The organism is Streptomyces sp. NPDC031554 (assembly GCF_055580685.1).
Genome location: NZ_JBVIKX010000005.1, coordinates 501,419 through 557,825, shown reverse-complemented (window position 1 = coordinate 557,825; position 56,407 = coordinate 501,419). Strand labels below are relative to the sequence as shown.

51 protein-coding genes (1 of these 51 only partly in view) are annotated in these 56,407 nt (G+C 73.2%); 14 read left to right on the top strand and 37 right to left on the bottom strand.

All coding sequences use genetic code 11. From position 1 onward, the window contains the following. Window positions 1–401 carry the 5' portion of a DNA repair protein RecO gene (recO, locus tag ACZ5FU_RS17170; protein WP_451530124.1) on the bottom strand. Its footprint begins 346 nt before the window's first position, so 401 of the gene's 747 nt are visible here — the first part of the coding sequence; the start codon lies at window positions 399–401; the stop codon falls past the left edge of the window. 176 nt (window positions 402–577) lie between these two features. On the opposite strand from recO, the gene bla reads away from it, so the two are divergent. After that, window positions 578–1,477 (top strand): class A beta-lactamase, encoded by a 900-nt coding sequence (gene bla, locus ACZ5FU_RS17165; protein WP_451530139.1) that lies wholly within the window; start codon window positions 578–580, stop codon window positions 1,475–1,477. 39 nt (window positions 1,478–1,516) lie between these two features. On the opposite strand, the gene ACZ5FU_RS17160 is transcribed toward bla, so the two are convergent. From ACZ5FU_RS17160 to ACZ5FU_RS17135, 6 genes are all read right to left on the bottom strand, one after another. Continuing rightward, the gene (locus tag ACZ5FU_RS17160; protein ID WP_469045497.1) at window positions 1,517–2,497 is read right to left on the bottom strand and encodes a DUF6879 family protein; all 981 of its coding nucleotides are present in this window, start codon (window positions 2,495–2,497) and stop codon (window positions 1,517–1,519) included. A gap of 112 nt (window positions 2,498–2,609) precedes the next feature. Further along, on the bottom strand, window positions 2,610–3,575 hold the full coding sequence (locus ACZ5FU_RS17155) for an SCO2521 family protein (protein WP_451776227.1): 966 nt from the start codon (window positions 3,573–3,575) through the stop codon (window positions 2,610–2,612). Window position 3,576: 1 nt separating this feature from the next. After that, window positions 3,577–4,563 (bottom strand): SCO2522 family protein, encoded by a 987-nt coding sequence (locus tag ACZ5FU_RS17150; protein WP_469045496.1) that lies wholly within the window; start codon window positions 4,561–4,563, stop codon window positions 3,577–3,579. Next, the gene (locus ACZ5FU_RS17145; protein ID WP_451530140.1) at window positions 4,560–5,480 is read right to left on the bottom strand and encodes an SCO2523 family variant P-loop protein; all 921 of its coding nucleotides are present in this window, start codon (window positions 5,478–5,480) and stop codon (window positions 4,560–4,562) included. Before ACZ5FU_RS17145 ends, ACZ5FU_RS17150 begins: the two co-directional genes overlap by 4 nt. 2 nt (window positions 5,481–5,482) lie before the next feature. Further along, window positions 5,483–7,345 carry an SCO2524 family protein gene (locus ACZ5FU_RS17140; RefSeq protein ID WP_469045495.1) on the bottom strand — a complete coding sequence of 621 codons (1,863 nt, stop codon included), beginning with the start codon at window positions 7,343–7,345 and terminating at the stop codon, window positions 5,483–5,485. A gap of 70 nt (window positions 7,346–7,415) precedes the next feature. After that, entirely contained in the window at window positions 7,416–8,213 is a 798-nt protein-coding gene (locus tag ACZ5FU_RS17135; protein ID WP_451530129.1) for an SCO2525 family SAM-dependent methyltransferase, read from the bottom strand. Window positions 8,214–8,422: 209 nt separating this feature from the next. Here ACZ5FU_RS17135 and ACZ5FU_RS17130 point away from each other — a divergent pair, with 209 nt between their 5' ends. Next, a complete protein-coding gene (locus tag ACZ5FU_RS17130; RefSeq protein WP_451530130.1) occupies window positions 8,423–8,893 on the top strand; it encodes a GNAT family N-acetyltransferase in 471 nt (156 codons plus the stop codon). On the opposite strand, the gene ACZ5FU_RS17125 is transcribed toward ACZ5FU_RS17130, so the two are convergent. Beyond that, the gene (locus ACZ5FU_RS17125) at window positions 8,874–9,347 is read right to left on the bottom strand and encodes a phosphatase domain-containing protein (protein ID WP_451530141.1); all 474 of its coding nucleotides are present in this window, start codon (window positions 9,345–9,347) and stop codon (window positions 8,874–8,876) included. The two genes, ACZ5FU_RS17130 and ACZ5FU_RS17125, sit on opposite strands and share 20 nt — an antisense overlap. Window positions 9,348–9,424: 77 nt before the next feature. Here ACZ5FU_RS17125 and ACZ5FU_RS17120 point away from each other — a divergent pair, with 77 nt between their 5' ends. Together ACZ5FU_RS17120 and ACZ5FU_RS17115 are read left to right on the top strand one after the other, a co-directional pair. After that, window positions 9,425–9,955, top strand: a complete 531-nt coding sequence (locus tag ACZ5FU_RS17120) for a SigE family RNA polymerase sigma factor (protein WP_451530131.1) — start codon at window positions 9,425–9,427, stop codon at window positions 9,953–9,955. Continuing rightward, window positions 9,952–10,878 (top strand): hypothetical protein, encoded by a 927-nt coding sequence (locus ACZ5FU_RS17115; RefSeq protein ID WP_451530132.1) that lies wholly within the window; start codon window positions 9,952–9,954, stop codon window positions 10,876–10,878. Before ACZ5FU_RS17120 ends, ACZ5FU_RS17115 begins: the two co-directional genes overlap by 4 nt. Before the next feature lie 139 nt (window positions 10,879–11,017). Here ACZ5FU_RS17115 and ACZ5FU_RS17110 read toward each other — a convergent pair whose 3' ends face one another. Both ACZ5FU_RS17110 and leuA read right to left on the bottom strand, forming a co-directional pair. Continuing rightward, the gene (locus tag ACZ5FU_RS17110; RefSeq protein ID WP_451530133.1) at window positions 11,018–11,713 is read right to left on the bottom strand and encodes a TerB family tellurite resistance protein; all 696 of its coding nucleotides are present in this window, start codon (window positions 11,711–11,713) and stop codon (window positions 11,018–11,020) included. A gap of 186 nt (window positions 11,714–11,899) precedes the next feature. Further along, window positions 11,900–13,621: a 2-isopropylmalate synthase gene (leuA, locus tag ACZ5FU_RS17105; protein ID WP_451530134.1), complete on the bottom strand. Its 1,722-nt coding sequence runs from the start codon at window positions 13,619–13,621 to the stop codon at window positions 11,900–11,902. Window positions 13,622–13,940: 319 nt separating this feature from the next. Between leuA and ACZ5FU_RS17100 the strand changes: the two genes are divergently transcribed. The 3 genes from ACZ5FU_RS17100 to ACZ5FU_RS17090 are packed head-to-tail and all read left to right on the top strand — an operon-like array spanning window position 13,941 to window position 16,736. Continuing rightward, window positions 13,941–15,011 carry a M4 family metallopeptidase gene (locus ACZ5FU_RS17100; RefSeq protein ID WP_468642795.1) on the top strand — a complete coding sequence of 357 codons (1,071 nt, stop codon included), beginning with the start codon at window positions 13,941–13,943 and terminating at the stop codon, window positions 15,009–15,011. A 20-nt stretch (window positions 15,012–15,031) separates the two neighbouring features. Continuing rightward, window positions 15,032–15,298, top strand: coding sequence for a protealysin inhibitor emfourin (locus ACZ5FU_RS17095; RefSeq protein ID WP_469045494.1), 267 nt, complete (start codon window positions 15,032–15,034; stop codon window positions 15,296–15,298). Between the two features lie 58 nt (window positions 15,299–15,356). Next, window positions 15,357–16,736: a GH1 family beta-glucosidase gene (locus ACZ5FU_RS17090; RefSeq protein WP_451530137.1), complete on the top strand. Its 1,380-nt coding sequence runs from the start codon at window positions 15,357–15,359 to the stop codon at window positions 16,734–16,736. A 60-nt stretch (window positions 16,737–16,796) separates the two neighbouring features. Here the strand turns inward: ACZ5FU_RS17090 and era are convergent, their stop codons facing one another. Then, window positions 16,797–17,750 (bottom strand): GTPase Era, encoded by a 954-nt coding sequence (era, locus tag ACZ5FU_RS17085; RefSeq protein ID WP_451775712.1) that lies wholly within the window; start codon window positions 17,748–17,750, stop codon window positions 16,797–16,799. Window positions 17,751–17,924: 174 nt separating this feature from the next. Between era and ACZ5FU_RS17080 the strand changes: the two genes are divergently transcribed. Both ACZ5FU_RS17080 and ACZ5FU_RS17075 read left to right on the top strand, forming a co-directional pair. Then, complete coding sequence (locus tag ACZ5FU_RS17080; protein WP_451528264.1) at window positions 17,925–19,235, top strand: ammonium transporter; 1,311 nt, start codon at window positions 17,925–17,927, stop codon at window positions 19,233–19,235. Further along, window positions 19,232–19,570, top strand: a complete 339-nt coding sequence (locus ACZ5FU_RS17075) for a P-II family nitrogen regulator (RefSeq protein WP_451528263.1) — start codon at window positions 19,232–19,234, stop codon at window positions 19,568–19,570. The genes ACZ5FU_RS17080 and ACZ5FU_RS17075 overlap by 4 nt, the downstream gene beginning before the upstream one ends. 225 nt (window positions 19,571–19,795) lie before the next feature. Here ACZ5FU_RS17075 and ACZ5FU_RS17070 read toward each other — a convergent pair whose 3' ends face one another. The 7 genes from ACZ5FU_RS17070 to ACZ5FU_RS17040 all read right to left on the bottom strand — a co-directional run bounded on the left by ACZ5FU_RS17070 (window position 19,796) and on the right by ACZ5FU_RS17040 (window position 26,117). Continuing rightward, on the bottom strand, window positions 19,796–20,149 hold the full coding sequence (locus tag ACZ5FU_RS17070) for a cytidine deaminase (protein WP_451528262.1): 354 nt from the start codon (window positions 20,147–20,149) through the stop codon (window positions 19,796–19,798). Between the two features lie 52 nt (window positions 20,150–20,201). After that, window positions 20,202–20,561, bottom strand: coding sequence for an MmcQ/YjbR family DNA-binding protein (locus tag ACZ5FU_RS17065; RefSeq protein ID WP_451528261.1), 360 nt, complete (start codon window positions 20,559–20,561; stop codon window positions 20,202–20,204). Next, window positions 20,558–21,853 carry a hemolysin family protein gene (locus ACZ5FU_RS17060; RefSeq protein WP_451528260.1) on the bottom strand — a complete coding sequence of 432 codons (1,296 nt, stop codon included), beginning with the start codon at window positions 21,851–21,853 and terminating at the stop codon, window positions 20,558–20,560. Before ACZ5FU_RS17060 ends, ACZ5FU_RS17065 begins: the two co-directional genes overlap by 4 nt. Beyond that, window positions 21,850–22,347: an rRNA maturation RNase YbeY gene (gene ybeY / locus ACZ5FU_RS17055; RefSeq protein WP_366057447.1), complete on the bottom strand. Its 498-nt coding sequence runs from the start codon at window positions 22,345–22,347 to the stop codon at window positions 21,850–21,852. The genes ACZ5FU_RS17060 and ybeY overlap by 4 nt, the downstream gene beginning before the upstream one ends. Before the next feature lie 13 nt (window positions 22,348–22,360). Then, complete coding sequence (locus tag ACZ5FU_RS17050) at window positions 22,361–23,431, bottom strand: PhoH family protein (RefSeq protein ID WP_451528259.1); 1,071 nt, start codon at window positions 23,429–23,431, stop codon at window positions 22,361–22,363. Between the two features lie 147 nt (window positions 23,432–23,578). Next, complete coding sequence (locus tag ACZ5FU_RS17045; RefSeq protein ID WP_451528258.1) at window positions 23,579–24,700, bottom strand: carbohydrate kinase family protein; 1,122 nt, start codon at window positions 24,698–24,700, stop codon at window positions 23,579–23,581. Between the two features lie 127 nt (window positions 24,701–24,827). Further along, window positions 24,828–26,117, bottom strand: coding sequence for a glucarate dehydratase family protein (locus tag ACZ5FU_RS17040; RefSeq protein ID WP_469045493.1), 1,290 nt, complete (start codon window positions 26,115–26,117; stop codon window positions 24,828–24,830). A gap of 301 nt (window positions 26,118–26,418) precedes the next feature. Between ACZ5FU_RS17040 and ACZ5FU_RS17035 the strand changes: the two genes are divergently transcribed. Beyond that, window positions 26,419–27,765 carry an MFS transporter gene (locus ACZ5FU_RS17035; RefSeq protein ID WP_469045492.1) on the top strand — a complete coding sequence of 449 codons (1,347 nt, stop codon included), beginning with the start codon at window positions 26,419–26,421 and terminating at the stop codon, window positions 27,763–27,765. Window positions 27,766–27,868: 103 nt separating this feature from the next. On the opposite strand, the gene ACZ5FU_RS17030 is transcribed toward ACZ5FU_RS17035, so the two are convergent. The 5 genes from ACZ5FU_RS17030 to ACZ5FU_RS17010 form a co-directional block, all read right to left on the bottom strand. Continuing rightward, window positions 27,869–28,858 carry an adenosine deaminase gene (locus ACZ5FU_RS17030; RefSeq protein ID WP_451528255.1) on the bottom strand — a complete coding sequence of 330 codons (990 nt, stop codon included), beginning with the start codon at window positions 28,856–28,858 and terminating at the stop codon, window positions 27,869–27,871. A 20-nt stretch (window positions 28,859–28,878) separates the two neighbouring features. Then, a complete protein-coding gene (locus ACZ5FU_RS17025; RefSeq protein WP_451528254.1) occupies window positions 28,879–29,784 on the bottom strand; it encodes a ribonuclease Z in 906 nt (301 codons plus the stop codon). Between the two features lie 3 nt (window positions 29,785–29,787). Next, window positions 29,788–30,141 (bottom strand): HIT domain-containing protein, encoded by a 354-nt coding sequence (locus tag ACZ5FU_RS17020; RefSeq protein WP_468836071.1) that lies wholly within the window; start codon window positions 30,139–30,141, stop codon window positions 29,788–29,790. A 155-nt stretch (window positions 30,142–30,296) separates the two neighbouring features. Continuing rightward, window positions 30,297–33,500: a S41 family peptidase gene (locus tag ACZ5FU_RS17015; RefSeq protein WP_468836078.1), complete on the bottom strand. Its 3,204-nt coding sequence runs from the start codon at window positions 33,498–33,500 to the stop codon at window positions 30,297–30,299. Between the two features lie 62 nt (window positions 33,501–33,562). Beyond that, complete coding sequence (locus ACZ5FU_RS17010) at window positions 33,563–34,111, bottom strand: hypothetical protein (RefSeq protein WP_451528251.1); 549 nt, start codon at window positions 34,109–34,111, stop codon at window positions 33,563–33,565. A 50-nt stretch (window positions 34,112–34,161) separates the two neighbouring features. Here ACZ5FU_RS17010 and ACZ5FU_RS17005 point away from each other — a divergent pair, with 50 nt between their 5' ends. Further along, window positions 34,162–34,581, top strand: coding sequence for a hypothetical protein (locus ACZ5FU_RS17005; RefSeq protein WP_451775733.1), 420 nt, complete (start codon window positions 34,162–34,164; stop codon window positions 34,579–34,581). A gap of 45 nt (window positions 34,582–34,626) precedes the next feature. Here ACZ5FU_RS17005 and ACZ5FU_RS17000 read toward each other — a convergent pair whose 3' ends face one another. The 4 genes from ACZ5FU_RS17000 to hrcA all read right to left on the bottom strand — a co-directional run bounded on the left by ACZ5FU_RS17000 (window position 34,627) and on the right by hrcA (window position 38,801). After that, window positions 34,627–35,373, bottom strand: a complete 747-nt coding sequence (locus tag ACZ5FU_RS17000; RefSeq protein ID WP_451528250.1) for a 16S rRNA (uracil(1498)-N(3))-methyltransferase — start codon at window positions 35,371–35,373, stop codon at window positions 34,627–34,629. Beyond that, window positions 35,370–36,458 (bottom strand): nitronate monooxygenase, encoded by a 1,089-nt coding sequence (locus ACZ5FU_RS16995; RefSeq protein WP_451528249.1) that lies wholly within the window; start codon window positions 36,456–36,458, stop codon window positions 35,370–35,372. Before ACZ5FU_RS16995 ends, ACZ5FU_RS17000 begins: the two co-directional genes overlap by 4 nt. Window positions 36,459–36,650: 192 nt before the next feature. Next, window positions 36,651–37,784: a molecular chaperone DnaJ gene (dnaJ, locus tag ACZ5FU_RS16990; RefSeq protein ID WP_392241235.1), complete on the bottom strand. Its 1,134-nt coding sequence runs from the start codon at window positions 37,782–37,784 to the stop codon at window positions 36,651–36,653. Beyond that, on the bottom strand, window positions 37,785–38,801 hold the full coding sequence (gene hrcA / locus ACZ5FU_RS16985; RefSeq protein WP_363088195.1) for a heat-inducible transcriptional repressor HrcA: 1,017 nt from the start codon (window positions 38,799–38,801) through the stop codon (window positions 37,785–37,787). A 159-nt stretch (window positions 38,802–38,960) separates the two neighbouring features. Here hrcA and ACZ5FU_RS16980 point away from each other — a divergent pair, with 159 nt between their 5' ends. Continuing rightward, window positions 38,961–39,686, top strand: coding sequence for an MBL fold metallo-hydrolase (locus tag ACZ5FU_RS16980; RefSeq protein ID WP_451775734.1), 726 nt, complete (start codon window positions 38,961–38,963; stop codon window positions 39,684–39,686). Window positions 39,687–39,717: 31 nt separating this feature from the next. Next, window positions 39,718–40,581, top strand: coding sequence for a DUF3097 domain-containing protein (locus ACZ5FU_RS16975; protein WP_451528246.1), 864 nt, complete (start codon window positions 39,718–39,720; stop codon window positions 40,579–40,581). Window positions 40,582–40,792: 211 nt separating this feature from the next. Here ACZ5FU_RS16975 and hemW read toward each other — a convergent pair whose 3' ends face one another. The 4 genes from hemW to lepA all read right to left on the bottom strand — a co-directional run bounded on the left by hemW (window position 40,793) and on the right by lepA (window position 48,256). Next, a complete protein-coding gene (gene hemW, locus ACZ5FU_RS16970) occupies window positions 40,793–42,025 on the bottom strand; it encodes a radical SAM family heme chaperone HemW (protein ID WP_451775736.1) in 1,233 nt (410 codons plus the stop codon). Between the two features lie 86 nt (window positions 42,026–42,111). Next, window positions 42,112–44,013, bottom strand: a complete 1,902-nt coding sequence (locus ACZ5FU_RS16965; protein WP_468836093.1) for a SpoIIE family protein phosphatase — start codon at window positions 44,011–44,013, stop codon at window positions 42,112–42,114. Between the two features lie 259 nt (window positions 44,014–44,272). Beyond that, window positions 44,273–46,147, bottom strand: a complete 1,875-nt coding sequence (locus tag ACZ5FU_RS16960) for an AMP-dependent synthetase/ligase (protein ID WP_451528243.1) — start codon at window positions 46,145–46,147, stop codon at window positions 44,273–44,275. A gap of 240 nt (window positions 46,148–46,387) precedes the next feature. Beyond that, on the bottom strand, window positions 46,388–48,256 hold the full coding sequence (gene lepA, locus ACZ5FU_RS16955; protein ID WP_451528242.1) for a translation elongation factor 4: 1,869 nt from the start codon (window positions 48,254–48,256) through the stop codon (window positions 46,388–46,390). A 220-nt stretch (window positions 48,257–48,476) separates the two neighbouring features. Here lepA and rpsT point away from each other — a divergent pair, with 220 nt between their 5' ends. Further along, complete coding sequence (rpsT, locus tag ACZ5FU_RS16950) at window positions 48,477–48,743, top strand: 30S ribosomal protein S20 (RefSeq protein WP_363088202.1); 267 nt, start codon at window positions 48,477–48,479, stop codon at window positions 48,741–48,743. Between the two features lie 270 nt (window positions 48,744–49,013). Here the strand turns inward: rpsT and ACZ5FU_RS16945 are convergent, their stop codons facing one another. From ACZ5FU_RS16945 to ACZ5FU_RS16920, 6 genes are all read right to left on the bottom strand, one after another. Continuing rightward, the gene (locus tag ACZ5FU_RS16945; protein WP_451528241.1) at window positions 49,014–49,409 is read right to left on the bottom strand and encodes a nuclear transport factor 2 family protein; all 396 of its coding nucleotides are present in this window, start codon (window positions 49,407–49,409) and stop codon (window positions 49,014–49,016) included. A gap of 403 nt (window positions 49,410–49,812) precedes the next feature. Then, window positions 49,813–50,802, bottom strand: a complete 990-nt coding sequence (gene holA, locus ACZ5FU_RS16940; protein WP_451528240.1) for a DNA polymerase III subunit delta — start codon at window positions 50,800–50,802, stop codon at window positions 49,813–49,815. Between the two features lie 278 nt (window positions 50,803–51,080). Further along, the gene (locus ACZ5FU_RS16935) at window positions 51,081–51,326 is read right to left on the bottom strand and encodes a hypothetical protein (protein WP_451528239.1); all 246 of its coding nucleotides are present in this window, start codon (window positions 51,324–51,326) and stop codon (window positions 51,081–51,083) included. A gap of 165 nt (window positions 51,327–51,491) precedes the next feature. After that, a complete protein-coding gene (locus tag ACZ5FU_RS16930; protein ID WP_468642823.1) occupies window positions 51,492–52,388 on the bottom strand; it encodes an arylamine N-acetyltransferase family protein in 897 nt (298 codons plus the stop codon). A 4-nt stretch (window positions 52,389–52,392) separates the two neighbouring features. Next, window positions 52,393–55,098, bottom strand: coding sequence for a ComEC/Rec2 family competence protein (locus tag ACZ5FU_RS16925; protein ID WP_468836097.1), 2,706 nt, complete (start codon window positions 55,096–55,098; stop codon window positions 52,393–52,395). A gap of 146 nt (window positions 55,099–55,244) precedes the next feature. Further along, window positions 55,245–56,282, bottom strand: coding sequence for a ComEA family DNA-binding protein (locus ACZ5FU_RS16920; RefSeq protein WP_469045491.1), 1,038 nt, complete (start codon window positions 56,280–56,282; stop codon window positions 55,245–55,247). Between the last annotated feature and the right edge of the window lie 125 nt (window positions 56,283–56,407).

The window sequence follows — 56,407 nt, the reverse complement described above, 5'->3', positions numbered from 1 at the left end:
CCGCGGGCGAGGGTGCGCAGGGCGCCGACGAGCAGCAGGTACTGCTGCACGGCCGGTTCGCCCTCGTGGTCGGTGAACCGCTCGGCGGTCTCCAGCATGGCCGTGCCGGCGGTGTAGCGGGCGTAGTCGGTGACGATGCCGCCGCCGTACGGGGCGATGGTCTCGCTCTGCGTGCAGAGCGGGAGCCCGCGCCCGATCAGTTCACCGCCCCGCGCGAAGAACTGCACGTCCACGTGCGAGAACGGCTCCAGCCGGGCCCCGAACTTGGACTTGGTCCGCCGCACCCCGCGGGCGACGGCCCGCACCCGGCCGTGGCCGCGCGTGAGCAGCGTGATGATGCGGTCGGCCTCGCCGAGTTTCTGGGTGCGCAGCACGACGCCGTCGTCCCTGAACAGACTCACCGCGCACCTCCCCGGAACGGAGTCATGCCCCCATTCTCGCCCACGCGGCGGGAGCGGTGCGCCGCCGGCGGGAAGGCGGCCCGTGCAACCGTGCGGCGGGAGGGGGCGTCCGTGACGGAAGGGGCCCCCGCGACCGCAGGGGTTTCCCGACCGGTCACCGACGGACGGAGAGAACGATCTCAGGCTCGACGAACCGCCGTACTCTGCTCACCACCGCGGGTGCCGTCACCGCGGCCTCCCTGCTGGGCGCCGGCCCGGCGCGGGCCGCCGACGGCACCGGCGGCGCCACCGCCCGGCTGCGCGCCCTGGAGGAGGCGCACGGCGCCCGCCTCGGCGTCTTCGCGCACAACGTGCGCACCGGGCGCACCGTGCGCCACCGCGCCGGCGAACGCTTCCCGGTCTGCTCCCTCTTCAAGGTCCTCGCGGTCGCCGCCGTGCTGCGCGACCTGGACCACGACGGCGAGGTCCTGGCCCGCCGCATCCACTACACCGGCGACGACGTGGTGGAGAACTCGCCCGTCACCGAACTGCACGTGCCCGACGGCATGACCGTGGCCGAGCTGTGCGACGCGGCGATCCGGCGCAGCGACAACACGGCCGCCAACCTGCTGATGCGCGAGCTGGGCGGCCCGGACGGCCCGGCCGCCGTCACCCGCTTCGCCCGGTCGATCGGGGACCGGGTCACCCGGCTCGACCGGTGGGAGCCGGACCTGAACTCGGCCGAGCCGTGGCGGGTGACGGACACCACGACCCCGTACGCGATCGGCCGCTCCTACGCCCGGCTGGTGCTGGGCGACGCGCTGGCGACCGGAGACCGGCGACGGCTGACGGACTGGATGCTCGCCAACCGCACCAGCGACAACCGCTTCCGGGCGGGCCTGCCGCCCACCTGGACGCTCGCGGACAAGACCGGCGGCGGCTGGTACGGCGCCAACAACGACGCCGGGATCGCCTGGACGCCCGACGGCGCGCCCGTCGTGCTGGTCGTGCAGGTCACGATGCCGGACCGGAAGGCTGCCTACGACCACGGCCTGATCGTCGAGACGGCGGAGCTGCTGGCGGCGACCCTCGGCTGAGGCACCGCCGACGCCCCGGAGGCGGGCCCGGACGGCACGTCAGTCGCCGTCCGGGTCGGCCCCCGGGGTCAGCACCGGCACGGTGTCGGGCGTGCCGTTCGGGGAGAGCTCCGCGGAGGCGTCCCACAGCTGGTCGAAGCGCCGGATCAGCGGCTGGACCTCGTCGGCGCGGGCGTTCACCGTGGTCGAGGAGTTCACGCTGAGCTGGTCGGCGTGGATCTCGTACGACAGCGCCCCGTCGAAGACGATCCAGTCGATCATCTTGCCGCGCCGCAGATGGGCCGGGAGCTGGTCCAGGACCACCACCCGGACCTGGATGCCGATCTGGCGCTGTTCCTCGCAGATGGGGGCCAGCGCGGAGCGCTCCTGGGGTTCCTTGACGATGAACAGCCGCCGCACGGTGACGCCCCGTTCGGTGATCGCCTCGCGCTGGGCGGTGAGGTAGCGGCTCGCGGGTTCGCTGGACCAGAAGCCGTCGTCGACGACGCTGGTGCTGATGGCGTCGATGCCGCGCCTGGTGCACTTGGTCAGCGTCATCAGCCAGTCGTGGTTCTCGCCCGGCGTCTCGGCGGTGAGGTTGGTGAGGTCCTCCATCTGCGCGGCGAGGCGGTTGATCTCCTCGTGCGCGAACTCGTGCAGGATGTCGGGTCCCATGGAGACGACCTTGGTGGCGTGTTCGGCGAGCCGGGGCACCCCGTCGCCGCGCAGTTTCTCCACCTCGTTGAAGAGTTTGGTGGCCTCGCCTATGTCGGCGAAGCGCTTCTCCACGACGTCCTTCAGTTCGCTGAGCTGGTTCACGAAGGACGCCATGAACTGCACGATCAGGACCGTGCCGCCGCACAGCACGGACAGGACGAGCTGCCAGGGACCCTCCTCCTTCGGCAGCATGACGTTGGTGAGGACGTAGACCACCCCGCCCACCACCACGGTGACCAGGAGTTTCAGCGTGAGCTGACGTGCGCTGTCGTTGTCGGGCCGCTGCCGGCCGCTTCGGACGTACGCGTTCGTCGGTGCGCTCATCTCTCTTTCTCCCCCCGTTGGGATCATGCGTCGGGTCGTGCGTCGGGTCGTGCCGGGGATCGTGCTCGGACGGTCGCCGTGTCCTCGGCGGTGGTGCCGCGCGGTGCCGCCGTCAGGACGGGGTCAGCGCGTCGCTCCGGGTGAGGAGACGCACGGCGAGCTGGTCCCGGATGCGCTGGGCCAGGCTCGTCCACTGTCTGCTGAACCCCGGTGTCTCCTCCAGCGCCTGCCACAGGGCGTTCAGGCCGCGGTCGACGCGGGCCTGCGGCATCCACAGGTGCAGCAGGTGGTCGACGAGCGGGCGGAGCACCTTCAGCGCGGCCCGGTCGTCGTCGGAGCCGAGCCGCAGGCCGTCGAGCTTGTCGGCGACCGTGGTGAGCAGCCAGTCGTGCAGGGCGAGGTCCTCGCAGAGCGCGGCCGCCGCGGCGGGCGGGGTCCCGCGGGGCAGCCGCAGTTCGACGACCCGCCGGCCGTCGTCGGCGACGGTGAAGCGCGGGGCGGCCGCCTCGCCGTCGGCGGCCGGCAGGGCGGCCCAGCGCAGGCTGGTGTCGGTGGTGTTGAGCGGGGTGTCGTGGTCGAGGAGCCGGTGCTGCCGGGAGATCCGGGCGAGGAGGCTCTCGGCGATCGAGCCGACGTCCAGTTCGTCCTGCCGGTGGCCGGTCAGGAAGCCCTCGGCCACGGTCGGCGCGGAGAGCTTGCCGACGGGGACGAGGACGCCGGGGCGCACCAGGTAGTAGCCCCAGGGCTGCCGCCGGTCGGGGCCGTCGGCGGGGACGGAGAAGTGGGCGGCGGCCTGCAGGACCCGGCCCTCGACGAGGGCGGCGCGGGCGGTCACCGTGCCGACGGCGCGGACCCTGGCACCGCCCGCGGTGGGCAGCCGGCAGTCGACGCCGGTGAGGACGTCCGGGGAGACGGCGTGCCGGTTGGGGCGCCGGGAGAGCCGGACGCGTTCGTCGGCGCGCAGCCGCAGCAGTTCTCCGGCGGCCCGCTCGTCGACGGCCTCGCGGGTGGGCAGCAGGCAGGTGCGGACCTCGCCGCAGGCGAGGACCGGCTCCGTGGACTCCTGCGGGCCGCTCATGTCACAGCCCCGGCGGGAAGACGTAGGAGGTGCGGTCCACGACGCCCGTGGGGACGGGCCGGCCCTCGGCTGCGGACCGCTCGGCGACCTGCCGTAACGCCTCGGACTCGACGTGGACCTGGTCGAGGACGACGCGGACGGCGTGCTCGACGGGCAGGAAGCGGGCCGGGAGGATGCTGCAGGTGGCGTACGCGGTGAAGGGCGCGGCCAGGGGGTTGAGGCGCACCACCGGCGGCAGGGCGTCCCAGTCGGCGGGGAACTCCTTGTCGCCCCAGGGCTCGGGGGTCAGCACGGCCCGGCCGTCGTGGCGCAGCAGGCCGAGCCGGACGAGTTGCCAGACGGAGGCGAGGAAGGCGCAGGACCAGAGGCGTTCGTCCTCGGGTCCGCTCCACAGTTCGACGTCGACGAAGACGGAGTGGCCGCGGGCGCCGGTCTCGCCGGGCGGCTCCCACACCGTGCCGGTGGCGTCCAGGGCGGCGGAGGTGCGGTGCGAGGGGGTGCGCCGGCCGTTGGTGAGCCAGCCGGAGCGGCTGACGGGCGGGCGGAAGCCGTTGCTGCCGGGCGGCGGGGACTCCACCAGCCGGTGCAGGACGGACTCGGCGAGTCCGGCGCGGTCGCGGTGACCGGGTTCGGCGACGGCGCAGCCGGACTCGCGGGCCAGGTAGTCGATGCTCAGCCCGGCCTCCGCGGCGGCCGCCAGCAGGGGCGGTACGAGTTCGGCGGGGGTGGACAGCCGGCTGAAGTAGTCGTCGACGAGGAAGCAGGTGCTGATCCGCGGCCGGGTGCCGGCCGGCAGGGGGCCGACGCAGGCGCGGGCGGCGTCCACCCAGGGCCGTACGGCGGCGAAGTGGCGGCGCAGCCGGGCGGGGCCCTCGGCGAAGTCCTCCATGTACAGGTGGCCGAGTTCCAGGGAGAGGTGGGAGAACGGCACGGACGCGGTGCGCGGCTGTGCGCTGGTCTCCCGGAAGACGGTTTCCGGCCCGGTCACAGTTGCCCCCAGTGCTTGTCCTCGGTCAGGCGCTGGGCGAGTTCGCCCATCTTCTGCCAGGTCTCCACGTTGGCGATCCGCCGGTCGTGCACGTCCTCGTCGGTGATGAGCCGCTCCTGCCACTGCAGGACGGGTTCCAGCGGAATGGACGACAGGACGCGGGTCTTGCCGATGCCGAGGCCGGCCGCGGTCTCCTCCAGCAGGGTGTCGCACTGCCGCATCCACGCGTACTGCGCGGGTGAGACCTGGGACCACATCGGCGAGTCGAGATCGGGTACGGCGGCGCGGACGAAGCGGATCGAGGCGGAAAGCGCGTCGGTGTCGTGGCCCATCGCGACGCCGGCCTTCACAATGCCCTGTTTCCCGTACACGAGTTCGGCGGCGGCCATGACGTGCTGGCGGGTCCAGCGGTGATAGACGAGCCAGCGCGTTTTCAGGCGGCCGAGTCCGCCGCGGGGTGAGGTGGCGGCGAGAGCGAGGTCCATCGCATAACTGCGTCCGGCGCTCAAGTCCACGATGATGACGTCGAATTCGCGTTTCAGTCGCAGGACGAGATCGACGCAGCGGTGCAGGTTCTCCTCGTCGGTGACGAATTCTCCGCCGGTGCGGTCGCCGGGCAGCAGGACGAGCCGTCCCGAGCCGCCGGGCCGGCTGCGCAGCACGGGGTGCTCGGTGCGCGACCAGACGTCGACGCGCAGGGGTTCACCGGTCTTGCCCTTGAGGTAGGAGTGCAGGCCGCGCTCCTCGGCCTCGGAGAGGACGTCGGGCAGGTCGAAGACGGCGGCCGCGGTGGGCGAGCCGAAGTCGAAGTCCAGGTAGCAGACGTCGTCCCCGTCCAGCGCGCGGTGGTAGGCGAGGTTGGCGCTGGTCACGGACCGGCCGGTGCCCCCCTTGTCGGAGGCGGCGAACACGAGCACGCTCACACCCCCTGGTGGCCGAAGCCGCCGCGGGCCCGGGAGAGGGTGTCCAGCCGGCCGAGGACGCCGAGGGCCAGCGCGTAGGCCGTGCCGGGCTGTTCGTCGACGAGCAGGCGGGCGCGGCGCAGGTCGGCCTCGATGCCCTTGATCTCCTCGCCCTGGGGGCTCTTGGGGGCGGGCGCGGGCTGCTGCATCTGCTCCTTGCCGAAGAGGTGCGCCGACTCGCTGATCAACGCCCTGGCCAGCAGGGAGAGTTCGGCACTGCGGATGGGCGGCTGGTCGTAGAGGCCGTGCGCGGCGACCATGCACTCGGTGACCCGCTCGGTCATGCTCCAGGACACCGGGCCCTGGCGTTCGGGGGACTCGGGGTAGACGGCGTGCACGTTGTCCCAGAGTCCGACGCCCCGTCCCTCGCCGATGCGGCGCTGCCAGAGGTGGTCGAGGATGTCCTCGGCGAGCCGCAGCAGGCGGTCCTGGGAGGCGATGTTGCGGGACAGCGAGCAGAGCTGGATGGTCCGTTTGAGCAGCTGGGCGGAGAAATCGGTCATCGTCCACTTCATGGGCGGGCCGACGGCCCCGCTGCCCAGCAGGGGCAGGGTGACACCGGGGTTGTGCAGGCCGACCGCGGCGTCGTCGCGGGTCATGCCGCTGGTGATCCGGCCGCGTTCGGCGAGGCGTTCCATGACGGCGACGGTGCGGGTGAGGTCGTCGTCGGTGGCGCGGCGGCGCACCAGGTCGTGGACGAGGATGGAGGCGACGGAGAGGGAGAAGTACTCCGACTCCAGTTGCTGGAGCGTGGTGCGCCAGGGGATCTGCTCCAGCGGCCAGGCGCCGTCGCCGAAGCGGGCGACGGCCGACCAGTACTGCTGGGTGATCTCCCAGCGCAGTCGCAGCGCGTCGGCGAGCTTCTGCTGTTCGGCGGTGAGCAGGCCGAGGACGAGGGTGCGCTCGGAGAACAGGTCGGGGATGCCGTCGAGGGCGACCACGGTGAAGTACAGGTAGGGCGTGGGGTGGGCGACGCCGGCGGGCTGTTTGCCGATGGCCTCGGCGGTCGCCGGCTCCACGTCGACGTCGGGCGCGCCCTTCACCAGGCTCCACGCCCAGCCGCACTCGAAGAGGCGGTTCTCGTTGCGCAGCGCGTCGGTGACGTCGGTGTCGAGACCGAGGGTGACGCTCTCGCTGATGACGGCGCGCAGGGCCTTGAAGCGGTCCTGGAAGCGCTGGAGGACCTGCCGTTCGGAGAGCCGGCCCTGGCCGAGGAGCCGGGTGAGGGACTGCCCCTGGTCGGAGGCGACGTCGACGACGTTGACGGTGAAGGAGCGCAGCAGGCTGACCATGGCGGCGGTGAGCCGGGCGCTGGTGGCGTCCCGGAGCCGGTCGATCTGCCGCAGCGTGCTCGTCCGCTGGGTCTTGCCCCGGTAGACCTTGAGGAAGCCGAGGGTGGCGAGGCAGAGGGTGACGGACATGGAGTAGCTGTCGACCACCCCCAGGTCCCGCTGTTCCTTGGTGAGTTCCTGCTGCGGGTTCTCGGCGGCGAAGTAGTGGCCGCCGGAGAAGGTGGGGTTCTCCTCGCCGCGGTGCTTCTCCATGAAGTCGGCGAGGACCTTGACCAGGTTCTCGGGGATCTCGCTGGAGTCGCCCGCGGTCCTCAGCGACCGTTCCACGTCCCGCTGGGTGGTGTCGGGGTCGTCGAGGCGGAAGGCGGTGATCTCGGTGGCCGGGTACAGCAGGCAGAGCAGCCGCTCGGCGTCGGCGACGCTGCTCAGTCCGCCCGACTCCCCCCACTCCCACGCACCGTCGTCGAAGGAGTGGCGGGCGACCGCCTGCCACACCTCGAGCAGGTTCTGTCTCGGCTTGATCTGCATGCCCATTCCCCTCGCACAGGCCCGTCACCGCACGGTCCACCCGTCCACCCCGTCGTGGAACCGCGGGACGTCACTTTTTCCTTCGCCGGCCGCAGGCCAGAATCATTCCGGTGTATCCGTGGCGCACCAATTGCTTCGGGTTGTCGAGGCAGGAGATCTTCATGCCCGCTTCGGCGTACGGGGTGAGAACGGTGCGCACTTCCACCTCGTCGATATCGCGGGCCGGGAACTCCTGCGCGCCCACGCGATATCCCTCGGAATGCTCCATGAAAGCGGCGGCGAAAGGCGCGCCGGGTTTCAGGGCCTTCATGAAACAGCCCACGCCCCGCCGGAATTCCTCGAGCGAGGTGGTGATGGATTCCGCGACGAAGAACATGGTGCCGATGTCCCAGGCGGGTTTTTCGGCACAGAGGTCGAAGAGACTGCCCGGCCTGGGGGCGCGGACGGCTTCCCGGAACCGCTTCCTGGGGTCGGCGCCGAGACCCGCGTAGGCCGCGCCCTCGCCGTGCGCGCCGGTCGTGAGGACCTCCCAGAACTGGTCCCAGTTGGCGTCGTAGCCGGAGAGCTGGCCGCGGAGGTGGTCGAGGTTCCGCTCGGACCGCTCCAGGAGCGTGATCCGGCCACACCAGGGGAGCATCGCCAGGGCCGGATAGAGATTGGGCCCCGCGCCCACGTCGATACCGGCGCCGCCGCGACCGCCGTGCTTCTCGAAGTGATCATTGAAGTGATCTCGGACCCGGATGAGGATCGCCCTGTCCACGGGCTGGATCTCCAGGTAATTGCGCTTGATGTACTCGTCGGGATCGAAGTCGTCCCAGGGCACATCGGCATTCAGCTTTTCGGTGGCGGTGGGCGATCCCGAGGTCATTGGTTCAGCCTAGCAGGACGACGCACTCTTGAAGGAGTGCGTGCATCAGGCAATGATGGACGGTCGGGTATGCATATCGGACAAGAGCGAGCACGCGTGCCATTCATTTCGTCGATCCTTCACAAGGGGACTGAATGACTCCTCTTCCCCAGGTTCCCGGGGTCCCCCGGGTGCCCCGAGACCGTTCCCGGCCGGCCGCCGGTCCGGCCGTGGGCCAGGCGCCCCAGGAGGGGCGGTCACGGATCAGAGCGGCCACGGAGGAGGACCTCCCCCGTGTCGTCCGGCTCGACGAGGAGGCCTTCCCGACCGCGCCGTACCCCTACTTCGTGCTGCGTCAGCTGCTGGCGTCGTTCCCGGACTTCGTGTTCGTCGTGGACCTGGGCGAGGACCTCGGCGGATACGTGCTGTCGACGCCGCCGGACGCGGCGCGCAGCTGGATCCTCAGCCTCGGCATCTCCCCACCGCTGCAACGCCAGGGACTGGGACGGCAGTTGATGACCCGGATCCTCGGCCACCTCCGCGGCCGGGGCGTGCGCCTCGTCACGCTCTCGGTGGAGCCGCGCAACGACACGGCGATCGCGCTGTACCGGTCCCTGGGGTTCGCCCCGGACCCCGACGGGCCCCGGCCGGACTACTTCGGCCCCGGTGAGGACCGCCTCCTCATGACGCTCGTCCTGTGAACGCCGTGAGCCCGGCGAACCGCCGCACGTAGCGTCGCTGCCAGGGCGTCTCCACGGCACGCCGGTCGTAGTGCCGGCGCACGAACTCCACCGCCCCGGCGGCCGGCACGCCGTCCAGCACCGCCAGGCAGGCGAGCGCCGTCCCCGTACGGCCGCGCCCGCCGCCGCAGGCGACCTCCAGCCTCTCCCCGGCCGCCCGCCGCCACGCCTCGATGAGCGCCGCGCGGGCGTCGGCGCGGTCGGCGGGCAGCCGGAAGTCGGGCCAGTGGATCCGGCGCGCCTCCCACGGCACCGCCGGCGGCTCGCCGCCGAGCAGGTAGAGGCCGTACGTGGGGACCGGCGCCGCCGGGTCGAGGGGCCGGCGCAGTCCGCGGCCGCGCACCAGCCGCCCGGAGGGCAGCCGGAGCACGCCGGGCAGTTCCGTCGGCCAGGGCTCCTGTCGCGTCTGCACGATCCCATTCGAACCCGGTCCCGCCGGCCGGGCAACCGATTCGGGGCGAACGGTGGTCCAGAGGGCGAGGAGGGTGCTTGATGCAGGCCGAACACGAGGCCCAGTTCCAGGAGTTCGTCAGAGCGCGCTGGTCGCGGCTGGTGCGGACCGCGTATCTGCTCACGGGCGACGTGCACCACGCGGAGGACCTGACGCAGACCGCTCTGGCGAAGGCCTACCGGTCGTGGCGGCGGATAGCCCGCAGCGACAACCCGGAGGCCTACGTCCGGCGGATGCTGGTCAGCTGCAACAGCGACCGGTTCCGCAAGCGGCGGGTGGCCGAGGCGCTGACCGCGACGCCGCCCGAGCGGGCGGGGCGCGACGAGGCCGTCAAACGGGTGGAGGAGCGCGGCTCCCTGCTCGACGGGCTGGCCCGGCTGCCCGCCAGGCAGCGGGCGGTGGTGGTCCTGCGGTACTGGGAGGACCTGTCCGAGGCGGAGGTGGCCGAGGCGCTCGGCTGCTCGCCGGGCACGGTCAAGAGCCAGGCCTCCAAGGGGCTGGCGAAGTTGCGGACGCATCCGGGTCTGGTGCACGAGGACCGCGCGGTGACGGGGCGGGGAGGCGGAAAGTGAACGACGGGACGGCCGACGAACGGGATTTCGACGAACGGGACTTCGAGGAGCGGGTGCGGGAACTGCTCGCGCAGGACGCCCGCACGGTCCGGCCTTCGCCCGCGCCCTGGCCGGAGATCCGGCGGCGCGGTGCGGTGGAGCGGCGCCGGCGTGCCGTGGTGGCGGGGGCGGCGTTGATGACGCTGGCCGCCGTGCCGACGGGGGTGTACGCCGTGGCCGGGGGGAACGGGGGGCGGGGCGCCGACACGGCGGCACCGGGGCCGACGGCCGGCGCCCCGCACACCCTCACCGCGTCACCGGCCCCGCGGCCGAGCGCGTCGCCGGCCGGTACGGGCCGGCTGCTGGACGGGGTGACGTCCGGGCAGGCCGCGGACGGCCTGCGCGATTGCCTCGCGTACGACGACGCGATGCCGTCGGGCGGGCTGGAGAAGGACTACCTCGGTGCGGCCGGGGACTACCGGATCCTGCTGGCGATGCGCAGCACCGGCGACACCAACACGCCCGGCGACGGTTTCTTCGTCGTCGCGGTCAAGGAGAAGACCGATGTCCGGTTGATCTGCACGGTCAAGAACGGGGAGGTGACCGGCATCAACGTCGGCTCGCCCGACTCCGGCCCCACCGGCCCGGTCGTCCCCGACATCAACGGCGGCAAGCTGTACCAGCAGTCGTTCCTGGACAAGGGCCGCTGGAAACTCCCCTTCCGCTGGGGGGTCGTCGGCACGGTCGAGCCCTCGGTGGCCGAGGTGACCGTCTCCTACGGCGGCGGCGACGTCACGGCGACCCTGGACGGGGGCTGGTTCGTCGCGGCCGGCGTCCTCGACCGGCAGGTGACGCGGGCCCCGCACATCAAGGGCTACGACGGCGCCGGCACGCTGGTCTACGACTCCGACCGGGACGGCTCGTACGACAGGAAACTCCCGTAGGGGGCGGGCGCCGGCCCCTGACGGGACCGGCGCCCGCCGTCCCCGGCGTCACCGTTCCCGACGCGTACGCCACGGTGACGAGCCGCGCCCGGTCGGCCCAGCGGGTGGCCGCGGGGGCCGCGTCGTTCCCGCGGGAGCGTCAGGAGGGTGTGCGGGCCGCGGCCAGGAGGCGGGTGACGTCGTCCGCGCGGAGGGTGAGGGCCGTGCCGACGGTGGCGAGGACCTCGCGTTCGGCGGGGGTGTAGGGGCCGTCGGCGAGGGCGATGCGGGCGCCCTGGAGGAGGAGGGACTCGCGGCCGGCGGGGGCGAGGTGCGGGGCGAGCGGGTCGAGGGCCTCGTGCAGCTCTATGGCCAGGCCGGGGGCGCAGGGTTCGCCGTGGACGCGGCCGGTGTCGGCGGCGAGGGCGTCGACGAGGGCGGCGAGCTGCTCGCGGGTGCAGTCCGGGAAGCCGGCCGCGCGCACCGCGACCGCCGCCGTCTCCAGGGACGTACGGGCGCAGGGGCCGCTCGCCGAGAGGACCGCGAGGGCGACGGTGTGGACGGCGTCGCGGAGCATCGCGGAGAAGCGGGTGGTGGTGGGGTGGTCGAGGGCGTCGGTGCCGAAGTGGCCGCGGCAGGCGGCGCATTCCACGACGGGGCCGGTCTCGCCGCGCGGCAGCACGGGTACGCCCAGCAGGGTGAAGCGGCGCCGGCCGGTGAGCCGCTGGTAGTTGCGGTCGCCGCCGCAGCCGGGGCAGAAGAACTCGCCGTCGCCGACGGGGGTCCAGGCGGTGCGGTGGCCCAGCACGCGGGCAAGCCCGGTGGCACGGCCGTCTCGTCCCCGTTCTGGCAGCACGTCGCACCTCCGTAACCGCGCGGCAACATCGCCGCGCGCTTTCGTGATGTTAGCCACATCGCCGAGGCGGAGTCAGCACCCCGGACGAGACCTTTCCGTGACCTCCACGGACGGGTGGCCGATATACGACGGAGCCCCGCCCGCCGTCTCCGGCGGGCGGGGCCGTGGAACTCCCCGTCCGGATGGTCAGCGCGTCGCGCGGTTGACGGCCGAGACGACCGCCTTCAGGGAGGCGCGCGTGGTGTTGGCGTCGATGCCGATGCCCCACAGCACCTTGTCGCCGATGGCGCACTCGATGTACGAGGCGGCCTGCGCGGAGGCGCCCTCGCTCATCGTGTGCTCCTGGTAGTCCAGCAGGCGTACGTCGACGCCGATGGATTCCAGGGCGTCGAAGAAGGCCGAGATCGGACCGTTGCCCGAGCCGGACAGGACCGTCTCCTCGCCGTCGACGACCGCCTCGACGGTGAGGGTGTCCACGCCGTCGGTGTCGGTGGTCGACTGGCCGGTGCGCACCTGGATGCGGCCCCAGGGGTTCTCGGGGTTGGGCAGGTACTCGTCCTGGAAGGTGGCCCAGATGTCGCCGCCGGTGACCTCGCCGCCCTCGGCGTCCGTCTTGGCCTGGATGATCTTCGAGAACTCGATCTGCATCCGGCGCGGCAGGTCCAGCTTGTGGTCGTTCTTCAGGACGTAGGCGATACCGCCCTTGCCGGACTGCGAGTTGACGCGGATGACCGCCTCGTAGGAACGGCCGACGTCCTTCGGGTCGATCGGCAGGTACGGGACCGCCCACTCGATGTCGTCGACGGTGACGCCCTTCGCGGCCGCGTCGGCCTCCATGGCGTCGAAGCCCTTCTTGATGGCGTCCTGGTGGGAGCCGGAGAAGGACGTGTAGACCAGGTCGCCCACGTACGGGTGGCGCGGGTGGACCTCCATCTGGTTGCAGTACTCCCACGTACGACGGATCTCGTCGATGTCGGAGAAGTCGATCTGCGGGTCGACGCCCTGCGAGAACAGGTTCATGCCCAGGGTGACCAGGTCGACGTTGCCGGTGCGCTCGCCCTGGCCGAACAGGCAGCCCTCGACGCGGTCGGCGCCGGCCATCAGCGCCAGCTCGGCGGCGGCGACGGCGGTGCCGCGGTCGTTGTGCGGGTGGACCGAGACGCAGACGTACTCGCGGCGGGAGAGATTGCGGCTCATCCACTCGAAGCGGTCGGCGTGGGTGGAGGGCGTCGAACGCTCGACCGTCGCCGGCAGGTTCAGGATGATCTCGCGGCCCGGGCCGGGCTGGTAGACGTCCATCACCGCCTCGCAGACCTCCAGCGCGAAGTCCAGCTCGGTGTCGGTGAAGATCTCCGGGCTGTACTGGTAGCCGAACTCCGTCTCCGGCCCCAGCAGCTTCTCGGCGTACTCCATCACCAGGCGGGTGCCGTCGACGGCGATCTGCTTGATGTCGTCCTTGGAGCCGCGGAAGACCACCCGTCGGAAGACCGGCGCGGTCGCGTTGTACAGGTGGACGGTGGCCCGCCGGGCGCCCTTCAGGGACTCCACGGTCCGCTCGATCAGGTCCTCGCGGGCCTGGGTCAGTACGGAGATCGTGACGTCGTCCGGGATCGCGCCCTCTTCCTCGATGATCGAGCGCACGAAGTCGAAGTCGGTCTGGCCGGAGGCGGGGAAGCCGACCTCGATCTCCTTGTAGCCCATGGCGACCAGCTGGTCGAACATCCGGCGCTTGCGCTCGGGCGACATCGGGTCGATCAGGGCCTGGTTGCCGTCGCGCAGGTCCGTGGAGAGCCAGCGGGGGGCGACGGTGATCCGGTTGTCCGGCCAGGTGCGGTCGGGGATGTCGACCTGGTCGTACTGCCCGTACTTGTGGATCGGCATGGTGCTGGGCTGCTGGCGGTTCGCCATCTCTGCGGGGCTCCTCAGGATGTCCGGAAGGACGGCCGACGACGCAACACGAAGCTCCGCGGGGAGGGGGTCGGCCTCGACTACAGGCCCTCGCCGCGGCAGCTAAGGAGAAGCAGCCCGAAACGCATAGTGCTCCGCACTTTAGCCGAGCCCCACGGGGCGCGCGGGACCGTTCCAGTATGCGGGACCGGTCGGATCAACCGGACAAAAAGTGCCGTATACCACTCGCGTCCATGGAGAGAGGTCCTTTGTCACCGTATTTCACCAATCATGGTTGCGAGTGGTGACAGTGCGGTCACACGGTGCGAAGGTGCCGGACATGACGACCCACGGGGGCTTCGAGCCCGTCTTCTGCACCGTCGTACCGCCCCACGTCCTGGACCGCCTGGCGCGCAGCGACGACCCCGCACTCTCCGGACCGGCGCGGCGCACCCTGCTGCGCGACGACGAACTGCGCTCGCGGCGCCGTGTGACCAGCGAGTTCCGCCTCGCGGCCGCCCCGGCCGTCAGGGCGCCCTCGGACCGGCCGCTGCGCACCGTGTACGACGCCGGGCACGGCACCGAGCTGCCCGGCACCAAGGTCCGCGGCGAGGGCGACGAGCCGGGCGGGGACGCCACGGTGAACCGCGCCCACGCCGGTCTCGGCGCCACCTTCGAGCACTTCCTCACGGCGTACGGCCGCCACTCGATCGACGGCGACGGCCTGCCCCTGGACGCCACCGTCCACTACGACGAGGACTACAACAACGCCTTCTGGAACGGCGAGCAGATGGTGTTCGGCGACGGCGACGGCGAGCTCTTCGTCGACTTCACCAACTCCCTCGACGTGATCGGCCACGAACTCGCCCACGGCGTCACCCAGTACACCGCGAACCTGACCTACTACGGCCAGCCGGGCGCCCTCAACGAGTCGATGTCCGACGTCTTCGGCGTGCTCGTCAAGCAGTACTCGCTGGGCCAGACCGCCGCCGAGGCCGACTGGCTGATCGGCGCCGAGCTGCTCGCCCCGGACGTGACCGGCCGGGCCCTGCGCTCCATGAAGGCGCCCGGCACCGCGTACGACGACGACGTGCTCGGCAAGGACCCGCAGCCCGCGACCATGGACGACTACGTGCGCACCGGCCGGGACAACGGCGGCGTCCACATCAACTCGGGCATCCCCAACCACGCGTTCTACCTGGCCGCCACCGCCCTCGGCGGCTTCGCCTGGGAGAAGGCCGGCCGGATCTGGTACGACGTGCTGACCGGCGGCGAGCTGACGGAGCGGGCGTTCTTCACCGACTTCGCGAAGCTCACCGTGAAGGCCGCGCGCGAGCGCTTCGGCGACGGCGGCGAGGAGTTCCGGGCCGTGGAGAAGGCGTGGGAGCGGGTGGGGGTGCGGATCTCGTAGATCCGTACTAGACACGGTCCATGCGGATTCACGTACGACGCACGGGCGGCTTCGCGGGCATCGAGCGCGCCGCCGGGGTCGACACCTTGGGGCGGCCCGACGCCCGCACCTGGGAAGTCCTGGCCGAGCGGGTGCTGGCGGACGGCCGGCGGTCCCGCCCGGCCGGGGTCCCGGACGGGTTCGGTTACGAGATCACGGTGGACGGCGCGACGGTGTACGCGGCCGACCCCCGGCTCACCCCGCAGGAGCGCGAGCTGGTCTCGCGCGTACTGAAGGAGGGCGCGTAACGGCCTTTTCCCACAAGGGCGTTGACTTCCCTCACCGGGGGTACGGATGATCTCGCCCATGGCGACTGACGCGCGCGGAACGGCACACCCGGTACCCCGGTTCCCGGCCGGCTTCCTGTGGGGTGTCTCGACCTCCGCCCACCAGATCGAGGGCGCGGCGGACACGCGCGAGGAGTCGGTCTGGGACGTCTTCACGGCCGGGCCCGGGCGGGTCGCGGACGGCTCCACGGCCGCGGTGGCCTGCGACCACTACCACCGCCACGCCGAGGACGTGGCGCTCCTGTCCGGCCTGGGCGTGGACGCGTACCGCTTCTCGGTCTCCTGGCCGCGGGTGAACTCCCCCGGCGGCCTCGACTTCTACGACCGGCTGGTGGACGACCTGCTGGCGGCCGGCGTGCGCCCGGTGCCCACGCTCTTCCACTGGGACCTGCCGGCCCGGCTGGACTGGCTGGAGCGGGACACCGCGCACCGCTTCGCCGCGTACGTGTCCGTGGTCGCGGACCGTCTCGGCGACCGCGTCCAGCGGTGGATCACCCTCAACGAGCCCGCCGAACACACCCTGCTGGGCCATGCCCTGGGCACCCACGCCCCCGGCCGGCGGCTGATGTTCGACGCGCTGCCGGTCGCCCACCACCAGCTCCTCGCCCACGGTCTGGCCGTCCGGGCGCTGCGGGCGGCGGGCGCCCGGGACGTCGGCATCGCCAACTCCCACGGCCCCACCTGGCCCGCCTCCGCCGAGCCCGCCGACCTGGAGGCCGCCGCCTTCTACGACGTCCTGCTGAACCGGCTCTTCGCGGACCCGCTCCTGCTGGGCGCGTACCCGGAGGGGCTGGGCGAACTGATGCCCGGTGACGTGGCGGCCGACCTGGAGGTCATCGCCGAGCCCCTCGACTTCTACGGCGTCAACTACTACGCCCCCACCCGCGTCGGCGCCCCGCAGGACACCGGGAGCGAATTCGGCGGCGTCCGCATCCCGGCCGGACTGCCCTTCACCGTGCGGCAGATCGAGGGCGTCCCGGTCACCGACTTCGGCTGGCCCGTGGTTCCCGAAGGCCTGACCGAACTCCTGACCGGCTTCGCCGGACGCTACGGCGACCGTCTCCCGCCGGTCGTCATCACCGAGAACGGGTGCAGCTACCCCGGCGTCGACGACCAGGACCGCATCGCCTACCTCGACGGGCACCTGCGCGCCCTGCACCGGGCGATGGAGGCGGGCGTGGACGTGCGCGGCTACTTCGTGTGGTCGCTGCTGGACAACTTCGAGTGGGCGCAGGGCTACGAACGCCGCTTCGGCCTGGTCCACGTGGACTTCTCCGACTCCGGCGCGCTCAAGCGCACCCCCAAGGCCTCCTACGCCTGGCTGCGGGACGTCCTGCGGGCCCAGCGGGACGGAGGCCGGGACGGGGGCGGCGGGGGCCTGCCCGTCGGCGGCTCCTAGGGCGTGTTGCGAAAGTCCCGTCTGCCCTTCGGGCAGACGGCGCTACTTTCGCAACACCCCCTAGAACCCCAGCTTCCGCAGCTGCTTGGGGTCCCGCTGCCAGTCCTTGGCGACCTTCACGTGCAGGTCCAGGAAGACGGCCGTCCCCAGGAGCGCCTCGATCTGCTTGCGGGACTTGATGCCGACGTCCTTCAGGCGCTTGCCCTTCGGGCCGATGATGATGCCCTTCTGGCTGGGGCGCTCGATGTAGATGTTGGCGTGGACGTCGAGGAGTGGCTTGTCCGCGGGTCGGTCCTCGCGCGGGAGCATCTCCTCCACGACCACCGCGATGGAGTGCGGCAGTTCGTCGCGGACGCCCTCCAGGGCCGCCTCGCGGATCAGCTCGGCGACCATCACCTGCTCGGGCTCGTCCGTCAGGTCGCCCTCGGGGTACAGCGGCGGGCTCTCGGGCATCATCGGGATCAGCAGGTCGGCGAGCAGTTCGACCTGCTGGTCCCCGACGGCGGAGACGGGCACGATCTCGGCCCACTCGATGCCCAGCTCCTTGCCGAGCTGGTCGATGGCGATCAGCTGCTCGGCGAGCGCCTTGGAGTCGACGAGGTCGGTCTTCGTCACGACCGCGACCTTCGGCGTCCGCTTGATCCCGGCCAGCTCCTTGGCGATGAAGCGGTCGCCGGGGCCCAGCTTCTCGTTGGCCGGCAGGCAGAAGCCGATGACGTCGACCTCCGCCCAGGTGGTGCGCACGACGTCGTTGAGCCGCTCGCCCAGCAGGGTGCGCGGCTTGTGGAGGCCGGGGGTGTCCACGAGGATCAGCTGCGCGTCCGGCCGGTGCACGATGCCCCGCACCGTGTGCCGGGTGGTCTGCGGACGGTTGGAGGTGATCGCCACCTTCTTCCCGACCAGAGCGTTCGTGAGGGTGGACTTGCCCGCGTTGGGGCGACCGACGAAACAGGCGAAACCGGCCCGGTGGGCGGCCTCGGCCGGCTGCTCGGATGACTGGGTACGAACGCTCATGCCGCCCATTCTCCCTGATCCACGAAGCCCTGCCGCACAACCGCCCGAGAGCACCCCCGGACGTGAGCGTCCGGAAACCCGTACGCAACGAAACGTCCCGGAAACACCCCCGTGCACGCGCGGAAACGCGTGCCCGTGACCCTCTGACGAGCCCCCGCACCGTTGGAGACGACCGTGACCCTCGCCGCCGCTCGGATCGACACCGGCGACACCGCCTGGCTGCTCGCCGCCACCGCACTGGTCCTGCTGATGACACCGGGCCTCGCCCTGTTCTACGGCGGCATGGTCCGCACGAAGAGCGTCCTCAACATGCTGATGATGAGCTTCGTGTCGATCGCGCTGGTCACCGTCGTGTGGCTGACCGCCGGATACTCCCTCGCCTTCGGACCCGACGCCGGCGGCGGACTCGTCGGCACCCTGGAGCACGCCGGGATGGCCGGCCTCGGCCCGGACAGCGTGCGGGGCACCGTGCCGACCCTGCTGTTCGCCACCTTCCAGCTCACGTTCGCCGTCGTCACGGCGGCCCTGATCAGCGGCGCGGTCGCGGACCGCGCGAAATTCGGGGCCTGGCTGGTCTTCGTGCCCCTCTGGACGCTCCTGGTGTACGTTCCGGTCGCGCACTGGGCGTGGGGGCCGGACGGCTGGATCCTGAACGCTCTCGGGGCGCTCGACTTCGCCGGCGGGCTCCCCGTGGAGATCACCTCGGGCGCCTCCGGCCTGGCGCTGTGCCTGGTCCTCGGCCCGCGCCTCGGCTTCGGGAAGGACGCCATGCGTCCGCACAACCTCCCCATGGTCGTGCTGGGCGCGGGCCTGCTCTGGTTCGGCTGGTTCGGCTTCAACGCGGGCTCGGCCCTCGGCGCGAACGGCCTCGCGGCCGCCGTCTTCCTCAACACCCTGGCCGCCGGCTGCACCGGCCTGCTGGGCTGGCTCTTCGTCGAGCAGAAGCGCGACGGACACCCCACGACCCTGGGCGCGGCCTCCGGCGCCGTCGCGGGGCTGGTCGCCGTCACCCCGGCCTGCGGCTCGGTCTCCCTGCTCGGCGCCCTGGCCGTCGGCCTCGCCGCCGGCGTGGTCTGCTCCTACGCCGTGAGCTGGAAGTTCCGGTTCGGCTACGACGACTCCCTCGACGTGGTCGGCGTCCACCTGGTCGGCGGGATCATCGGCACCCTGCTCATCGGCGTCTTCGCCGTCGAGTCGATGACCGGCGGCCCGCGGGGCCTGCTCGACGGCGGCGGCCTCGCCCAGCTCGGCAGGCAGTCCGTGGCCGTCCTCGCCGTCGGCGCGTACGCCTTCCTCATGACGTACGGCATCGCCCGGCTGCTCCACCGCACGCTCGGCCTGCGGGCCGACGAGGAGCACGAGCACACCGGGCTGGACCTCGCGGTGCACGCCGAGACCGCATACGATCACGGCGTCCTCGGCCACGGCGCCCCGGTCGGCGCGTCCCCCGTCCCCTCCGTCCGGAAGGTCAAGCCCCAGGCATGAAGCTCATCACCGCGATCGTGAAGCCGTACCGCCTCGACGAGGTCAAGACCGCGCTCCAGGAACTGGGCGTGCACGGTCTGACCGTCACCGAGGCCAGCGGCTACGGCCGCCAGCACGGCCACACCGAGGTGTACCGCGGGGCCGAGTACCGGGTCGATCTCGTCCCGAAGGTCCGGATCGAGGTCGTCGTCGAGGACGCGGACTCCGAGACCGTCCTCGACGCGATCGTCGGGGCCGCCCGGACGGGGAAGATCGGCGACGGGAAGGTGTGGGCCGTGCCGGTCGAGACGGTCGTCCGGGTCCGCACCGGCGAGCGCGGACCCGACGCGCTCTGACCGGCGGCCCGACGGGGAACGTCGGCCGCGGCCACCGGCCGGGGCCGCGTGGGGAGGGGCGTGCCCGCCGACTCCCGGGCGTCCCCGCCCCGCGCGGCCGGCGTCGCGCCGGTCCGGTCGGGGTGCGTACGCCGAGGTCCGGTCCGGTCGGGGTGCGTACGCCGAGGTCCGGTGAGTCGGTCGCGCCGTCCGGGCGGCGGCCCGCACCCGCCGCGGACGTCCGTCTCAGCCGGCGGAGGCGCTGAGCCGCACCGTCCCGTCGGGCGCGGCCACCAGCAGCGGCGTCCCCGGCCCGCCGAGGTCCGCGACCGCGGCCAGGTCCGCCTCTGCGGCGCCCTCCGCGGACGTCACCACCGCCGCCGCCTCCAGCGACCGCGCCCCCGACGCCACGGCCATCGCGACCGCCGTCCGCACCGCGCTCAGCTTCAGCGACGGCAGGTCCACCGTCCCGGCGACGTAGGTGCGTCCCGTCTCGTCCCGTACGGCGGCCCCCTCGGCCACGCCGTTGCGGGCCCGCGCCGAACGGGCCAGGGTGACGATCTTGCGGTCCTCGGGACCAAGCGCGTTGATGTCGGTCATCCCCCGAGCATACGAAGGGGCCGGCCCGGCGGACGCGCAGGGGCGGGGGGTCTCAGGGCCGGTCGAGGCGGAGCCGCTCGGCGCGCGGCAGGCCGGCCACCACCAGGTCGTAGGAGTCCTCGACCAGCTCCCGGACCAGCCGGTCCGGGAGGCCGCCGTCCGCGGTCACCGTGTTCCAGTGCCGTTTGTTCATGTGGTGGCCCGGGACGACCAGGCCGGGGTGCTCCCCGCGCAGCCGGACCGCGTCCTGCGGGTCGCACTTGAGGTTCACCGTCAGGGGCTCCGCGTCCAGGGCCGTCAGCGCGAAGAGTCTGCCCGCGACCTTGAAGACCGAGATCTCCGGGCGGAAGGGGAAGTCCTCCACCGCCGCCTCGAACGACAGGCACAGGGCGCGCAGTTCCCGCGGGGTCACTCCGCCGCCCCGTCCTTCGGGGGTTCCACCGGCTCCACCAGCACCGTGACGATCTTGTTCCGGCGACCGGCCGCGGCCTCCGCCGTCAGCCGCAGGACACGGCCGTCGGGCAGGTCGACGGTCGAGGAGGCACCGGCGATCGGCACCCTGCCCAGCGCCTTCGCGAGCAGTCCGCCGACGGTCTCCACGTCCTCGTCGTCGTACTCCTCCAGGCCGTACAGCTCGCCGAGGTCGGTGATGTCCAGGCGTGCGGTGACCCGGTGGCGGCCGTCGCCCAGTTCCTCCACGGGCGGGAGTTCCCGGTCGTACTCGTCGGTGATCTCCCCGACGATCTCCTCGAGGATGTCCTCGATGGTGACGATGCCCGCGGTGCCGCCGTACTCGTCGATGACCACGGCGACGTGGTTGCGCTCCTGCTGCATCTCGCGCAGCAGGTCGCCGGCGTTCTTGGTGTCGGGGACGAACGCGGCGGGCCGCATCGCCGTCGACACCAGGTCGCTCTCCGACTCCCGGCTGATGTGCGTCCTGCGGACCAGGTCCTTGAGGTACACGATCCCGACGATGTCGTCCTCGCTCTCCCCGGTGACGGGTATCCGCGAGAAGCCGGAGCGCAGCGCCAGGGTGAGGGCCTGCCGGATCGTCTTGTACCGCTCGATGACGACCAGGTCGGTCCTGGGCACCATGACCTCGCGCACGAGCGTGTCGCCCAGTTCGAAGACCGAGTGCACCATCCGGCGCTCGTCGTCCTCGATCAGCGACTCCTTCTCCGCGAGGTCGACCAGCGCGCGCAGCTCCGCCTCGGAGGCGAACGGGCCGCGCCTGAAGCCCTTGCCGGGCGTGAGCGCGTTGCCGATGAGGATCAGCAGCGACGGGATCGGGCCCATGATCCGCGCCAGCGGCAGCAGCACGTACGCCGCCGCCGTCGCCGTGTTCAGCGGGTGCTGGCGACCGATGGTGCGCGGGGAGACGCCCACCGCGACGTACGACACCAGGACCATCACGCCGATCGCGGCGAGCAGCGCGGGCGTCGTGCCGTCGATCGTCCGCAGACAGGCGTGGGTGACCAGCGCGGCCGCCGCCATCTCGCAGACCACGCGGACCAGCAGCGCCACGTTGAGATAGCGGGTCGGGTCGGCCGCGACCTGCGCGAGTTTCGCGCTGCCGCGCCGCCCGGAGCGGACGGCCTCCTCGGCGCGGAAACTGGAGACGCGCGCGAGGCCGGCCTCCGCGCAGGCGGCGAGCCACGCCACGACGACCAGGGCGATCGCACCGAGGACGAGGGGAAGGCTCATGACACGGTCGGGGCCGGGGACGGGCCGGTGTGGCCCTTCTCCGCGCGCCAGCCGTCCACGATGGCCGCCTGCAGGCCGAACATCTCGGCCTTCTCGTCGGGCTCCTCGTGGTCGTAGCCCAGCAGGTGCAGCACGCCATGGACGGTGAGCAGCTGGAGCTCCTCGTCCATGGAGTGCCGCGTCGGCGCTTCCTCCCCCTGCTTCTTCGCGACCTCGGGGCACAGCACGATGTCGCCGAGCAGTCCCTGCGGGGGCTCGTCGTCGTCCTTCGACGGCGGACGCAGCTCGTCCATCGGGAAGGACATGACGTCCGTCGGCCCCGGCAGGTCCATCCACTGGATGTGCAGCTGCTCCATGGCGTCGGCGTCCACGACGATCACCGACAGCTCGGAGAGCGGGTGGATGCGCATCCGCGCGAGGGCGTAGCGGGCGATGTCGAGGATCGCCTGCTCGTCGACCTCGGTTCCGGACTCGTTGTTGACGTCGATCGACATGGTGGTGCTCGGTCTACTTCCCCTTGTGCCCGGACTTGCCCCGGCCGCCCTTGTGCGTGCCGTTCTCCGTGCCGTGCGTGTCGTCGTACTTCTCGTACGCGTCGACGATACGGCCCACCAGCTTGTGCCGTACGACGTCCTGGGACGACAGCCGGGAGAAGTGGACGTCCTCCACGCCCTCCAGGATGTCCTGGACCTGGCGCAGCCCGGACCTGGTGCCGCTCGGCAGGTCGACCTGCGTCACGTCGCCGGTGATCACGATCTTCGAGTCGAAGCCGAGCCGGGTGAGGAACATCTTCATCTGCTCGGGGCTCGTGTTCTGGGCCTCGTCCAGGATGATGAAAGCATCATTGAGAGTGCGTCCGCGCATGTACGCCAGCGGCGCCACCTCGATCGTCCCCGCGGCCATCAGCTTCGGGATCGAGTCCGGGTCGAGCATGTCGTGCAGCGCGTCGTACAGCGGGCGCAGGTAGGGGTCGATCTTCTCGTAGAGGGTGCCGGGGAGGAAGCCGAGGCGTTCGCCGGCCTCGACCGCGGGGCGGGTCAGGATGATCCGGTTGACCTGCTTGGACTGCAGTGCCTGGACCGCCTTGGCCATCGCCAGGTAGGTCTTGCCGGTACCGGCCGGGCCGATGCCGAAGACGATCGTGTGCTTGTCGATCGCGTCGACGTACCGCTTCTGGTTGAGGGTCTTGGGTCTGATCGTGCGGCCGCGTGAGGACAGGATGTTCTGCGTCAGAACCTCGGCCGGGGTCTCCTGGCCGTCGTTCGTCCCGTTCTCACTCGCCCGCAGCATGGCGATCGAGCGTTCCACTGCGTCCTCCGTCATCGGCTGCCCGGTGCGGAGCACCAGCATCATCTCGTCGAACAGGCGCTGGACCATGGCGACTTCCCGCGGATCGCCGACCGCGCTGATCTCATTGCCCCGGACATGGATGTCGGCCGCCGGGAAGGCCGTCTCGATCACGCGCAGGAGGGAGTCTCCGGACCCCAGCACGGTCACCATGGGGTGCTGGGCGGGAACGGTGAACTGTGCTCTCGCCTCGTCCTGCGCGGACGTGTGAGCTGTCGGTGTCTGAGTCATAGGCCGGCCCGAAGGCCTCTACGTCCTCCCGGATACGACTCGCCTGCCACGAGGGCGGCCTGGCGGTTTCCAGGGTACGCCAGGGGGATGGCAACGCCGCAGGGCTTTTCGAACAAGGGCCCGCCCGCGGGCGGGCGGTGTCCCGGCTCAGGCCGAGCGGCCGAACCCGATGGTGGGGACCGCCCTGCGGCGGGGCCACAAGGTGGCCTGCCGGGTGGGCAGCAGGTCCTCCAGGAACGCGTACCGCCGCAGTGCCTCCGGGTTCTGGGTCCGCACCGACTGCACGCGGCGCCACCAGGCGGCGACCTCGGACCAGCCGGGCGCGGACAGCGAGCCGCCGAACTCCTGGACCGACAGGGCGGCGGTCAGGCCGGCGAAGGCCAGGCGGTCCGCGAGCGGCCACTCGGCCAGCGTGCCCGTGACGAAACCGGCCACGAAGACGTCCCCCGCGCCGGTGGGGTCGAGGGCCTCGACGGCGATCGCGGGGACCTCCGCGGTCTCGCCCGTGCGGCCGTCCACCGCGTAGGCGCCCTCGGCGCCGAGGGTGACGACCGCGAGCGGCACGTGCGCGGTGAGGGCGTGGGCCGCGGCGCGCGGGCAGGTGGCGCCCGTGTAGCGCATGGCCTCCTGCGCGTTGGGCAGGAAGGCCTCGCAGTGCTCCAGGTCGGCCAGGCCGGCCAGGTCCCAGGCGCCCGTGTCGTCCCAGCCGACGTCCGCGAAGACGCGGGTGCCGCGGCCCGCCGCCTGCGCGATCCAGGGCTCGCGCCGGCCGGGGGTGAGGGAGGCCACGGCGGCCCTGGCGTGCGGCGCGGAGGCGGGGGCGGCCTCCTGCGGGGGCGGTTCGTGGCCGTGGGAGACCATCGTGCGTTCGCCCTCGTACGCCATCGAGACGGTGACCGGGGAGTGCCAGCCGGGGACCGTGCGGGACGTGGTCAGGTCGATGCCCTCGCCCTGTTCCAGGGTGTCCCAGCAGTACTCGCCGTAGTGGTCGTCGCCGAAGGCGGCGGCGAGGGCGGTCCGCAGGCCCAGGCGGGACAGGGCGGTGGCCATGTTGGCGACGCCGCCGGGGCTGGAGCCCATGCCGCGGGCCCAGGACTCGGTGCCGCGGACGGGGGCGGAGTCCAGGCCGGTGAAGATGATGTCGAGGAAGACGGTGCCGGTGAGGTAGACGTCCCAGGGCGGGTCCGTGGGGGCGCGCCGGGCGGCCAGGGGGTCCACCTGGGCCTGGCGTGGGTGTCGGTGGTGTCCCTCTCCGGTGGACGCGGTCACGGTGCGCTCCCTGACGTGGTGCCGATCCGGCCAGTGTGCACCACGTCGGGGACGAGGCGTCGGCGTCAGGGGCGGGTGTCGGGGCGGGATGGCGGGGCGGGGTGCCGCCGGTCCGGCCGGCGGGCCGTCACCAGCGGGGGACGGCGGGTGTCGTCCAGTCCGGGGTCGCCACGCGCATGGCCGCCTCGTCGTCCCGGTCGCGGTACGCGCCCCGGTCGTCGAGCCAGCGCCGGTGGAGGCGGTGGAGACGGTCGCGGTCCAGTTCGACGCCCAGGCCCGGGGTGTCGGGGACGGTGATCCTGCCCCCGGTGAAGGCGAGGCGGTCGGTGAGGACGTCCTCGGACTGCCAGGGGTAGTGGGAGTCGCAGGCGTGGTGGAGACCGGGGACGGTGGCGGCGACGTGGGTCATGGCGGCGAGGCTGATGCCGAGGTGGGTGTTGGAGTGCATGGACACGTCGACGCCGAAGGTGCGGCAGATCGCGGCCAGGTGCTGGGTGTTGCGCAGGCCGCCCCAGTAGTGGTGGTCGGAGAGGACGACCTGGACGGCGTCGCGGGCGAAGGCCTCCTCGATCTCGGCGAACGTCGTCACGCACATGTTGGTGGCGAGCGGTACGCCGGTCGCGGCCGCCACCTCGGCCATGGCGGGGGTGCCGAGCGCGGGGTCCTCCAGGTACTCGAGGACGTCCTCGAGTTCCCGGGCCACGCGCAGTGAGGTCGCGACGCTCCAGGCGCCGTTGGGGTCCAGCCGGAGGGGGTGGCCGGGGAAGGCCTCGGCGAGGGCGCGGACGGCGGCGATCTCCTCGTCGGGCGGGAAGACGCCGCCCTTGAGCTTGAAGGAGGTGAAGCCGTACCGCTCCTTGAACGCGCGGGCCTGTTCGACGATGCCCGCCGGGTCGAGCGCCGCGCCCCAGTCGTCCTTCTCGTGGGGCACCGGCTCCGGGTGGTCGGCCCACTTGTAGAAGAGGTAGGCGCTGTACTCGACGGTGTCGCGCACCTTGCCGCCCAGCAGGCGGTGCACCGGCAGGCCGAGCGCCTTGCCCAGGGCGTCCAGGCAGGCGACCTCGAAGGCGGAGACCACGGACAGGCGCAGTTTGTCGGCGGTCTGGACGCCCCGCAGGCCGCCGACGTCCACCTGGTCGAGGATGCGGGAGCGGTCCACCTCCATCTCGTCCCCGAGGGTGAACAGCGCGTTCAGGTCGCTGACCTGACGGCCGACGAGCTTCTTCGCGTAGGGGCGGGCCAGGTCGAGGTACTTGGTGTCGCCGTAGGTCTCGCCCAGGCCCGTGACGCCGTCCGCCGTGACGATCTCCACGATGAGGCGCGGGGTGTACGGCTGGTGCACGCCCTGGGTGTTGAGGAGGGGCGGGTCGGCGATCAGGATCGGCGTCAGCCGTACGTCCGTGACGGTGAGGTCCACCCGGCCATCTCCCTATGTGAAAGTCGTCCATGTATGAGGATGGAGGCTAGATACACGGACCGCTGACGTCAACGCAGCCCCGCCGCGCGGGGCCGGCCGGGAGCGGTGGGGACGCACGCGCTTACCCGGCCGCCCATCGACCAAACCGATGGTGACCCAGATCACCCCCGTCCCGCTTCTGCTCGCAACTACGTGCTTGATACAAATTGGCCGCGCGTTCCTGTCCCCGGACGGTCGTCGCTCCTCCCTCTTCCCGAGCCGCTCCTCGCCGAGCCGCTCCTTCGCCTGCCCTGGAACGCCCGTGTTCGCGCCCCGCACCACGCCCTGGCCCCTCGTCGCCCTCTTCACGGCCGGGTACCTCGCTCCCTACCTGCTGCCGACCGTCGTGGGACGCCTGGGTTCGGGGCTCGCCCTGACGGCCACCCAGGCCGGGGCCGTGGGCAGCGCGCTGCTGCTGAGCTCGGCCTCGGCCGGGTTCGCGCTGGCCTCGCGCGTCGAGCGGATCGGGGCCCGCACGCTGGCCCGCGTCGGCCTGGTGCTCGCCGTCGTCGGGTACGGCGGGGCCGCCCTCGCCGGGAACGTGCCGGTGGTCGTCGCGGGCGCGGTGCTGGGCGGATTCGGGTCCGGTACGGCCACGACGGTCGCCGCCACCCGGATCGCCGCCGAGCCCGACCCGCACCGCGCCTCCACGCTCGGCCTGCTCGGGGTGTCCGCGCTCGCGGGGGTCGTCTACCTGACGGTGCCGCACCTGGGGCCCGGACACGGGCAGCCGCTGGCCGCGATCGCCCTCACCGCCGTCGCCGTGTGGCCGCTGACCGGGCGGCTCCCCGGGCGTGCGGTCCCCGCTCCGGTCCGGCCCGGGGGCGGTTCCGCGCGGCTGCCGCAGCTGCGGTCCGGACTGGTGCTGGCCGCCGCCGTGCCGTGCTGGTCGCTGGTGCAGAACTCCCTGTGGGGGGTGAGCGGGCGCATCGGCCTGACGCAGGCGGGGCTGAACGAGACCGGCGTCGGGGTCGTCTTCGCCGTGGCGCTCGGCGCCGGGCTGCTGGGGGTGCTGGGCGCGGGGGCGCTGGGCGCGCGGCTGGGCCGGGCGCTGCCCATCGGCGGCGGGACCGTGCTGATCGCCGGGTGCGTCGTGGTCAGCGCGTCGGCGACCGGCCCGGGGAGCTTCGCGGCGGGCGAGATCGCCTGGAACGTCTTCTACCCGGTCGTGCTGTCGTACCTGATCGGGCTGGCCGCCTCGCTCGACCCGCGCGGGCGCTGGGCGGTGCTGGTCGGCTCGGCGTCCTCCCTGGGGACGGCGGCGGGGCCGCTGACCGGGAGCCTGCTGTCGGCGTGGGCCGGTTTCCCGGTGATGGGGCTGGTGCTGGGCGCCGGACTGCTGGTGGTGGCGGTGCCGATGACCGCCGTCGCGCTGCACGCGGGCGGACGCCCGCTGCTGCCGGGCGCGGTCCGGCGGCGCGGCGGAACCCCGGCGGCCGTCCTCGCCGCGTCCACCGGCGCGCCCGTCGGGGCGGTGCCGCCGGTGGGCGCGGCGGCACAGGCGGTGGTGGAGATCGCGGTGGAGGTCCCGGCGGGCGTGTCCGCCCAGGGCTCCTACGACACCGCCGGGCCCCGGCGGGCGGGCGCCGCGCCGGGGGCCGGGCGGTAGGTGTCCTGATCATGCGTCCCGATGACGCCGGTGACCGGTGCGCCCGTGACCGGTGCGCTCGGAACCGGTGGGCTCGGAACCGGTGGGCTCAGGACCGGTGCGCTCAGAACCGGTGGGCGTCGACCTCGGCCAGGTAGCGCGACCGCAGTTCCTCGTCGTCCTCCAGGAAGGCGGCGAGGAAGGAGTTGCGGGCCAGTTCGCGCAGCCGCTCCTCGCCCAGGCCCAGTTCCGCGCGCACGGCGTCGAAGTTGTCGCCGGCGTAGCCGCCGAAGTAGGCCGGGTCGTCGGAGTTGACCGTGCAGAGCAGCCCGGCGTCGAGCATGGCGGGCAGCGGGTGGTCGGCGAGGACGTCGACCGTGCGCAGCCGGACGTTGGACAGCGGGCACAGCGTCAGCGGGATCCGCTCCCGCACCAGCCGCTCCACCAGCGCCGGGTCCTCCGTGCAGCGCAGGCCGTGGTCGACGCGCTCGACCCCGAGGACGTCGAGGGCCTCGGTGATGTACTCCGGCGGCCCCTCCTCACCGGCGTGCGCCACCCGCCGCAGGCCGAGGGCGGCGGCGGCCTCGTAGACCTCGCGGAACTTCGCGGGCGGGTGCCCGACCTCCGCCGAGTCCAGCCCGACGCCGGTGATCCGGTCGAGGTACGGCTTCGCGGCGTCCAGGGTCTCCAGCGCCGACTCCGCGGACTCGTCGCGCAGGAAGCACATGATCAGCCGGGTGGAGACGCCGTGCCGCGCCACGCTGTCGCCGAGCGCCCGCCACAGCCCCTCGACGACCGTGCCCATCGCGACGCCCCGGGCGAGGTGGGCCTGCGGGTCGAAGAAGATCTCCGCGTGCCGCACGCCCTGCGCGGCGGCGCGCGCGAGGTAGGCGTCCGCCAGGTCCTCGAAGTCCCGCTCGGTGCGCAGGACCGCCATCAGCCCGTAGTACAGGTCCAGGAAGGACTGGAGGTCCTCGAACCGGTAGGCCTCGCGGAGCGCCTCGGTGTCGGCGTGGGGCAGCGCGACCCCGTTGCGGGCGGCCAGTTCGAAGGCCAGCTCCGGCTCCAGGGTGCCTTCGATGTGCAGGTGCAGTTCAGCTTTGGGGAGGGGCATCAAAGCATCGTACGGGTGTTTTACCGGCGTTTCGGAACCGGCACCCGCAGCAGGTCGTACGCCACCGTCAACTCCCCCTCGAACCCGGCGGCCCGTGCCTGCCGCTCGAACTCGGCGGGTTCGCCGTAGCGCTGGCTGAAGTGGGTGAGCACGAGGTGGCGGACGCCTGCGTCGCGCGCGACCCGTCCGGCCTGGCCGGCGGTGAGGTGGCCGTGGTCGTCGGCGAGCCGTTCGTCCTCGTCGAGGAAGGTCGACTCGATGACCAGCAGGTCGCAGCCCTCGGCCAGCTCCCCCACGCCGTCGCACAGGCGGGTGTCCATGACGAACGCGAAGCGCTGCCCGCGCCGCACCTCGCTGACCTCCTCCAGCGACACCCCGCCGACCGAGCCCTCGCGCTGGAGGCGGCCGACGTCGGGGCCCCGCACGCCGCGCGCCGCGAGCAGGTCGGGCAGCATCCTGCGGCCGTCGGGCTCGGTCAGCCGGTAGCCGTAGGACTCGACCGGGTGGGAGAGCCTGCGGGCCTGGAGCGTGTACGACGCGGTGACGGCGAGGGGCCCGTCGCCGTCGACCGGGACCTCGGTGACGCCGACGGTCTCGCGGTAGGCGGTGGCGTACCGGAGCCGGTCGAAGAAGCGCTGCCCGGACCGCGGGAAGTGGGCGGTCACCGGGTGCGGGACCCGGTCCAGGTTGACGCGCTGGATCACCCCGGCGACGCCCAGGCAGTGGTCGCCGTGGAAGTGCGTGACGCAGATCCGGTGCAGGTCGTGGGCGGCGACCCCGGCCCGCAGCATCTGGCGCTGGGTGCCCTCGCCGGGATCGAAGAGGATGCCCTCGCCGTCCCAGCGCAGGAAGTAGCCGTTGTGGTTGCGGTGCCGGGTCGGGACCTGGCTGGCGGTGCCCAGGACCACCAGTTCACGTACGGACACGGGTCAGCCGGGGGGCCACTGCAGGCCGCGGCCGCCGAGGACGTGCGCGTGGGCGTGCCAGACGGTCTGGCCGGCGCCGGCACCGGTGTTGAAGACGATGCGGTAGCTCTCCAGCTTCTCGTTGTCGGCGACCGCCCGCGTCTCGCGCAGGACGTCCGCGGCGAGCTCGGGCGCCTCGGCGGCGAGGGCGGCGGCGTCCACGTGGTGTGCCTTGGGGATCACCAGGACGTGGGTGGGCGCCTGGGGGTTTATGTCCCGGAAGGCGATGGTCGTCCCGGTCTCCCGCACGATCGTCGCCGGGATCGTCCCCGCCACGATCTTGCAGAACAGGCAGTCGTCCTGCGGCTCGCCTGGCATACGGGTGGCTCCTCACGCCGGTTCGATCAGTACGGAGGCATGGTAGCGAGCGCCGGCCCGGTCCGGCCCGTCCGGCGTTCGAGGACGAGGCGGTCCGGGCCGGAGCGGAGGGCCGGCGCGGCCGCCCGGGGACGGCCGCGCCGACACCGGCGGGGCTACGGCCGCGGCAGCGTCGGGGCCGTCCTGGCCGGCGTCTCCTCCAGCGCGAGCAGCGCCAGCCGCACCGCCTCCTCCAGCTGCACGTCCCGGCCCGCCGCGTGGTCCTGGGGGCGCGTCACCACCTCCACGTCCGGGTCGACGCCGTGGTTCTCCACCCCCCAGCCGGGGCCCTCCAGCCAGATCGCGTACCTGGGCTGGGTGACCAGCGTCCCGTCGACCAGCCGGTACCGGCTGTCGATGCCGATCGTCCCGCCCCAGGTGCGGGTCCCGACCACCGGCCCGATGCCCAGCGCCTTGACCGCCGCGTTGACGATGTCCCCGTCGGAGCCGGAGAACTCGTCGGCGACCGCGACGACGGGCCCGCGCGGCGCGTCCTCCGGATAGCTGTACGGCCGCATCCCGCGCGGCACGTCCCAGCCGACGATCCGCCGCGCCAGTTTCTCCACGACGAGCTGGGAGGTGTGCCCGCCCCGGTTCTCGCGGACGTCCACGACGAGGCCCTCGCGGGCCACCTCCACCCGCAGGTCGCGGTGGATCTGGGCCCAGCCGGGGGCCTGCATGTCGGGCACGTGGAGGTAGCCGAGCCGGCCGCCGGACGTCTCGTGCACGTACGCCCGCCGTTCCGCGACCCAGGCGTGGTAGCGCAGCGGCTCCTCGTCGTCGACGGGGACGACGACGGCGTGCCGGGGCTCGCCCCCGCCGGCCGGCGACACGGTCAGCTCGACGGCCTTGCCCGCCGTGCCGACGAGGAGCGGTCCGGGTCCGGTGACCGGGTCCACGGGGTGGCCGGCGACGGCGAGGATGGCGTCGCCCGCGCGCACCGCGACGCCGGGTGCGGCGAGCGGGGAGCGGGCGTCGGGGTCGGAGGTCTCCGACGGCAGGATCCGGTCGATGCGCCAAGCACCGTCGTCGTGGCGGGAGATGTCGGCGCCGAGCAGCCCCTGGCGGGCGCCGCCGCCGTGGCCGCCGGGGACGACGTAGGCGTGCGAGGTGCCGAGTTCGCCGTGCACCTCCCACAGGACGTCGACGAGGTCGTCGCGGGTGGCGACCTTGTCGAGGAGCGGGCGGTAGCGGTCCAGGACGCCGTCCCAGTCGATCCCGCCGAGGTCGGGCCGCCAGAAGTTGTCCCGCATGAGGCGTCCGGTCTCGTCGTACATCTGGCGCCACTCGGCGGCCGGGTCGACGCTCTGGCGGACCCGGCCGAGGTCGACGGTGAGGTTGGTGTCGCTGTCCTCGTCGCCGGAGGCGCGCCGGTCACCGGGGACCACCCTGAGCTTGCCCTCGGACCGCAGCAGCAGCCGTTTGCCGTCGCCGCTGACCTCGAAGGCGTCGGCGTCGGGGGCGAGGTGTTCGAGGCGCTGCCGGACGAGGTCGTAGCGCTCCAGCTCGGTGCTCGGGCCCGGGTCGTCGGGGGTGGCGCGGGAGGCGCCGAGGACACCGCGCACGGGATGGCGCAGCCACAGCACGCCGTCCCTCGCGGCGCGCAGCCCCGAGTAGCGGCCGGCCTCGACGGGGAAGGGCACGATCCGGTCGGCGAGCCCCTCCAGGTCGATCCGGGTGACCGGGGTGCCCTCGCTGTCGGGGGTCTCGTCCTTGTCGGGGGCCTCGAAGGGGCGGCCGTGCCGCTGCGGGCCGAACGGCGAGGGGGTGGTCGCGGCCAGCGGGATGAGGTACGGGCGGGCTCCCTCGACGAAGGAGAGGTCGAAGGCGTGCTCGTCGTAGACCGGGTCGAAGGCGCGTGTCGACAGGAACGCGAGGTGCTTGCCGTCGAGGGTGAAGGCGGGCGCGTAGTCGTGGAAGCGCAGCGGGGTCGCCTCGGTGACCGACAGGTCCGCGGTGTTGGCCAGCTTGATCCGGCTGAGCGGGCGCGGGCCGGGGTGCGACCAGGCCAGCCAGGCCGAGTCGGGTGAGAAGACGAGGCCGCCGACGTCGCCGTCCTCGCTGCGGTCGACCTCGCGGACCTCGCCGGTCTCCCGCTCCACGAACAGCAGCCGTCCGTCGTGCGCGGCGACGGCGGCCCGGCTGCCGTCGGGCGCCATGGCCAGTTCCACCACCCGGCCGAGGCGTCCGGCGGCCAGCCGGCGCGGAGTGGCGCCCGGTGCCGGGCCGGTGGCGGGGGCGAACTCCAGGGCGTCCTCGCCCTCGGCGTCGGTCACCCACACCACCCATTCCTCGCCCTCCGTGCGGAAGGTGCGCGGCAGCCGGGCCCGCACACCGGGTTCGGCGGCCAGGGCGCGGGCGGGGCCGTGCCGGTGGGTGACCCAGTGGACGGCGCCGCGCACCTCGACGGCGCTGCCGCGCGCGGTGTGGTCGGGGGTCGCGGAGCCCAGCCAGCGGGCGGCGGACACCGGGTGCGGCCGCCGGTCGGTGCGCTGCCCGCCGAGCCGGATGTCGAGGCGGCGCGGCTCGGCGCCGTCGAGATCGTCCAGGATCCACAGTTCACCGGCGGAGCAGTACGCGACGCGGCTGCCGTCCCCTGCCGCGTGCCGGGCGTAGAACGTGTCGAGGGGCGTGTGGCGCCGCAGGTCGGAGCCGTCGGCGAGGGAGGAGTACAGCGCGCCGATGCCCTCGTGGTCGGAGAGGAAGGCGATGCGCTCGCCCGCCCACACCGGGTGTTCGATGTTGCCGTCGAGGTCCTCGTGCAGCCGCGTGAACTCGCCGTCGCCGTCCCGGTCGATCCACAGCTTGCCGGCCGTGCCGCCCCGGTAGCGCTTCCAGTGGGCGGCCTCGCGTCCCATGGTCGCGGACACCAGCACGGTGTGCGGGCCGAGGGCGACCCCGCCGACGGGCCCGTACGGCAGGGTGGTGGCCGGTCCGCCGTCGAGCGGGACCGCGCGGGCCCAGCTGCGGCGCCCGCTCGCCTGGTCGTGGGTGCTCAGCACGAGCACCCGGCCGTCGGGGGTCCAGCCGCGCACCCTGGTCTGGGGGCTGCCCCAGTGGGTGAGCCGGGTGGAGGGGCCGCCGTCGACCGGGGCGACGTACACCTCGGGGGCGCCGTCGCGGGTGGAGGTCCAGGCGACGGTGGTGCCGTCGGGCGAGATGCGGGGCAGGGTGACCGGCATGTTGTCGGCGCTGACCCGCCAGGCGCGCCCGCCGTCGAGGGGCGCGAGCCACACGTCGTCCTCGGCGGTGAAGGCCACCGACTCGCCCTGCGGGTGCGGGAACCGGAAGTACGCGGCAGGCGTCACGGGCTGTGTCACCCGATCACTCTAGGCAAGGCGGGGGTGGACCGACAGGGGTTCCGGCCGGTTGCCCGCGCGGGTCACTTGGTGCCGGTGGACCCGCAGCGGGGGTCGTCCTCGCACCGGACGGTCCGGGTGACGGTCACGGTGACCGTGGGACGCGCGGGTTCGGCGGGCCGCGCGGAGTGGGGCGGGGCGAGCGGCGAGGGGGTGGCGGACCCGCAGTCGCCGAGTCCGCCCACCCGGAACAGCTGCTTGTCGCCGACGTCCGCACGGAGGTCGCCGCGCACGCAGGAGCCGTCGACGGCGCGCGTGACGCGGCCGGTGACGGTGATGTCCCGCCCGTCGCCGGTCTCCCCCTCGCAATCGACCGAGGCGACGGTCTCCCGGCCCCCGGAGGCGCCGCCGTCGCCGTTCTCGGCGGTGCAGGTCAGCCACCGCACGTCGACGTCCCGGCGCTCGATCTCGGCCGTCGCCGCCTCGTCGGTGGTGTACGCCACGGCCGCCGAGCCGATCCCGCCGGGCTCGCACGCCACCGCGCCGGCCACGGCCAGGACCGCCAGCCCCGCCACCGCCGCCGCACGCGTCCCGCGCGTCCGGCCCCGCATCCCCGTCCTCCATGCCCCCATGGAGGGCAGCCTGCCACCGTCGGCGGGGCGGCGGTAGAGCACTTACCGCCATGCGCCGCACCGCCGCCGCCGTCTACGGTGACCGCATGCGCAACCGCCGCCGCCCGAGGAAACTGATCGTCGACGACACGACCGCCTACCTGTGGACGGTCCGGCACCGGCACCGGGACGGCCGGGGCTGCCGGGACGTCCTCACCCTGATCCGGGACGGCGCGCGCACCAGGATCGTCTTCCGTGAGGGCGAGGGCCGTTACGTCGGCGGCGGCGCGTACACGCACGCGGGCGGCGTCGGCGACCGCGCCCACCACCTCGACCTGCACATGCCCGGCACGGTGCGCGCGCTCGTCGACGAGGCCGTCCGCCGCCGGCTGCTGCCGCACGAGGGCGGACGGGAGCGGGAGGTGGACGGCTGGATCCTGTTCGACGCCCTCAGCCGCGCGACGACCGTGCCCGATACCCCGCCGGACTGACCTGGTTCTCGGAGGCGGACGGGCGAGGCCCGGCGGCCGGGCCGGTCAGGACCAGCGGCCGGTCCGGCCCAGGATCAGGGCGGCGGCGGCCGTCCCGGCGGTCGAGGTCCGCAGCACGCTGCGCCCCAGCCGGTACGCCCTGGCGCCGGCCTCCTCGAAGAGCGCCAGCTCCTCGGGGGAGACGCCCCCCTCGGGTCCGACGACGAGCACGATCCGCCCGTCCGCGGGAAGCGGCGCGGTCGCCAGCGGCTCGCTGCCGTAGTCGCGGTCCTCGTGGAGCACGGCCGCGAAGTCGGCCCCGGCCAGCAGGGCCGCCACCTGCTTGGTGGTCGCGGCGTCGGCGACCTCGGGGAAGCGGACCCGGCGGGACTGCTTGCCCGCCTCGCGGGCGGTCGCCCGCCACTTGGCGAGCGCCTTCAGCCCGCGGTCGCCCTTCCACTGGGTGATGCAGCGGGACGCGGCCCACGGCACGATCGCGTCGACGCCGGTCTCGGTCATCGTCTCGACGGCCAGTTCACCCCGGTCGCCCTTGGGCAGCGCCTGGACGACGGTGATCCGCGGCGTCTCGGCGGGCTCCCGCGTCACCTGGGCCAGCCGGACGACGAGCCGGTCCTTGCCCTCGGCGGCGACGACCTCGCCGCGCGCCCAGCTGCCGGTGCCGTCGGTGAGGACGACCTCCTCACCGGCCCGCAGCCGCTTCACGGAGACGGCGTGCCGTCCCTCGGGCCCGTCCAGCACGAACTCGGCCGGGCCGCCCGGCAGTTCCTCGACGACGAACACGGGGGCGGTCATCGGGCACCGCCCGCCTCGGCCGCGCCGCCCGACGACACCGTCCCGGCCGCGTCGACTTCGGCCGCCAGCACCTCCACCAGCCGTCCGGCGGGCAGGGCCCGGGCCAGCCGGTGTCCCTGGCCGGCCCACAGCGCCATGCCCTGCGCGTCGCCCGCCTTCGCGGCGGCCTTGCGCAGCGGCGAGGTGAGGTGGTGGACGTCGGGGTAGGCGGCGGGCGCGTAGGGGCCGTGCTCGCGCAGGAAGCGGTTGACCAGGCCGCGGGCCGGACGCCCGGAGAAGGCGCGGGTCAGTTCCGTGCGCACGAAGAGCGGGTCGGTGAGCGCCTCCTTGTGCACGGCGGCCGCGCCGGACTCGGGCGTCGCGAGGAAGGCGGTGCCGAGCTGGGCGGCGCTCGCCCCGGCGGCGAGGACGGCGGCGATCTGGCTGCCCCGCATGAGACCGCCCGCGGCGATCAGCGGCAGGCCGACGGCCTCCCGGACCTGGGCGAGCAGCGACAGCAGGCCGATGCCGGAACCGTCGTTCTCCGGGATGTCACGGTGGGTGCCCTGGTGACCGCCGGCCTCCACGCCCTGCACGATCACCGCGTCCGCGCCGGCCCGCTCGACCGCGACGGCCTCCTCGACGGTGGTCGCGGTGACCAGGGTGACCGTACCGGCCCGGCGCAGCGCGGCCAGCGCGTCCGGGGCGGGGACGCCGAAGTGGAACGAGGCCGCCGGCACCGGGTTGTCCAGCAGCACCGCCAGCTTGGCGTCGTAGCCGTCGTCGCGGCCGCTGTCCGGATCGCCCAGCTCGGTCCGGTACCAGGCGGCCTCACCGGCCAGCTGATGCGCGTAGACCTCGACGGCGCCGGTCTCGGCATGGTCGGGCTGCGGCATGAAGAGGTTCACGCCGAAGGGCCGGGAGGTCAGGCTCCGCAGTTGCTTGATCTCCTGGTACATGCCGTCGGCGGTCTTGTACCCGGCGGCCAGGAAGCCCAGCCCGCCCGCCTCGGACACGGCGGCGGCGAGCCGCGGGAGGGAGACGCCGCCCGCCATGGGGGCCTGCACGATCGGGAGAGGGAGGAGATCGGTCAGTGCGGAGGACATGACGGCATCGTGTCACGTCGTCCGCACGAGTTCGAAACCAGCCCGTCCGGCGTCCGCGGACGAGACCGCCCGGGCGGGAAGACCCGGGCGGGAAGCGCGGAACCGGGGGCACCGCCCACAGGAGCGGGCCCGCGGGGACGGGCGGCGGGGCGGGCGGCGGAGCCGGGGAGCCCCACCGCCCGCCCGTCGGCGTCACCGTCCGTTGAACGCGTCCTTCAGCCGGGAGAACAGGCCCTGCTGACCGGGCTGGAACTGGCCCAGGGGCCGCTCCTCCCCGCGCAGCTTCGCCAGCTCCCGCAGCAGCCGCTCCTGTTCGGGGTCCAGCTTGTTGGGCGTCTGGACCTCGACGTGCACGATGAGGTCACCGCGTCCGCCGCCCCGCAGGTGCGTGACACCGCGCCCGTGCAGCGGGATCGACTGCCCCGACTGCGTGCCGGGCCGGATGTCGACCTCCTCGAGCCCGTCGAGCGTCTCCAGCGGCACCTTGGTGCCGAGGGCCGCCGCGGTCATCGGCAGGGTCACCGTGCAGTGCAGGTCGTCGCCGCGCCGCTGGAACTGCGCGTGCGGCAGCTCGTGGATCTCGACGTACAGGTCACCGGCGGGACCGCCGCCGGGCCCGACCTCGCCCTCGCCCGCGAGCTGGATGCGGGTGCCGTTGTCGACGCCGGCCGGGATCTTCACGGTCAGCGTGCGACGCGAGCGCACCCGGCCGTCGCCCGCGCACTCCGGGCACGGCGTCGGCACGACGGTGCCGAAGCCCTGGCACTGCGGGCAGGGCCGCGAGGTCATGACCTGGCCGAGGAAGGACCGCGTCACCTGCGACACCTCACCGCGGCCGCGGCACATGTCACAGGTCTGCGCGGTGGTCCCCGGTGCCGCGCCCTCGCCGCTGCAGGTGCCGCAGACGACCGCCGTGTCGACCTGGATGTCCTTGGTCGTGCCGAAGGCCGCCTCGTCGAGGTCGATCTCCAGCCGGATCATCGCGTCCTGGCCCCGGCGGGTGCGCGAGCGCGGTCCGCGCTGCGACGCCGTGCCGAAGAAGGCGTCCATGATGTCGGAGAAGTTGCCGAAGCCACCGGCCCCGAAGCCGCCCGCGCCGCCGCCCGCCTGGGACAGGGGGTCGCCGCCGAGGTCGTAGACCTGCTTCTTCTGCGGGTCCGACAGCACCTCGTAGGCGGCGTTGATCTCCTTGAACCGCTCCTGGGTCTTCGGATCGGGGTTGACGTCCGGGTGCAGCTCGCGTGCGAGCCGCCGGAAGGCCTTCTTGATCTCTTCCTGCGACGCGTCGCGGCGCACGCCGAGAACGGCGTAGTAGTCCGTGGCCACCTACGACTCCGCCAGGATCTGTCCGACGTACCGTGCCACTGCGCGTACCGCTCCCATCGTTCCCGGGTAATCCATGCGGGTCGGTCCGACCACGCCGAGCTTGGCGACTGCCTCGCCGCCCGAACCGTAGCCGACCGACACCACCGAAGTGGAGTTGAGTCCCTCGTAGGCGTTCTCGTGACCGATGCGTACGGTCATGCCCGAATCCCCCGCCTCGCCAAGGAGCTTGAGGAGGACGACCTGCTCCTCCAAGGCTTCCAGGACGGGGCGGATCGTGAGGGGAAAGTCATGTCCGAAGCGGGTGAGATTGGCGGTGCCGCCGATCATCAGCCGCTCCTCGTTCTCCTCGACGAGCGTCTCCAGCAGTGTGGAGAGCACCGTCGTGACCGTGCCGCGGTCCTCGACCCCGAAGGCGTCGGCCAGGTCCTCGACCAGCCGCGGCACGTCGCTGAAGCGGCGGCCCGCGACCCGGCTGTTCAGCCGTGCCCGCAGGTCCGCCAGCGAGGTCTCGCCGAAGGGCGCCGGGCAGTCCACCATCCGCTGCTCGACCCGCCCGGTGTCCGTGATCAGCACCAGCATCAGCCGGGCCGGCGCCAGCGACAGCAGCTCGACGTGCCGCACCGTGGAGCGCGTCAGCGACGGGTACTGCACGACGGCGACCTGCCGGGTGAGCTGCGCGAGCAGCCGTACCGTCCGGGCCACGACGTCGTCGAGGTCGACGGCGCCGTCGAGGAAGTTCTGGATGGCCCGCCGCTCGGGGGCCGTCATGGGCTTGACGCCGGCGAGCTTGTCGACGAACAGCCGGTAGCCCTTGTCGGTGGGGATGCGCCCGGCGCTGGTGTGCGGCTGCGCGATGTACCCCTCGTCCTCCAGGGCGGCCATGTCGTTGCGGACCGTGGCCGGGGAGACGCCGAGGTTGTGCCGCTCGGTGAGCGCCTTGGAACCCACCGGTTCCTCGGTGCCGACGTAGTCCTGGACGATGGCGCGCAGCACTTGGAGCCTGCGTTCACTCAGCATCCGCGCTCACCTCCAGAAGTCGTCCCCGGTCCCCCCGGGTGCCCCGCCTGGCACTCTTCACATTCGAGTGCCAGCGTCCCCCGGCCCAGTGTACGGCTGTGGGGTACACCCTGGGCAAGGTCGGTCGCCCTGCCGGGCCGCCAGGGCTAGCGTCGCGGTATGACGGTGACTTGGGAAGAGCTGGGATGGGAGCGGGTCGCCACCGGGGTCGGCCGGTGCCGGCTGCCCGGCTGGGACTGCACGGTGGGGCTGGTCGTCGGGGAGGGGCGGGCCCTGTTGGTGGACGCGGGGTCGAGTCTCGCCGAGGGCACCCGGCTGCGGGCGGGCGCCGAGGAACTCGCCGGTCACCGTGTGACGGATCTCGCGCTCACGCACCCCCATTTCGACCACGTCCTCGGGGCGGCGGCCTTCGCGGGCGCGGAGGTCTACGCGGCGGTGGGGGCGGACACGGTGGCGGCGGAGGAACTGCGTGCGGACGCCGTGCGGTGCGGCCTGGACGAGACCGCGGCCACCGAGGCCGCGGACACCCTGGTGCGGCCCCGCCACCCGGTCTGCGGCGAGCGGACGCTCGATCTGGGCGGGGGACGGCAGGCCCTGCTGGCGAACGTCGGTCCGGGCCACACCGCGCACGACCTCGCCGTCCTCGTCCCGGCGGGCCCCGGCTCCCCCGAGGTCGTCTTCTGCGGCGACCTGGTCGAGGAGTCCGGCGAACCGCAGGCCGGGCCCGACGCCGTACCGTCGCGCTGGCCCGCCGCCCTGGACCGGCTGCTGGCCCTCGGCGGCGAGGACGCGCTGTACGTGCCCGGTCACGGCGCGGTGGTGGACGCGGCGTTCGTCCGGGCCCAACGGGACGCGCTGGCCGCGCGTTTCGGCGTGTCGCCGTGACCGCTCCGGAGCTTCTCCTATCGTCGTTCGAATGCGCCCACCCGTCTCCCGCCACCGCCCTTCCAGCGAGGGCCCTTCGGGCCCGCACCGCCGTGTGTACGCCGCCGACCTGACCCCGCCGTGGAAGAAGCAGCGACCCGCCCCCGAGGTCCCCGCGGATCCCGGCCTGGTGGTGGAGGAGGCCGGTACCGGTTTCTGCGGCGCGGTGATCGGCTGCGAGGCGGGCACGGTCACCCTGGAGGACCGCTTCGGCAAGCACCGGGTCTTCCCGCTGGAGCCGCGCGGTTTCCTCCTGGAGGGACGGGTCGTGACGCTGGTCCGCCCGGCGTCGGCGGCTCCGGCGCGGCCCGCCCGGACCGCCTCCGGTTCGGTCGCCGTGCCCGGCGCCCGCGCCCGGGTGGCCCGCGCCGGCCGCATCTACGTGGAGGGCCGGCACGACGCCGAGCTGGTGGAGAAGGTGTGGGGCGACGACCTGCGCGTCGAAGGCGTGGTCGTGGAGTACCTGGAGGGCGTGGACGACCTGCCGTCGATCGTCGCCGACTTCGCCCCCGGCCCCGACGCCCGCCTGGGCGTGCTGGTGGACCACCTCGTCCCCGGCACCAAGGAGTGGCGCATCGCACAGTCCGTGACCGGCGAGCACGCGCTGGTGGTGGGCCACCCGTACATCGACATCTGGGAGGCGGTGAAGCCGTCGGCGGTGGGCATCGCGGCCTGGCCCCGCGTCCCGCGCGGGCAGGACTGGAAGACGGGGGTGTGCCGGGCCCTGGGATGGCCGTCGGAGAACACCGGCGCGGTGTGGCAGGCCGTCCTGAAGCGGGTGGGCTCCTACAAGGACCTGGAGCCGGAGCTGCTGGGAGCGGTCGAACGTCTCATCGACCACGTGACCGTGCCCTGAGACCGGCCGGGTCGTCGGACGCGGCGGGACCCGGTGGGTCGTTCCCCGCGCCCGCGGAGATGGCCCGACAGGCCGCCCCGCGCCCGCGGAGACGACCCGACAGGCCGTTCTCCGCGCCCGCGGAGACGATCCGTCGATCGGCTCGTCCACCCGGCCGGGCGGTTCGTGCTCCCGCCTCCGCGGGGTCTCCCCCTCGGTCCACCCGGTCCCCTCAGTCCACCAGGTCCCGCACCACCGCGTCCGCCAGCAGCCGGCCCCGCAGGGTGAGGACGGCGCGCCCCGCCTCGTAGGGGCCGCCGTCCAGCAGTCCCCGTGCCAGCGCCCGCCGCGACGCCGCCAGCCCGGCCTCCTTCAGCAGGTCCAGCGGAACCCCTTCCCGCAGCCGCAGCTCCAGCAGGATCCGCTCGACCCGGCGGTCCTCCGGCGACAGGACCTCGCGTCCGGCGCCCGGTGAACGGCCGCCCGCCAGGGCCGCCGCGTACGCCCCCGGGTGCTTCACGTTCCACCAGCGCACGCCGCCGACGTGGCTGTGGGCTCCCGGCCCCGCGCCCCACCAGTCGGCGCCCCGCCAGTACAGCTCGTTGTGCAGGCAGCGGCCCGCTCCGGAGGTGGCCCAGTTGGACACCTCGTACCAGTCGAAGCCCGCCGCGGACAGCGTCTCCTCCGCGATCAGGTACCGGTCCGCGTGGACGTCGTCGTCGGTCGTCGGGACCTCGCCGCGGCGGATCCGGCGGGCGAGCTGCGTGCCCTCCTCGACGATCAGGGCGTAGGCGCTGACGTGGTCGGGTCCGGCGCCGAGGGCGGCGTCCAGGGAGGCCCGCCAGTCGTCGTCCGACTCGCCGGGGGTGCCGTAGATCAGGTCGAGGTTGACGTGCTCGAAGCCGACGCCGCGGGCCTCCGCCACGCAGGCCTCGGGGCGGCCGGGCGTGTGGGTGCGGTCGAGGACCTTCAGCACGTGCTGCCGGGCGCTCTGCATGCCGAAGGAGATCCGGTTGAAGCCGCCCTGGCGGAGCGTGGCGAGGTACGCCGGGTCGACCGACTCCGGGTTGGCCTCGGTGGTGACCTCCGCGTCCGCGGCCAGACCGAACTCCTCGCGGATCGCCGCGAGCATCCGGACCAGGTCGCCGGCCGCGAGCAGGGTGGGGGTACCGCCGCCGACGAAGACCGTGCGGACCTCGCGCGGGTCGTCGCCGAGGACCTTGCGGGCCAGCCGGATCTCGTCGATCAGGGTGTCGGCGTAGTTCTCGCGGGAGGCGAGGACACCGCCGGTGCCGCGCAGCTCGGTGGCGGTGTAGGTGTTGAAGTCGCAGTAGCCGCAGCGGCTCGCGCAGTAGGGCACGTGCAGGTAGAACCCGAGGGGGCGGCCGGCGGCCCCGGCGAGCGCGGAGGCGGGCAGCGCGCCGTCGGTGGGGACGGGCTCGCCGTCGGGAAGTGCGGAAGGCATGTCCTCCATTGTCCCGTACGCCGCCCGTAGGTCCCTCGGGTCCGCCGTGCGGCCCCTTCCGGGGGCCGTGCCGCGCGGCGCCCGCGCTACTCGGCCTGGAGCACGAGCAGGGCGAGGTCGTCCTCCGGGGGCCGGCCGCCGAACTCGTGGACCAGACGGCGGATCCGCTCGGCGATCAGCTCCGCGTCCAGCCCCGCGCAGCCGGCGAGGGCGAGGGCGAGGCCGTCGCCGTCGTCGAACTGGCGGGAGCCGGAGCGGCGCTCGGTGACGCCGTCGGTGACGCAGAGCAGGGTGTCGCCGGGCCACAGGTCCAGGGTCTCGCTGACGTACGTGGCGTCCTCGACGACGCCGAGGAGGGTCTGCGGCTGCGCGACCGTGGTCACGCCGCCGTCCGGTCCGAGGAGCAGGGGCAGGGGGTGGCCGGCCGAGGCGAGGGTGCAGCGGACTCCGCCGTCGAAGGGCACGAGCTCGCCGTAGAGGAGCGAGAGGAAGCGGGTCTGCGGCCCGTCGCCGGGGTCCGCCGGGCTGACGAAGGCGCGGGCGGCCGCGTCGGCGGCCTCGGTGGCGTCGTCGAGGAGGAGCTGGTTGAGGCGGTCGAGGACGTCGGCCACGCCGTACCCCTCGCGGGCCAGCAGCCTGAGCCAGGGCCGGGCCAGTCCGATGACCACGGCCGCCTCCGGGCCCTTGCCCTGGACGTCGCCGACCGCGAAGCACCAGCGGCCGTCGCCCGCCGGGAACAGGTCGTAGAAGTCGCCGCTCGGCCCGCCCTGCTCGCGCGGCTCGTGGACGAGGGCGCTGCGCAGGCCGGGGATCTCGGCGACCGCGCCGGGCAGCAGACCGCGCTGGAGGACGGCGCTGATGGTGGCCTGGCGGGCGTACTGGCGGGCGGCGCCGATGGCGAGGGCCACGCGTCGGCCGAGGTCCTCGACGAGCCCGGTGACCTCGTCGGGGAAGCGCGGCAGAGCGGCCCGTCCGATGACGAGGGTGCCGAGCGGGCGGCCGCCTGCGACCAGGCGGTAGGCGAGGGCGGTGCCCCGCGGTCCGAGCGCGCCGCCGGGCCAGGGGTGGACCGCGGGTCCGGAGTCGGGGCTGTCGGGCGGGCGCGGCGGGTCCTTCTCCAGGGCCCGGCGCAGTTCCTCGACGTGGTTCTCGTCGACGTGCCAGACGCGGGTCAGCCGTGCCTGCGGTCCGTCGTCCCAGCCGGCGCGCGGGCCGAGTTCGTCCTCCAGCCGGACCGCGCACCAGTCCGCGAGGCGCGGCACGATCAGCTGGCCGGTGAGCGCGGCGACGAGTTCCTCGTCGAGCTGCCCGGCGAGCAGGTCGGAGGCCTCGGCGAGGAAGGACAGGGCGCCGCGGCCGAGCCACTGGCGGTCGTGTCCGCCGGGCCGGGGGCCGGGGGCGAGGGCCTCGGCGAAGGCGAGGGAGGCGGCGGGTGCGGGGGCGGTGGGGGCCCAGGGTTCGTCGGGGTTCCCGTCGTCGTCCTCCGGACGGGCCGGGAGCCGGGCCCACACGGTCTTCGTCCCCCGGCGGTACGTCACGCCCCACGCGTCGGCCAGCGTGGCCACCAGGCGCAGACCGCGGCCGTGCTCGGGGGTGTCGTACGGCGTGTCGGGGCCGTCGTCGCGGGGCGTGCGCGAGGGGTGGTGGTCGGTGACCTCCACGACGACGGCGCAGGTGTCGGGTCGCTCCGGCTCCGCCTCCAGCCGGCACAGCACGTCGACGTCGGTACCGGCGTGCACGACGGCGTTGGTGACCAGCTCGCTGACGACGAGGGTCGCCTCCTCGCCGAGCCGGCCCGCCAGTTCCCCGGCACCGGGCAGGCCGAGGCCGGTCCACTCGGCGAACGCGGCGCGGACGACGTCACGGGCGGCGCCGGGCGCGAGGGGGCCGCCGGTGAGGGTCGCGCGCGTGTGCGGATGCCCGCCCGCGTGCGCCGGCGCACCACTGGCACGGGACACGGTCTCCCGTTGCGTGGGAATGGCCCCCATTGGACGGCTCCCGGGCGATCGGACGAATCGGGCCTCGGTCCGTGGGCGAGACGTCCCCGGCCGATGCCGACAGGGTGACAGAACGACCGCACTCCTACGCGCTGAGTTACCGAAGTGGGGCGTGATGAGGGGGAACCGGGTTTCGGATGTGTCCGGAAGCAGTCGCTTCGGGGGCGGGATGCGAGCGCTCCGCTTGTTCGTACCGGGGCGGGGGGCGGCGTGTCCGCGGCCGCCCCCGCCCCGAGGTCCCTGCCGGCGGCTACGCCTCGCGCGCCCCGGCGTACATCTCGTCGATCAGGTGCTTGTACTCGCGCTCGACGACCGGCCGCTTCAGCTTCAGGCTCGGCGTGATCTCGCCGTGCTCCACGTCGAGGTCACGCGGCAGCAGCCGGAACTTCTTGATCGTCTGCCACTTCTGCAGCCCCTGGTTGAGGTGCTTCACGTAGCCGTCGACGAGCGCCACCGTCTCCGGCGCCGCCACGATCTCGGCGTACGACTTCCCGCCGAGGCCGTTCTCCTCGGCCCAGCCGCGCAGGGACACCTCGTCCAGGGCGATCAGGGCCGTGCAGAAGTTCCGGTCGGCGCCGTGCACGAGGATGTTGGAGACGTACGGGCAGACCGCCTTGAACTGTCCCTCGACCTCGGCGGGCGCGATGTACTTGCCGCCGGACGTCTTGATGAGGTCCTTCTTGCGGTCGGTGATCCGCAGGTACCCGTCGGCGGACAGCTCGCCGATGTCGCCGGTGTGGAACCAGCCGTCGGCCTCCAGGACCTCCGCGGTCTTCTCGGGCAGGCCGTGGTAGCCCTCCATGACGCCGGGACCGCGCAGCAGGATCTCGCCGTCGTCGGCGATGCGCACCTCGGTGCCGGGCAGTGGCTTGCCGACCGTGCCGGTGCGGTAGGCCTCGCCGGGGTTCACGAAGGAGGCCGCGGAGGACTCCGTCAGGCCGTACCCCTCGAGGATGTGGATGCCGGCACCGGAGAAGAAGTAGCCGATGTCCGGCGCGAGGGCCGCGCTGCCCGAGATGCACGCGCGCAGGTTGCCGCCGAACGCCTCCCGGATCTTCGCGTAGACGAGCGCGTCGGCGACCTTGTGCTTGGCGCCGAGCGCGAAGGGCACGGAGGCCGTGCCGGTGCGCCGGAAGTTGTCCTGGGCGGCCTTGGCGTACTCGCGGGCGACCTCGGCGGCCCACTGGAAGATCTTGTACTTGGCGCCGCCGCCGGCACGGGCCTTCGCGGCGACCCCGTTGTAGACCTTCTCGAAGATGCGGGGGACGGCCGCCATGTACGTCGGCCGCACGACCGGCAGGTTCTCGATGATCTTGTCGACGCGGCCGTCCACGGCGGTGACGTGCCCGGCCTCGATCTGGCCGGAGGTCAGCACCTTGCCGAACACGTGGGCGAGCGGCAGCCACAGGTACTGCACGTCGTCGGGGCCGATCAGGCCGGTCGCGGCGATCGCCTTCGCCATGTACGCCCAGTTGTCGTGCGGGAGACGCACGCCCTTGGGGCGGCCGGTGGTGCCCGAGGTGTAGATGACGGTGGCGAGCTGCTCCCTGGTGATCGCGCCGACCCGCTCCTTGATCAGCTGCGGCTCCCGCTCCAGGCGGGCGGCACCGCGCTTCTCCAGGTCGTCGAGGGTGAGGATCCAGTCGGCGGTCTCCACCCCGGCCGGGTCGATCACCACCACGTGGGTCAGCCCGGGCAGCTCCTGGCGCTTCTCCACCGCCTTGGCGACCTGGGCCGCGTCCTCCGCGATCAGCACCCGGCTGCCGGAGTCGGAGAGGATGAACGCCGACTCCTCGACGTTGGTCTGCGGGTAGACGGTGGTCGTCGCCGCGCCCGCGCACATGATGCCGAGGTCGGCGAGGATCCACTCGACGCGGGTGGAGGAGGCGAGCGCCACGCGCTGCTCGGGCTGCACGCCCAGCTCGATCAGGCCGGCCGCGACGGCGTGGACCCGCTCGGCGGCCTGCGCCCAGCTCAGCGACTTCCAGTCGTCCGGGCCCTCGCCCGACGGCGCCGGCACGGGGTAGCGGTAGGCCTCCGCGTCCGGCGTGGCGGCCACCCGCTCCAGGAAGAGGCCCGCGACGGACGGCGGACGGTTCTCGATCAGTGTCTGTGTGTCGCTCACGACATCCTCCGGGGCCCGCGACGGTGCGGCTGGCTCGGTGCGGCTGTTGACGATGCGGCCGGCTCGGTGCGGCTGTTGTTTAACTCACGAGTAACTATCGAGCAGGGATCAGAGTAGAGGGCGACTGGCCTGCACGTAAGGGGCCACGGACTGTCACTTTTTACACAACGACAACCCGGTGACGGGGCGGGGCCCGCCGCGCTACAGCGCGACGGGCCCCGGAACCGGCGTGTCGGCGGGTTACTTCTTGCCCTTGCCCGAACCCGCGTTCTCGTCGCTGCTGAGCACGGCGATGAAGGCGTCCTGCGGAACCTCCACGGAACCCACCATCTTCATCCGCTTCTTGCCTTCCTTCTGCTTCTCCAGCAGCTTGCGCTTGCGGGAGATGTCGCCGCCGTAGCACTTGGCGAGGACGTCCTTGCGGATGGCGCGGATGGTCTCGCGGGCGATGACCCGCGAGCCGACGGCGGCCTGGATGGGCACCTCGAAGGCCTGCCGCGGGATCAGCTCGCGCAGCTTGGCCACGAGCCGCACGCCGTAGGCGTACGCGGCGTCCTTGTGGGTGATCGCCGAGAAGGCGTCGACCTTGTCCCCGTGCAGCAGGATGTCGACCTTGACCAGGCTGGAGGTCTGCTCGCCGGTGGGCTCGTAGTCCAGCGACGCGTAGCCGCGCGTCTTCGACTTCAGCTGGTCGAAGAAGTCGAAGACGATCTCCGCGAGGGGCAGCGTGTAGCGGATCTCGACCCGGTCCTCGGAGAGGTAGTCCATGCCGAGCAGGGTGCCGCGCCGGGTCTGACACAGCTCCATGATCGAGCCGATGAACTCGGTCGGCGCCAGGATGGTGGCGCGCACGACCGGCTCGTACACCTCGTTGATCTTGCCCTCGGGGAACTCGCTCGGGTTGGTGACGGTGTGCTCGGTGCCGTCCTCCATGACCACGCGGTACACCACGTTCGGCGCGGTGGCGATGAGGTCGAGGCCGAACTCGCGCTCCAGCCGCTCCCGGATCACGTCGAGGTGCAGCAGGCCCAGGAAGCCCACGCGGAAACCGAAGCCGAGGGCGGCGGAGGTCTCCGGCTCGTAGACCAGCGCGGCGTCGTTGAGCTGGAGCTTGTCCAGGGCGTCGCGCAGCTCCGGGTAGTCGGAGCCGTCCAGCGGGTACAGGCCCGAGAAGACCATCGGCTTGGGGTCCTTGTAGCCGCCGAGCGCCTCGGTCGCGCCCTTGTGCTGGCTGGTGATGGTGTCACCGACCTTGGACTGGCGGACGTCCTTCACGCCGGTGATCAGGTAGCCCACCTCGCCGACGCCGAGGCCGTCGGCCGCCAGCATCTCGGGCGAGTTGGTGCCGATCTCCAGCAGTTCGTGCGTGGCGTTCGTGGACATCATCCGGATCCGCTCACGCTTGTTGAGCTGCCCGTCGATGACACGGACGTACGTGACCACACCCCGGTAGGAGTCGTACACCGAGTCGAAGATCATCGCGCGGGCGGGCGCGTCCTTGACCCCGACCGGCGCCGGGACCTCCCGCACGACCTTGTCGAGCAGCGCGTCGACGCCGACACCGGTCTTGGCGGAGACCCGCAGCACGTCGTCCGGGTCGCACCCCACGAGGTTCGCCAGCTCCTCGGCGAACTTCTCCGGCTGCGCGGCCGGCAGGTCGATCTTGTTGAGCACGGGGATGATCGCGAGGTCGTTCTCCATCGCCAGGTAGAGGTTGGCGAGGGTCTGGGCCTCGATGCCCTGGGCGGCGTCCACGAGGAGGATGGTGCCCTCGCACGCGGCGAGCGACCGCGAGACCTCGTAGGTGAAGTCGACGTGCCCCGGGGTGTCGATCATGTTGAGGATGTGCGTGTTTCCGGGGTCCTGGGTCGGAGCCCACGGCAGACGCACCGCCTGGGACTTGATCGTGATTCCGCGCTCACGCTCGATGTCCATGCGGTCGAGGTACTGAGCACGCATCTGCCGCTGCTCGACCACACCGGTCAGCTGGAGCATCCGGTCGGCGAGGGTGGACTTGCCGTGGTCGATGTGCGCGATGATGCAGAAGTTGCGGATCAGTGCCGGGTCGGTACGGCTCGGCTCGGGCACATTGTTAGGGGTCGCGGGCACGCAGGGTCCTGTCTCTTGAGGCGCCTTATGCCTCGGGTCGGATCGATACGTAGGTTCCATGGTCCCACGCGCGGCGACCGGGGACCGGTTTGGGCCGTTCCCGGGCCCGCTGGTAGTCTGGGTGGCTGTGTCTCATGCCCTCTCAGCGCGAGGCACACTCAAGAAATCACCTGGTGCGGGACCCGAGCGGCCCCGTGCCTGAACCTGCAAAGGCTCTTTCGTGGCGAACATCAAGTCCCAGATCAAGCGGATCAAGACCAACGAGAAGGCTCGGCTGCGCAACAAGGCCGTCAAGTCCTCCCTGAAGACCGCGATCCGCAAGGCCCGCGAGGCCGCTGCCGCGGGTGACGTCGAGAAGGCCACCGAGCTGCAGCGCGCTGCCGCGCGTCAGCTCGACAAGGCCGTCTCCAAGGGCGTCATCCACAAGAACCAGGCCGCCAACAAGAAGTCGGCGCTCGCTTCGAAGGTCGCGACCCTCAAGGGCTGAACTCTCTTCTTGATCTGATCGCCGGGGAGACCCAGAGCGGGCCCTCTCTCATCCGCTCCCGACCGGCACCCACGGATCCACGCGCGGCCTGCGTTCGCCACGCGGGCGTGGATCCAGCATCGCGAACCGGAGGCCCCGGCGCCCCGCCCTTCCCCAGGGCGGGCGCCGGGGCCTCCGGCATTCCCGGGCGGAGTGCCCTCACGAAGCCCATGAACCTCACGGAGTTCACGGAGCTCACGGGATTCACGAAGCTCGCGGGATTCACGAACCTCACGACCAGAAGTCGTCGCTCTTGTCGATGTCCTCGAGGCACTCGTCGAGATCCGTGATCTTGTCGCCGACGATCCGGAAGACGATGCATCCGGTGTCGTCGAGGTGCCTGCCCTGCCGCTCGGCGGTGACACGGCACATCCCGACCGCGTGTCCGCGGCCGTCGACACAGATGCCGAGCATCTCCAGGCGCATCGTGCCGCTCGTCTCCTCACCGAGCCGCCGGTACATGTCGATGATCGCGTCCTGGCCCTTGAAGTCGCCCGAGAGCGGGTGGGTGCCGGGTACGTGGTGCGTGGCGTCCTTCGCCATCAGTTCCCGCAAGGTGTCCATGTCGCCTCGGGAGAAGGCCTCGAAGCCCTTGCGGACGAGCGCTGCGTGCGGGTGTTCAGCCATGGTCGATCGCCGCCTTTCCGACGTCCTGGGCGATGCGTCGGCTGCTGCTTCGATTCTCCTCCGTCCACCGGTGGCAGCGACTGGATCAGGGGGCCTACGGACTGGAGGGGTGGGGGTGGAGGCCTGGGCCGGGGGGGGTCCGGGGGAGGTTGGAGGCCTGGCGGTCCAGGGGGAGGGCGGAGGCCGGGGGTTGGAGGCCGGGGGGTCCGGGGGGGGTGAGGCCGGAGGCCGGGGTCGGAGGCCTGGGGGTCCAGGGGGAGGTCGGAGGCCCGGAGTCGGAGGGGTGAGGTCCGAAGTGTGAGGTCGGAGGCTGTAAATGCGGCCTTGGGATCCGGCATCCGGCATCCGGTTCCAGCGTCCGGCTCCGGCCCTCGGCTCCGGCTCCGGCCCTCGGCTCCTGTCCCTACGCTCGGCCCCCGGAACGGGCCGCCCGCGCCACCGCCACCACGGCCTTCTCCAGCGCGTATTCCGGGTCGTCGCCTCCGCCCTTCACTCCCGCGTCGGCCTCCGCGACCGCGCGCAGGGCCAGGGAGACTCCGTCGGGCGTCCAGCCCCGCATCTGCTGGCGGACCCGGTCGATCTTCCAGGGCGGCATGCCCAGCTCCCGCGCGAGATCCGCGGGTCTGCCGCCGCGTGCGGAGGACAGCTTGCCGATGGCCCGCACGCCCTGCGCGAGGGCACTGGTGATCAGCACGGGTGCGACACCGGTGGCCAGCGACCAGCGCAGCGCCTCCAACGCCTCAGCCGCCCTGCCCTCGACGGCCCGGTCGGCGACGGTGAAGCTCGACGCCTCGGCACGGCCCGTGTAGTACCGCCCGACGATCGCCTCGTCGATGGTCCCCTCGATGTCGGCGGCGAGCTGCGACACCGCCGCCGCCAGCTCCCGCAGATCGCTGCCGATGGAGTCGACGAGCGCCTGGCAGGCCTCCGGGGTGGCCGACCGACCGATGGCCCGGAACTCCTGCCGGACGAAGGCCAGCCGGTCCGCCGCCTTGGTCATCTTCGGGCAGGCCACCTCCCGCGCCCCCGCCTTGCGCGCGGCGTCCAGCAGCCCCTTGCCCTTGACCCCGCCCGCGTGCAGCAGCACGAGCGTGATCTCCTCGGCCGGCGACGCGAGGTACCCCTTCACGTCCTTGACCGTGTCGGCGGACAGGTCCTGCGCGTTGCGTACGACCACGACCTTCCGCTCCGCGAAGAGCGACGGGCTGGTCAACTCGGCGAGCGTGCCTGGCTGGAGCTGGTCCGACGTCAGGTCACGCACGTCCGTGTCGGCGTCGGCGGCCCGGGCGGCGGCCACCACCTCCTGCACGGCGCGGTCGAGCAGCAGGTCCTCCTGGCCCACGGCGAGCGTCACCGGGGCGAGAGGGTCGTCATTCGCAGTCTTCCTGGCCATTGGGTCAAGGATGGCACGGGGCGGTGACAGCGAGGACCGGCCGGGGACCGGGGGCGAGCCCCGGAGACGGAGGCCGGCCGGGAGCGCGGCCCCGGCACCGAAGACCGAGGACCGAGGACCGAGGACCGAGGGTGAGCATCAGACAGCAGGGATCCCGGGCAGACAGCTGACAGCTGACAGCGGGAACCGGAAGCAGGCGCCCGGCAGCAGGGACCCCGGACAGGCACCCGACAGCGGGGACCGGGAGCAGGCGCCCGGCATCGGCTCCGGCGTCGCCCCTACGGCTCCTCCCGCCACCCGTCCCACTCGGCCGCGAAGGCGTGCAGTTCCTCCGCGTCGAGCCGTCCCTCCTCGTCCCGCAGCACCACCAGCCACTGCGCGTCCTCCGCGTCGTCCTCACCGGCCAACGCGTCCCGGACGACCTGCGGTTCCTCACTCACCCCGAACCGCTCCCCGAGCATTTCCACGACCTCCTCGGCGGCGTCGCGGTCGGGCAGCACCAGCACATGTCTCACATCGCTCACCCACCCATTTTCCGGCACGTCCACGGGGGCCGGAGAGCAGGTCGGCCGTGGCCGGACGCCCCGCACGTCACACCCGGTCCCACCACCCGGCCCCACCACGCCGCACAGGCTCTCCGGCCGTGCAGGCCGGACGTGCGAGCCGGACGTGCAGGCCGGACGGTCTCCTCAGACCGCGTCACCGCCCCACGCCACCGGAACCCGTTCCAACACGATCCCGAACCGCTCCCGGTACACGTCCAGCACCTCCTCGTCCCCCGCCAACTCCTCCTCCCGGCTCTGTCCCTGGGGGCCCGTCACCTTCAGCCGGCGGCCGCTGAGCGTGATCCGCCCGCCGTCCTTCGTGACCCGCGAGCAGACCGGCGACCGTGTGAAGTGCGACGTGGGCGAGGTGCTGTGCCACCACGCCCCGGCCGCGAAGTCGCCCAGCACCCGGGGCCGCACCTCCAGCCGGTACACCCGCCTGTCGCCCTGCACGACGTCCAGGTCGGCCGCCCCCGGCACACCACCGCCCTCACGCGCCGGCCGGCCCGCACCGCCCCTCACGCCGGCCGCGTCCGCACGAGCCTCCGTGATCCGGAACAGGCCGCCGGGGTCCTCCTGCTGCCCCCGGTGCTCGAAGCGGAGCGGGTAGTGGCTGTGCGCCCCGAACCCGACGTCGGCCAGCCACTCCCCCGCGTCCACCGTGCGCACCACCAACGCGAGGTGGTCGTACGGGATCCCGAGTCGCCCCTCATCGCCGTAGACCCGGCCGGCGAGCAGCGTCACGTCGAAGCCCAGCGCCCTGAGCAGCGCGCCGAACGCACCGTTCAGCTCGTAACAGAACCCTCCCCTCCCCGACGTGGCGACCTTCTCGGCCAGCCGTCTCTCCTCCAGCACGATCTCCTCTCCCAGGTGCACCGACAGGTTCTCGAAGGGCACGGTCCGCAGGTGCCGCAGGTGCAGCTCCCGCAGGACGTCGGCGGTGGGCCACGCCGGGTACTCGACGCCGAGCCGACGCAGATACGCCTCGACCAGACGCGCGTCGAGCGGGGACGTGGCGATGGCGGTCTGTACGGAATCCATGCCCTCAGTCTGGCGCCACCCGCAGTCGGTCGCCCGTACCCACGACGGCCAACGCCCCGTCCCTGTCGGTCCGCAGCACCACCGCGCCCGTGGCCCGCAGGGCCGCGACGGTGGCGGGTGCCGGATGGCCGTACGGGTTGTCCGCCCCCACGGAGACCAACGCCAGCCGGGGCGCCGCCGCGCGCACGAGATCCGGATCCTGGTAGGCCGAGCCGTGGTGGGCGACCTTCAGCACGTCCACCCCTTTCCACCGGGCCGCCGCGGGCGACCGTGCCAGCGCCTGCTGGCCGGGAGGCTCGAGGTCGCCGAGCAGCAGCATCCGCGTCCCGGCCGAACGGACGAGCAGCGTCACGCTCGCGTCGTTGGGCCCCTCCGGTTCCGGCACCTGCCGGGCCGGCGGCCACAGCACCTCCCAGTCGAGGGAACCGAGCCGCCGCCGCTCCCCCGCCACCGCCCGCACCAGGGGAACCCCGCGGGCCCCGGCCTCCCTCCGTACGAATGCCACCTGGTCCGCCGGCTCCGCGAACCCCGTCGTCTCGATCGCCCCCACCGCCCGGCCCCGCAGCACACCGGCCAGTCCCGCCACGTGATCGGCGTGGAAGTGGGTCAGCACGACGAGCGGGATCCGGGTGACGCCCAGCCGGTCGAGGCACCGGTCGACCAGCACCGGGTCCGGGCCGGCGTCCACCACCACGCCGGTTCCCCCGCCCGCCGCCAGCACCGTCGCGTCGCCCTGACCCACGTCGCACATCACCAGCCGCCATCCCGGCGGTGGCCAGCCCGTGAGCACCCGGGTCAGCGGGGACGGCCGCACCACCGCGAGCAGGAGCAGCGCCGCGCAGACCGCGCACAGCCACGGCCTCCGCAGCAGCCGCCTCCCCAGCGGCAGTGCCACCGCGGTGGCGAGGGCGAGCAGCAGTGCCCCGCCCCAGCCGCCGGGCCAGTCCACTCCCGCGCCGGGCAGCGCCGCCCCGGTCCGCGCGACACCCGCGATCCATTCGGCCGGCCAACTCGCGCACCAGGCCGACGCCTTCGCCACCGGTATCGCCCACGGCGCCGTCGCCAGGGTGATGAATCCCAGCACCGTGGCCGGTGCCACCGCGAACTCCACGAGGAGGTTGCACGGCACCGCCACCAGGCTGACCCGGGCCGACAGCACCGCCACCACCGGCGCGCACAGGGCCTGTGCGGCTCCCGCCGCCGCCAGCGCCTCCGCGAGCCTGGGCGGAACCCCGCGGCGCCGCAGGGCGGTGCTCCAGCGCGGCGCCAGCGTCAGCAGGGCTCCCGTGGCCAGCACGGACAGCAGGAAGCCGTAACTCCGGGCCAGCCAGGGGTCGTACAGGACCAGGAGCAGGACCGCCGTCGCCAGTGCCGGGATCAGGGACCGGCGACGCCCGGTCGCCAGGGCGAGCAGGACGACGGCGCCGCAGGCCGCCGCCCGCAGCACACTCGGGTCGGGCCGGCACACGACGACGAAGCCGAGCGTGAGCGCCCCGCCGAGCAGCGCGGTCGTCCGCAGCGGGATGCCCAGGCGGGGCGCCAGGCCGCGGCGCTCGACGTGCTGGGCCAGGCCGGGCGGCCCCAGGAGGAGGGCGAGCATGATCGTGAGGTTGCTCCCGGACACGGCCAGGGTGTGGGCGAGGTCCGTCTCCTTGAAGGCCTCGTCCAGCTCGGGCGTGATCCGCGAGGTGTCCCCGACCACCAGCCCCGGCAGCAGCGCCCGCGCGTCCCCCGGCAACTCGTCGGTAGCTTCCCGCAGCCCCGCGCGCAGCCGGCCCGCGGCGCGTTGCGGTGCCGACGGCTTGCGCACGACCACCGGAACCGCGTGCGCCCCACGGTCCCGCACCCGCAGCACGGCAGCGATCCGGTCCCCGCCCGTCAGGGCGGGAGCCAGTCGCCCGGTCACCCGCACCCGGGTGGACGGCAGCAGCCCGAGCCATGCCTCTCGCGTGCTCCGGCCGGCACCCGCCGGTCGTCCGCCGTCCGGTCCCGCACGGTCCCGGACGTCGACGACCACGAGCACCGGTGCCCTGGTCGCCACCCCAGGCACTCCCGCCGCCCCACCCGCCCCACCCGCCCCGCCCGCCGAGACTGCCGCGACCGACCGCACCTGCCCGTCGACCAGCACGGAGTCCGGGGCCGCGTGGTCCCCCCTCACCCGCGGCCGGGTCAGCCGCGGGTCCGAGGTCAGCTCCACCTCCGCGGTGACGGTGGCGTAGTCCCGCGCCAGTGCCGGTACCGGTCCGCGGCGCAGATCGGCCCCGTGCAAACCGGCGGACGCCCCGGCCGCGGCAGCGCAGAGCAGCACCGCGGCCCCGCTCATCCGCGACCACGCGTACCGGGCGCCCACAGGCCACCCCGGCGACCGGCCCGGCGACCGGCTCCTCGGCCCTTCCGGCGGCCGCAGCCTCGTGCCGGTGGGCGACTGCGACCTCGTGCCGGTGGGCGAACGCTCTCCCGGGCCGTCCGACGACGCGCCGCCCACGGCCGACGGTGGCGCGACCCGAGGGCCGCTCCCCCACCCGCTCAGCAGGACCCCCGCCACGACCAGGCAGAGGAGTACGACACCACCCACCAGCCGGGGCGGCGCGTCCAGCGTCCAGGCCGCCGTGGCCCAGGCCGCGAGCGCGGGCGGCACGAGCCGCAGATCCGCCGGCCCTTCCTGTCGTGGATGCGAGGCTCCCAGCCGGCTCCCGGAAGCGGCGTGCACCGCTCGACGCGCGCGTGATGGGGCGTCCGCTCCGGCCACCGCACCCGCATCCGCACCTGTTGCGGTCCCCGCCCCTGCCGAGACCACCGGTCCGTCCACCGCCGGGTCCGCCCGCAGGGCCCCGTCGTCCACCGCCTCCGTCTCCCTCATGGCCGCACCAGATTTCGCAGGTCGGAGAAGCGGCGCTCGCCGATGCCGTTGACCTCGCGCAGCTCGTCCACCGATCGGAAGCCGCCGTGCTGCGTCCGGTAGTCGACGATGTGCTGCGCCAGCACGGGCCCCACTCCCGGCAGTGTGTCGAGCTGGTCCACGGTGGCCGTGTTGAGGGAGACGAGAGCCGACGGTCCCGCTCCGGCCGTGCCACCTCCGGGTCCTGCTCCAGCCGCCGGACCTCCGGTCCCCGGTGGTCCGCCGACGACGACCTGTTCCCCGTCCACGAGGAAGCGCGCCCTGTTCAGACCGTCCGTGTTCGTGCCCGGCCGCACCCCGCCGGCCGCGGCCAGTGCGTCGACCACGCGCGAGCCGGCCGGAAGGCGGTGGATGCCGGGGTCGCGGACCTTGCCAGTGACGTCGACCACGATCTGCGCTCCCGCCGTGCCTGCTCCCGCCGGGTCCGCCCCACCGGACGCCGCGGCCGAAGCGGAGGGTTCGCCCGGCCCGGCCCGCTCGTCCTCTCCGTAGGGGGCGGCCGCCCGCACCACCTCCGGGGCCCGCACGGACTGCGCGCGGCCGGTCCAGAAGTGCTGGACCGCGAACGCGGCGACGGCGACCACCACGACGGCCAGCGCGAGCACGCTCCTGCGTTCCAGTCCGCACCGCGCCTGTGCCCACACCGGCAGCCGCTCCCGCAACGCCGGGCCGGCCCGCGCCCGCCAGCCCCCCGGCCCACGGCTCACCACCGCACGGCCGTCGTCCTCGGATCCGGCGGTGGCCTCCCCCGCCCCCCCGGTCCCGCTCTCCGGAGCGCCGCCCTCCGGCGGCTCCGCCCCCGACTCCCGGCGCTCACCGTCCCGTTCACCGAACAGCAGCTCCGCTCGTCGGCGCAGCTCCTCGGCCGGTGCGGAGCGGTTCCCCAACTGGCTGCGCGCCGGTGACGGCCGGTGCCGGACGCGTCCGTCGGAGCCGGGTCCGCGCCCGGGTCCGCTGGTCGCGGTGGTCGTCCGTGTGCGTGATCGAAGTGCCATGCCACGAGAATGGAACACCTCGCGGAACCGCGATGATCTTGATTGATTTCCGGGGAGAACCGCCCGATTGTGGATAACTCCGCCACCCGTGGGAGTGAGACGCCGCCCCTTGGCCGAGCCCGGCC

Coding starts and splice junctions, on each gene's coding strand:
- holA (WP_451528240.1), bottom strand. CDS start 50,802: ATGGCCAGGAAGACTGCGAATGACGACCCTCTCGCCCCGGTGACGCTC.
- hemW (WP_451775736.1), bottom strand. CDS start 42,025: ATGCCTTCCGCACTTCCCGACGGCGAGCCCGTCCCCACCGACGGCGCG.
- ACZ5FU_RS17155 (WP_451776227.1), bottom strand. CDS start 3,575: ATGAGCGGCCCGCAGGAGTCCACGGAGCCGGTCCTCGCCTGCGGCGAG.
- ACZ5FU_RS17005 (WP_451775733.1), top strand. CDS start 34,162: ATGCGCCGCACCGCCGCCGCCGTCTACGGTGACCGCATGCGCAACCGC.
- ACZ5FU_RS17030 (WP_451528255.1), bottom strand. CDS start 28,858: ATGCCCCTCCCCAAAGCTGAACTGCACCTGCACATCGAAGGCACCCTG.
- ACZ5FU_RS16965 (WP_468836093.1), bottom strand. CDS start 44,013: ATGGGGGCCATTCCCACGCAACGGGAGACCGTGTCCCGTGCCAGTGGT.
- era (WP_451775712.1), bottom strand. CDS start 17,750: ATGAGCGTTCGTACCCAGTCATCCGAGCAGCCGGCCGAGGCCGCCCAC.
- ACZ5FU_RS17095 (WP_469045494.1), top strand. CDS start 15,032: ATGCGGATTCACGTACGACGCACGGGCGGCTTCGCGGGCATCGAGCGC.
- leuA (WP_451530134.1), bottom strand. CDS start 13,621: ATGGCGAACCGCCAGCAGCCCAGCACCATGCCGATCCACAAGTACGGG.
- ACZ5FU_RS16995 (WP_451528249.1), bottom strand. CDS start 36,458: ATGTCCTCCGCACTGACCGATCTCCTCCCTCTCCCGATCGTGCAGGCC.
- ACZ5FU_RS17070 (WP_451528262.1), bottom strand. CDS start 20,149: ATGACCGACATCAACGCGCTTGGTCCCGAGGACCGCAAGATCGTCACC.
- ACZ5FU_RS17000 (WP_451528250.1), bottom strand. CDS start 35,373: ATGACCGCCCCCGTGTTCGTCGTCGAGGAACTGCCGGGCGGCCCGGCC.
- ACZ5FU_RS17135 (WP_451530129.1), bottom strand. CDS start 8,213: ATGACCTCGGGATCGCCCACCGCCACCGAAAAGCTGAATGCCGATGTG.
- ACZ5FU_RS17140 (WP_469045495.1), bottom strand. CDS start 7,345: ATGCAGATCAAGCCGAGACAGAACCTGCTCGAGGTGTGGCAGGCGGTC.
- ACZ5FU_RS16930 (WP_468642823.1), bottom strand. CDS start 52,388: ATGGATTCCGTACAGACCGCCATCGCCACGTCCCCGCTCGACGCGCGT.
- ACZ5FU_RS17120 (WP_451530131.1), top strand. CDS start 9,425: ATGCAGGCCGAACACGAGGCCCAGTTCCAGGAGTTCGTCAGAGCGCGC.
- ACZ5FU_RS16945 (WP_451528241.1), bottom strand. CDS start 49,409: ATGGCTGAACACCCGCACGCAGCGCTCGTCCGCAAGGGCTTCGAGGCC.
- ACZ5FU_RS17050 (WP_451528259.1), bottom strand. CDS start 23,431: ATGACTCAGACACCGACAGCTCACACGTCCGCGCAGGACGAGGCGAGA.
- hrcA (WP_363088195.1), bottom strand. CDS start 38,801: ATGCTGAGTGAACGCAGGCTCCAAGTGCTGCGCGCCATCGTCCAGGAC.
- ACZ5FU_RS17020 (WP_468836071.1), bottom strand. CDS start 30,141: ATGCCAGGCGAGCCGCAGGACGACTGCCTGTTCTGCAAGATCGTGGCG.
- ACZ5FU_RS17075 (WP_451528263.1), top strand. CDS start 19,232: ATGAAGCTCATCACCGCGATCGTGAAGCCGTACCGCCTCGACGAGGTC.
- ACZ5FU_RS16920 (WP_469045491.1), bottom strand. CDS start 56,282: ATGGCACTTCGATCACGCACACGGACGACCACCGCGACCAGCGGACCC.
- ACZ5FU_RS16975 (WP_451528246.1), top strand. CDS start 39,718: ATGCGCCCACCCGTCTCCCGCCACCGCCCTTCCAGCGAGGGCCCTTCG.
- ACZ5FU_RS17060 (WP_451528260.1), bottom strand. CDS start 21,853: ATGAGCCTTCCCCTCGTCCTCGGTGCGATCGCCCTGGTCGTCGTGGCG.
- ACZ5FU_RS17160 (WP_469045497.1), bottom strand. CDS start 2,497: ATGAGCGCACCGACGAACGCGTACGTCCGAAGCGGCCGGCAGCGGCCC.
- ACZ5FU_RS17010 (WP_451528251.1), bottom strand. CDS start 34,111: ATGGGGGCATGGAGGACGGGGATGCGGGGCCGGACGCGCGGGACGCGT.
- ACZ5FU_RS17100 (WP_468642795.1), top strand. CDS start 13,941: ATGACGACCCACGGGGGCTTCGAGCCCGTCTTCTGCACCGTCGTACCG.
- ACZ5FU_RS17090 (WP_451530137.1), top strand. CDS start 15,357: ATGGCGACTGACGCGCGCGGAACGGCACACCCGGTACCCCGGTTCCCG.
- ybeY (WP_366057447.1), bottom strand. CDS start 22,347: ATGTCGATCGACGTCAACAACGAGTCCGGAACCGAGGTCGACGAGCAG.
- ACZ5FU_RS16980 (WP_451775734.1), top strand. CDS start 38,961: ATGACGGTGACTTGGGAAGAGCTGGGATGGGAGCGGGTCGCCACCGGG.